Source organism: Caballeronia sp. ATUFL_F2_KS9A, from assembly GCF_023630765.1.
In the GTDB taxonomy this organism is placed as follows: domain Bacteria; phylum Pseudomonadota; class Gammaproteobacteria; order Burkholderiales; family Burkholderiaceae; genus Caballeronia; species Caballeronia zhejiangensis.
In genome coordinates, this window is sequence record NZ_JALQEK010000001.1 from 395,458 (window position 1) to 452,950 (window position 57,493).

47 protein-coding genes and 1 tRNA gene (1 of these 48 cut by a window edge) are annotated in these 57,493 nt (G+C 64.8%); 32 read left to right on the top strand and 16 right to left on the bottom strand.

Features of this window, described 5'->3' with window-relative positions:
* Positions 1-51 precede the first annotated feature (51 nt).
* The 4 genes from NCS67_RS01890 to NCS67_RS01905 all read right to left on the bottom strand — a co-directional run bounded on the left by NCS67_RS01890 (position 52) and on the right by NCS67_RS01905 (position 4,414).
* Positions 52-128: transfer RNA gene (locus NCS67_RS01890), tRNA-Met, on the bottom strand.
* Positions 129-216: 88 nt separating this feature from the next.
* Positions 217-1,875: an MFS transporter gene (locus NCS67_RS01895; protein ID WP_008351365.1), complete on the bottom strand. Its 1,659-nt coding sequence runs from the start codon at positions 1,873-1,875 to the stop codon at positions 217-219.
* A gap of 233 nt (positions 1,876-2,108) precedes the next feature.
* Complete coding sequence (locus NCS67_RS01900; RefSeq protein WP_008351363.1) at positions 2,109-3,680, bottom strand: sensor histidine kinase; 1,572 nt, start codon at positions 3,678-3,680, stop codon at positions 2,109-2,111.
* Positions 3,681-3,685: 5 nt separating this feature from the next.
* A complete protein-coding gene (locus NCS67_RS01905) occupies positions 3,686-4,414 on the bottom strand; it encodes a response regulator transcription factor (RefSeq protein WP_250433786.1) in 729 nt (242 codons plus the stop codon).
* Positions 4,415-4,696: 282 nt separating this feature from the next.
* Here NCS67_RS01905 and recA point away from each other — a divergent pair, with 282 nt between their 5' ends.
* From recA to NCS67_RS01945, 8 genes are all read left to right on the top strand, one after another.
* Positions 4,697-5,767, top strand: coding sequence for a recombinase RecA (gene recA, locus NCS67_RS01910; protein ID WP_008351360.1), 1,071 nt, complete (start codon positions 4,697-4,699; stop codon positions 5,765-5,767).
* A 19-nt stretch (positions 5,768-5,786) separates the two neighbouring features.
* Positions 5,787-6,734, top strand: a complete 948-nt coding sequence (gene recX, locus NCS67_RS01915) for a recombination regulator RecX (protein ID WP_250433788.1) — start codon at positions 5,787-5,789, stop codon at positions 6,732-6,734.
* A gap of 112 nt (positions 6,735-6,846) precedes the next feature.
* On the top strand, positions 6,847-7,485 hold the full coding sequence (locus tag NCS67_RS01920; RefSeq protein WP_034470713.1) for a DUF2889 domain-containing protein: 639 nt from the start codon (positions 6,847-6,849) through the stop codon (positions 7,483-7,485).
* A 105-nt stretch (positions 7,486-7,590) separates the two neighbouring features.
* Entirely contained in the window at positions 7,591-8,757 is a 1,167-nt protein-coding gene (gene sucC, locus NCS67_RS01925) for an ADP-forming succinate--CoA ligase subunit beta (protein ID WP_008351353.1), read from the top strand.
* A gap of 96 nt (positions 8,758-8,853) precedes the next feature.
* Positions 8,854-9,735, top strand: a complete 882-nt coding sequence (sucD, locus tag NCS67_RS01930) for a succinate--CoA ligase subunit alpha (protein WP_008351350.1) — start codon at positions 8,854-8,856, stop codon at positions 9,733-9,735.
* A 108-nt stretch (positions 9,736-9,843) separates the two neighbouring features.
* Positions 9,844-10,554 carry a TerC family protein gene (locus NCS67_RS01935; RefSeq protein WP_008351349.1) on the top strand — a complete coding sequence of 237 codons (711 nt, stop codon included), beginning with the start codon at positions 9,844-9,846 and terminating at the stop codon, positions 10,552-10,554.
* A gap of 111 nt (positions 10,555-10,665) precedes the next feature.
* Positions 10,666-11,256 carry a pilin gene (locus tag NCS67_RS01940; RefSeq protein WP_008351347.1) on the top strand — a complete coding sequence of 197 codons (591 nt, stop codon included), beginning with the start codon at positions 10,666-10,668 and terminating at the stop codon, positions 11,254-11,256.
* A 162-nt stretch (positions 11,257-11,418) separates the two neighbouring features.
* Positions 11,419-13,224 carry a PglL family O-oligosaccharyltransferase gene (locus tag NCS67_RS01945; protein WP_250433790.1) on the top strand — a complete coding sequence of 602 codons (1,806 nt, stop codon included), beginning with the start codon at positions 11,419-11,421 and terminating at the stop codon, positions 13,222-13,224.
* Positions 13,225-13,228: 4 nt separating this feature from the next.
* Here NCS67_RS01945 and moaC read toward each other — a convergent pair whose 3' ends face one another.
* The gene (gene moaC, locus NCS67_RS01950; RefSeq protein WP_008351343.1) at positions 13,229-13,726 is read right to left on the bottom strand and encodes a cyclic pyranopterin monophosphate synthase MoaC; all 498 of its coding nucleotides are present in this window, start codon (positions 13,724-13,726) and stop codon (positions 13,229-13,231) included.
* A 167-nt stretch (positions 13,727-13,893) separates the two neighbouring features.
* Between moaC and NCS67_RS01955 the strand changes: the two genes are divergently transcribed.
* Positions 13,894-15,864: a M48 family metalloprotease gene (locus NCS67_RS01955; RefSeq protein WP_250433792.1), complete on the top strand. Its 1,971-nt coding sequence runs from the start codon at positions 13,894-13,896 to the stop codon at positions 15,862-15,864.
* 5 nt (positions 15,865-15,869) lie between these two features.
* Here NCS67_RS01955 and NCS67_RS01960 read toward each other — a convergent pair whose 3' ends face one another.
* From NCS67_RS01960 to NCS67_RS01985, 6 genes are all read right to left on the bottom strand, one after another.
* Positions 15,870-16,454, bottom strand: a complete 585-nt coding sequence (locus NCS67_RS01960) for a DUF2946 family protein (RefSeq protein WP_008351340.1) — start codon at positions 16,452-16,454, stop codon at positions 15,870-15,872.
* Between the two features lie 6 nt (positions 16,455-16,460).
* On the bottom strand, positions 16,461-17,543 hold the full coding sequence (locus NCS67_RS01965) for a YheT family hydrolase (protein ID WP_250433794.1): 1,083 nt from the start codon (positions 17,541-17,543) through the stop codon (positions 16,461-16,463).
* Between the two features lie 33 nt (positions 17,544-17,576).
* A complete protein-coding gene (locus NCS67_RS01970) occupies positions 17,577-18,023 on the bottom strand; it encodes a nuclear transport factor 2 family protein (RefSeq protein ID WP_008351336.1) in 447 nt (148 codons plus the stop codon).
* A 165-nt stretch (positions 18,024-18,188) separates the two neighbouring features.
* Positions 18,189-19,262, bottom strand: a complete 1,074-nt coding sequence (waaF, locus tag NCS67_RS01975) for a lipopolysaccharide heptosyltransferase II (protein WP_008351335.1) — start codon at positions 19,260-19,262, stop codon at positions 18,189-18,191.
* A gap of 126 nt (positions 19,263-19,388) precedes the next feature.
* Entirely contained in the window at positions 19,389-19,586 is a 198-nt protein-coding gene (locus NCS67_RS01980) for a zinc-finger domain-containing protein (protein ID WP_008351333.1), read from the bottom strand.
* Positions 19,587-19,652: 66 nt separating this feature from the next.
* Positions 19,653-20,573, bottom strand: coding sequence for a branched-chain amino acid transaminase (locus NCS67_RS01985; RefSeq protein WP_008351330.1), 921 nt, complete (start codon positions 20,571-20,573; stop codon positions 19,653-19,655).
* A gap of 355 nt (positions 20,574-20,928) precedes the next feature.
* Here NCS67_RS01985 and NCS67_RS01990 point away from each other — a divergent pair, with 355 nt between their 5' ends.
* The 5 genes from NCS67_RS01990 (at position 20,929) to fba (ending at position 26,629) form a co-directional block, all read left to right on the top strand.
* Positions 20,929-21,675 carry an AzlC family ABC transporter permease gene (locus NCS67_RS01990; protein WP_244808100.1) on the top strand — a complete coding sequence of 249 codons (747 nt, stop codon included), beginning with the start codon at positions 20,929-20,931 and terminating at the stop codon, positions 21,673-21,675.
* Positions 21,672-21,995: an AzlD domain-containing protein gene (locus NCS67_RS01995; protein ID WP_008351327.1), complete on the top strand. Its 324-nt coding sequence runs from the start codon at positions 21,672-21,674 to the stop codon at positions 21,993-21,995. Before NCS67_RS01990 ends, NCS67_RS01995 begins: the two co-directional genes overlap by 4 nt.
* A 407-nt stretch (positions 21,996-22,402) precedes the next feature.
* Entirely contained in the window at positions 22,403-23,599 is a 1,197-nt protein-coding gene (locus NCS67_RS02000) for a phosphoglycerate kinase (RefSeq protein ID WP_008351325.1), read from the top strand.
* Positions 23,600-23,951: 352 nt separating this feature from the next.
* Positions 23,952-25,388, top strand: coding sequence for a pyruvate kinase (gene pyk, locus NCS67_RS02005; RefSeq protein ID WP_008351324.1), 1,437 nt, complete (start codon positions 23,952-23,954; stop codon positions 25,386-25,388).
* A gap of 176 nt (positions 25,389-25,564) precedes the next feature.
* Positions 25,565-26,629: a class II fructose-bisphosphate aldolase gene (fba, locus tag NCS67_RS02010; protein WP_008351323.1), complete on the top strand. Its 1,065-nt coding sequence runs from the start codon at positions 25,565-25,567 to the stop codon at positions 26,627-26,629.
* Here the strand turns inward: fba and NCS67_RS02015 are convergent.
* Positions 26,614-26,763 carry a hypothetical protein gene (locus NCS67_RS02015; RefSeq protein WP_160172878.1) on the bottom strand — a complete coding sequence of 50 codons (150 nt, stop codon included), beginning with the start codon at positions 26,761-26,763 and terminating at the stop codon, positions 26,614-26,616. The two genes, fba and NCS67_RS02015, sit on opposite strands and share 16 nt — an antisense overlap.
* Between NCS67_RS02015 and NCS67_RS02020 the strand changes: the two genes are divergently transcribed.
* Genes NCS67_RS02020 through NCS67_RS02035 form a run of 4 tightly spaced genes read left to right on the top strand, consistent with a single transcriptional unit; the run spans position 26,756 to position 30,421 of the window.
* Positions 26,756-27,646, top strand: coding sequence for a phosphoribosylaminoimidazolesuccinocarboxamide synthase (locus NCS67_RS02020; RefSeq protein ID WP_034470824.1), 891 nt, complete (start codon positions 26,756-26,758; stop codon positions 27,644-27,646). The two genes, NCS67_RS02015 and NCS67_RS02020, sit on opposite strands and share 8 nt — an antisense overlap.
* Positions 27,647-27,655: 9 nt before the next feature.
* Positions 27,656-28,168, top strand: coding sequence for a 5-(carboxyamino)imidazole ribonucleotide mutase (purE, locus tag NCS67_RS02025; RefSeq protein ID WP_008351321.1), 513 nt, complete (start codon positions 27,656-27,658; stop codon positions 28,166-28,168).
* A 25-nt stretch (positions 28,169-28,193) separates the two neighbouring features.
* The gene (locus NCS67_RS02030; protein ID WP_008351320.1) at positions 28,194-29,381 is read left to right on the top strand and encodes a 5-(carboxyamino)imidazole ribonucleotide synthase; all 1,188 of its coding nucleotides are present in this window, start codon (positions 28,194-28,196) and stop codon (positions 29,379-29,381) included.
* A gap of 20 nt (positions 29,382-29,401) precedes the next feature.
* Positions 29,402-30,421, top strand: coding sequence for an L-threonylcarbamoyladenylate synthase (locus NCS67_RS02035; RefSeq protein ID WP_034470722.1), 1,020 nt, complete (start codon positions 29,402-29,404; stop codon positions 30,419-30,421).
* Between the two features lie 354 nt (positions 30,422-30,775).
* Here the strand turns inward: NCS67_RS02035 and NCS67_RS02040 are convergent, their stop codons facing one another.
* Positions 30,776-31,879, bottom strand: coding sequence for an SGNH/GDSL hydrolase family protein (locus tag NCS67_RS02040; RefSeq protein WP_008351318.1), 1,104 nt, complete (start codon positions 31,877-31,879; stop codon positions 30,776-30,778).
* Between the two features lie 223 nt (positions 31,880-32,102).
* Positions 32,103-33,701 carry a D-alanyl-D-alanine carboxypeptidase/D-alanyl-D-alanine endopeptidase gene (dacB, locus tag NCS67_RS02045; protein WP_033536528.1) on the bottom strand — a complete coding sequence of 533 codons (1,599 nt, stop codon included), beginning with the start codon at positions 33,699-33,701 and terminating at the stop codon, positions 32,103-32,105.
* Positions 33,702-33,963: 262 nt separating this feature from the next.
* Here dacB and NCS67_RS02050 point away from each other — a divergent pair, with 262 nt between their 5' ends.
* From NCS67_RS02050 to NCS67_RS02075, 6 genes are all read left to right on the top strand, one after another.
* The gene (locus NCS67_RS02050; RefSeq protein WP_008351316.1) at positions 33,964-34,626 is read left to right on the top strand and encodes a response regulator; all 663 of its coding nucleotides are present in this window, start codon (positions 33,964-33,966) and stop codon (positions 34,624-34,626) included.
* A complete protein-coding gene (locus NCS67_RS02055) occupies positions 34,626-35,927 on the top strand; it encodes an ATP-binding protein (protein ID WP_034470724.1) in 1,302 nt (433 codons plus the stop codon). The genes NCS67_RS02050 and NCS67_RS02055 overlap by 1 nt, the downstream gene beginning before the upstream one ends.
* A gap of 133 nt (positions 35,928-36,060) precedes the next feature.
* Positions 36,061-37,566, top strand: coding sequence for a DegQ family serine endoprotease (locus NCS67_RS02060; RefSeq protein WP_008351314.1), 1,506 nt, complete (start codon positions 36,061-36,063; stop codon positions 37,564-37,566).
* Positions 37,567-37,706: 140 nt separating this feature from the next.
* Positions 37,707-38,201: a hypothetical protein gene (locus NCS67_RS02065; RefSeq protein WP_008351312.1), complete on the top strand. Its 495-nt coding sequence runs from the start codon at positions 37,707-37,709 to the stop codon at positions 38,199-38,201.
* Positions 38,202-38,344: 143 nt separating this feature from the next.
* Positions 38,345-38,722 carry a DUF427 domain-containing protein gene (locus NCS67_RS02070; RefSeq protein ID WP_250433797.1) on the top strand — a complete coding sequence of 126 codons (378 nt, stop codon included), beginning with the start codon at positions 38,345-38,347 and terminating at the stop codon, positions 38,720-38,722.
* A 74-nt stretch (positions 38,723-38,796) separates the two neighbouring features.
* Complete coding sequence (locus NCS67_RS02075) at positions 38,797-39,588, top strand: SRPBCC family protein (RefSeq protein ID WP_250433807.1); 792 nt, start codon at positions 38,797-38,799, stop codon at positions 39,586-39,588.
* A 10-nt stretch (positions 39,589-39,598) separates the two neighbouring features.
* Here NCS67_RS02075 and NCS67_RS02080 read toward each other — a convergent pair whose 3' ends face one another.
* A complete protein-coding gene (locus NCS67_RS02080; RefSeq protein WP_250433810.1) occupies positions 39,599-40,243 on the bottom strand; it encodes a TetR family transcriptional regulator in 645 nt (214 codons plus the stop codon).
* A gap of 449 nt (positions 40,244-40,692) precedes the next feature.
* On the opposite strand from NCS67_RS02080, the gene NCS67_RS02085 reads away from it, so the two are divergent.
* The 6 genes from NCS67_RS02085 to NCS67_RS02110 all read left to right on the top strand — a co-directional run bounded on the left by NCS67_RS02085 (position 40,693) and on the right by NCS67_RS02110 (position 52,972).
* The gene (locus NCS67_RS02085) at positions 40,693-41,952 is read left to right on the top strand and encodes an efflux RND transporter periplasmic adaptor subunit (RefSeq protein WP_244807714.1); all 1,260 of its coding nucleotides are present in this window, start codon (positions 40,693-40,695) and stop codon (positions 41,950-41,952) included.
* A 15-nt stretch (positions 41,953-41,967) separates the two neighbouring features.
* The gene (locus NCS67_RS02090) at positions 41,968-45,132 is read left to right on the top strand and encodes an efflux RND transporter permease subunit (RefSeq protein WP_250433812.1); all 3,165 of its coding nucleotides are present in this window, start codon (positions 41,968-41,970) and stop codon (positions 45,130-45,132) included.
* A 1-nt stretch (position 45,133) separates the two neighbouring features.
* Entirely contained in the window at positions 45,134-46,660 is a 1,527-nt protein-coding gene (locus tag NCS67_RS02095) for an efflux transporter outer membrane subunit (RefSeq protein WP_008351304.1), read from the top strand.
* 477 nt (positions 46,661-47,137) lie between these two features.
* Complete coding sequence (locus NCS67_RS02100; protein ID WP_250433821.1) at positions 47,138-48,313, top strand: efflux RND transporter periplasmic adaptor subunit; 1,176 nt, start codon at positions 47,138-47,140, stop codon at positions 48,311-48,313.
* A 17-nt stretch (positions 48,314-48,330) separates the two neighbouring features.
* Positions 48,331-51,510, top strand: coding sequence for an efflux RND transporter permease subunit (locus NCS67_RS02105; RefSeq protein ID WP_008351301.1), 3,180 nt, complete (start codon positions 48,331-48,333; stop codon positions 51,508-51,510).
* Between the two features lies 1 nt (position 51,511).
* Entirely contained in the window at positions 51,512-52,972 is a 1,461-nt protein-coding gene (locus NCS67_RS02110) for an efflux transporter outer membrane subunit (protein ID WP_175979857.1), read from the top strand.
* A 79-nt stretch (positions 52,973-53,051) separates the two neighbouring features.
* Here the strand turns inward: NCS67_RS02110 and NCS67_RS02115 are convergent, their stop codons facing one another.
* Positions 53,052-54,443, bottom strand: coding sequence for a nucleobase:cation symporter-2 family protein (locus tag NCS67_RS02115; protein WP_008351297.1), 1,392 nt, complete (start codon positions 54,441-54,443; stop codon positions 53,052-53,054).
* A 334-nt stretch (positions 54,444-54,777) separates the two neighbouring features.
* Here NCS67_RS02115 and NCS67_RS02120 point away from each other — a divergent pair, with 334 nt between their 5' ends.
* Both NCS67_RS02120 and NCS67_RS02125 read left to right on the top strand, forming a co-directional pair.
* Positions 54,778-56,211, top strand: coding sequence for a xylulokinase (locus NCS67_RS02120; RefSeq protein ID WP_250433841.1), 1,434 nt, complete (start codon positions 54,778-54,780; stop codon positions 56,209-56,211).
* A 108-nt stretch (positions 56,212-56,319) separates the two neighbouring features.
* Positions 56,320-57,493 carry the 5' portion of an AGE family epimerase/isomerase gene (locus NCS67_RS02125; RefSeq protein WP_250433851.1) on the top strand. Its footprint extends 41 nt past the window's final position, so 1,174 of the gene's 1,215 nt are visible here — the first part of the coding sequence; its start codon is at positions 56,320-56,322; the stop codon falls past the right edge of the window.

Sequence of the window (57,493 nt, forward strand, 5' to 3'; positions counted from 1 at the left end):
AGAAAACAAAAAAGCCGCTGTCCTTGTGGAACAGCGGCTTTTTCTTGAAGCTGGTGGCGAATCAGGGACTCGAACCCCGGACCTGCGGATTATGATTCCGTCGCTCTAACCGACTGAGCTAATTCGCCGAAAGAAGACGAGATTATGGCGAGCGTCGAAGCGGGTGTCAACCCCTTCTGCGCGATTTATTTAACAAATCGCGCAGAAGCCCGTCGATTAATCCTCGTGATAGACATTCGACTTGCGCGTGTCCTTCACGAACAGCATGCCGATCACGAAGGTGATCAACGCGATCACGATCGGATACCACAAGCCCGAGTAGATATCGCCCTTCGCGGCGACGATCGCGAACGCGGTCGCCGGCAGGAAGCCGCCGAACCAGCCATTGCCGATGTGATACGGCAGCGACATCGACGTATAGCGGATGCGCGCCGGGAACATCTCGACCAGCATCGCCGCGATCGGGCCGTAGACCATCGTCACGAAGATCACGAGGATCGTCAGCACCACGATCGCCATCGGCCAGTTGATCAGCGCCGGATCGGCCTTTGCCGGATAACCCGCGCTCTTCAGCGTGCCGGCGAGCGTCTTGTCGAACGCCGCGCCTTGCGTCTTCGCGTCGGCGGCCTTGCCGTCGTACGTGTTCACCACCGTTTCGCCGACCTTGATCTGCGCCTGCGTGCCCGCCGGCGCCGCCACGTTCTCATAGTTGAGACCGGCCTTCGACAGCGCGCTCTTCGCGATATCGCACGAGCTCGTGAACTTCGCCGTGCCCACCGGATTGAACTGGAACGAGCACTCGCCCGGATCGGCGATGACGACGATCGGCGACTTCTGCGTCGCGGCTTCGAGCGTCGGATTCGTGTAGTGCGCGAGCGCCTTGAAGAGCGGGAAGAAGGAGAGCGCGGCAATCAGGCAGCCCGCCATGATGATCGGCTTGCGGCCGATACGATCCGACAGCGACCCGAAGAACACGAAGAATGGCGTACCGATCAGCAGCGCCACCGCGACCATGATGTTCGCGCTGGTGCCATCGACCTTGAGCGTCTGCGTGAGGAAGAAGAGCGAGTAGAACTGGCCCGTGTACCACACGACCGCCTGTCCCGCCGTCAGACCGAAGAGCGCGAGCAGCACGATCTTCAGGTTCTTCCACTCGCCGAACGCTTCCTTGAGCGGCGCCTTCGAGGTCTTGCCTTCCGCCTTGATGCGCTCGAACACCGGCGATTCATGCAGTTTCATCCGAATCCACACCGAGATCGCGAGCAGCAGGATCGATACGAGGAACGGAATGCGCCAGCCCCAAGCGCCGAACTGCTCTTCGCCCATGATCGTGCGGACCGCGAGAATCACGATCAGCGAGATGAAGAGGCCGAGCGTCGCCGTGGTCTGGATCCACGCCGTCCACGCGCCGCGCTTGTTCGACGGCGCATGTTCCGCGACATACGTCGCCGCGCCGCCGTATTCGCCGCCGAGCGCGAGGCCTTGCAACAACCGCATTGCGATGAAGATGATCGGCGCCGCGATGCCTATGGTCGCGTATCCCGGCAGGAAGCCGATCAGGAACGTCGACAGACCCATGATGACGATCGTCACGAGGAACGTGTACTTGCGCCCGACCATGTCGCCGAGCCGCCCGAACACGATCGCGCCGAACGGACGCACCGCGAAGCCCGCCGCGAAGCCCAGCAAGGTGAAGATGAAGCCGGCCGTCGGATTGACGCCCGAGAAGAAGGTCTTGCTGATATAGACGGCGAGCGAGCCCGCCAGATAGAAGTCATACCATTCGAACACCGTGCCGAGCGACGAAGCGAAGATGACCTTCTTCTCCTCCGCCGTCATCGGTGCGTGTGACACGCGCCCTTCGACCGTAGCCATGCATCGTCTCCTGTTCTGATTTTCGATTACATCGGTCCGCGATAAGGCGGCTCCCGGTGCAAAGGATTATTGGAACGAAAACTTACGGCGTTCTGACGCGGCGCGTCCGGACGCGAGTGACGTCCGAAACGACGATTTGCGCCGAAGCCGCGCATATGTGTTGCGAACGATCGTCTAAATTCGTCTATGCTCGTGCTTCGTGCGCGCCAAATGCGAATCTGCCGCGCTCGCGCTCAGGGTTTGTCCCGGGCAGGAAAAACCCGCTGAAGACTGACGCGGACAAGCGTTCCGGCGAGTCGCGGGCTGTCCTGATACACGTGATCCTCGATGGCGAGCGCGCCGCCGTGCATCGCCGCGATCTCCTTGACGATGGCAAGACCGAGTCCGCTGCCGTCGCCGTCGCGCCCGAGAATGCGATAGAAGCGCTCGACCACGCGCTCGCGTTCCGCCGCCGGAATGCCGAGTCCCGTGTCTTCCACTTCCAGATGCACGAGATCGAGATCGTCGTCGTCGGTCCGCACGCGTACGGTGATGCGCCCGCCCGCCGGCGTGTAGCGGATCGCGTTGTCGATCAGGTTCGACAGCATCTCGCGCAGCATCACGACATTGCCTTCCACTTCGACCGCAAACGGCGGCTCCTCATAACCGAGATCCATGCGTTTCGCGAGCGCCGCCTGAACCCAGTCGCGCACCGCGAGCCGCGCGAGATCGGTCAGGACGATGCGCGTGAATATCTGCCCCGTCGCGCGATTCTCGGCGCGCGCGAGCGCGAGCAATTGCGTGACGAGACGCGCGGCATGCTCGGAACTCATCGCGATCTGCTCTAGCGAGCGCTGCACTTCCGTCGAGACGTCCTGGCGCATCGCGAGTTCCGCCTGCATGCGCAGGCCCGCGAGCGGCGTTTTCATCTGATGCGCGGCATCGGCGATGAAGCGCTTCTGGAACTCCATGTTCTGTTCGAGGCGCGTGAGCAGGTCGTTGAACGACGCGACGAGCGGCGCGATCTCCGGCGGCGCGCTGCCGGCCTGCAGCGGCGAGAGATCGTCGGGGCGGCGCGCGCGGATGTTCGACTGCAGCGCGTGCAGCGGCGCGAGCCCGCGCGAAAGCCCGAACCATACGAGGATGATCGCGAGCGGCAGGATCACGAACTGCGGCAGGATCACGCCCTTGATGATGTCGTTGGCGAGCTGGCTGCGCTTGTCGAGCGTCTCCGCAACCTGCACGAGCACCGGCTGCGCGCTGTGCGGATCGCGCCCGGGCGCGAGGCCGGGCAGATCGACCGTCGTGTATGCGACGCGGATATCGTTGCCGCGCAGCACATCGTCGCGAAACTCGACGATGCCCGGCTGCGGACGATCGTCGTCGTGCGGCAAGGGCATGTCGCGATCGCCGCCGACGAGTTCGCCGCGCGTGCCGAGCACCTGGAAAAACACGCTGTCGACGTTATCGGCGCGCAGGAAATCGCGCGTCGCGTCGGGCAGACGGAGTTCCGCGACGCCGTTTACCGGCTGAATCTGTCGCGCGAGCACGTAGGCGTCGGCTTCGAGCGCGCGGTCGAACGGCCCGTTCGCGATCGATTTCGCGACCAGATACGTCACCGCGATGCTCATCGGCCAGAGCAGCAGCAGCGGCGCGAGCATCCAGTCGAGAATCTCGCCGAAGAGCGAGCGTGGATGCGTTTCGGCGTCGGGCTCGAGCTCGTCGGGCGGCGCGAACGGATTCGCGTAGCGCGCGTCGCGCAGCGCGTCGGAGTCGTCGTTCGCTTGTGCGTTTCGCTGAGTTTCGTGGGAAACGGGCGACGCCATGCGGCCTACTTATAGTGATGGCTGGCGGACTCGCCGGCGTGCGGCCCGCCCGCGCCGTTCGTCGTGGCGGCCGCTTTCTCCAGCGTGTAACCGAGACCGCGTACCGTGATGATCTTCGCGCCGCTCGGCTCGATCTTCTTCCGTAGCCGATGCACGTAGACCTCGATCGCGTTATTGCTGACTTCCTCGCCCCACTCGCACAGGTGATTGACGAGCTGCTCCTTCGATACGAGCCGGCCGGTTCGCTGCAGCAGCACTTCGAGCACGCCGAGTTCGCGCGCCGAAAGATCGATGACCTGATCGCCGATGGTCGCAATGCGCCCGATCTGATCGAAGGTGAGCGAGCCGTGCCGGACGACGGTCGGACCGCCGCCCGCGCCGCGGCGCGTGAGCGCACGGACGCGCGCTTCGAGTTCGTTGAGCGCGAAGGGCTTCGCCATGTAATCGTCCGCGCCGAGATCGAGACCTTTCACGCGCTCGTCGACGGAATCGGCGGCGGTGAGGATCAGCACGGGCATCTGCGAATTGCGCGCGCGCAGGCGGCGCAGCACCTCGAGACCGGGCATCAGGGGCAGGCCGAGATCGAGGATCAGCAGGTCGAAAGTTTGCAGGGAAAGGGCGGTGTCCGCTTCGACGCCATGCTTCACATGGTCGACGGCGTATCCCGATTGGCGGAGTGATCGGACGAGCCCGTCCGCGAGTATGCTGTCGTCTTCGGCAATGAGGATTCGCATCGTCGTGTGCGCCTTTGTACGCCATGCATGCGCGATGAAGCGCATCGGCATTGCCGGCACCGTGTGTCGCCCGGCGCGGCGGTCTCCAGGTGTTCGTGGTTCTTGCGTGCTTGGGCGACGTGGAAAAAAAGCTGCGCCACGCCGCGACAGGCTTGCAAAAACTACTGTTTTTTTATACAGTGTCTGCGTGAGTGGGAAGGGCGGTTTCGTATGCTCGATCGAGCGGCGAAAAACCCCGTGAACACTGCCTCAGACGCCGTTCATCATAGCAAAGGACGATTCATGGAAGAAAGCAAGAAAGGCCCGGCTGGCATGACTGCGGAGAAGAGCAAGGCCCTGGCCGCCGCGCTCTCGCAGATCGAAAAGCAATTCGGCAAAGGGTCGATCATGCGGCTCGGCGCAGGTGAGGCGGTCGAAGACATTCAAGTGGTTTCCACCGGTTCGCTCGGGCTGGACATCGCGCTCGGCGTCGGCGGCTTGCCGCGCGGTCGTGTCGTGGAAATCTACGGTCCGGAGTCGTCGGGTAAAACCACGCTCACGCTGCAGGTGATCGCGGAGATGCAGAAGCTCGGCGGCACGGCGGCGTTCATCGACGCGGAACACGCGCTCGACGTGCAGTACGCCGGCAAGCTCGGCGTGAACGTGCCCGAACTGCTGATCTCGCAGCCGGACACGGGCGAGCAGGCGCTCGAAATCGCGGACGCGCTGGTGCGCTCCGGCTCCATCGACATGATCGTGATCGACTCGGTCGCGGCGCTCGTGCCGAAGGCGGAAATCGAAGGCGAAATGGGCGACTCGCTGCCGGGTCTGCAAGCGCGTCTGATGTCGCAGGCGCTGCGCAAGCTCACCGGCACGATCAAGCGCACGAACTGCCTCGTCATCTTCATCAACCAGATCCGCATGAAGATCGGCGTGATGTTCGGCAACCCGGAAACCACCACGGGCGGCAACGCGCTCAAGTTCTACTCGTCGGTGCGTCTGGATATCCGCCGTATCGGTTCGATCAAGAAGAACGACGAAGTCATCGGCAACGAGACGCGCGTGAAGGTTGTGAAGAACAAGGTGTCGCCGCCGTTCCGCGAAGCCATCTTCGACATTCTTTATGGCGAAGGCATTTCGCGTCAGGGTGAAATCATCGATCTGGGCGTGCAGGCGAAGCTGGTCGACAAGGCGGGGGCCTGGTACAGCTACAACGGCGATCGCATCGGTCAGGGCAAGGACAACGCGCGGGAATTCCTGCGCGAAAATCCGGACATCGCGCGCGAGATCGAGAACAAGATACGCGAATCGCTGGGCGTCGCTGCATTGGGCGAAGCTGTCGTCGCAAGCGCCGCAGCGGCCGACGACGAGTAAGCATCGAGCCTGAAGGAAGATGCAGACGCGCCGGCTCGGATCCAAGGCAGACCCGGCGGATAACGGAACCGGCGACGATTCCGATTCCGTCGATCGCTACGAGCGAAGCAGCGAGCGGCGCGGTGCATCGTCGAAGTCAGGCGGCTTCAGGCGCAGCAACAAGGAACGCGCCGGCGCGAAGTCATTCGCGTCGGCGCGTCGCGTTTTCGAGCCTGTTAAAAGGGATGAAAGCAGCGTAGACGCGAATGATCGCGCGGCCCGCCTGGAACAAGCTCGCGCCTTACTGAAGCAGGCGACAGCGCAGCCGAAGGCGCCTGCCGCCGATCGCAGCCCGCCGTCCGCTAACCCGCCGGACCCATTCGAAGACGCCGATCCATTCGAGCCCTTCGAACAATGCGTGCCTTCCGAGCCATCGCCAGCCGTTTCCGGCGAAACGGTTTATAGCCGCTCCAGCCAGCGCACCCGCAAGACATCGGCAAACGAAGTCAACAATCCCAAACGTCCGCAACGCTCGTTGAAGGGCCGCGCGCTCGCGTTCCTGTCGCGTCGCGAGTACAGCCGCGCGGAGTTGTCGCGCAAGCTGCGTCCGTACGTCGAAGAAGCCGCTCCGCTCGAATCCCTGTTGGACAGTCTCGAGCGCGATGGCTGGCTGTCGAACGAGCGCTTCGTCGAGAGCGTCGTGCATCGGCGGGCGTCGCGCATGGGCGGCAGCAGGATCATCAGCGAGCTGAAGCGGCATGCCGTCGGCGAAACGCTCATCAGCGAAACCGCCGACAAGCTCGCGCAGTCCGAAACCGCGCGCGCCAGGGCGGTGTGGGAAAAGAAATACGGCGTGCCGCCGGAGACGCCCGCCGAGCGCGCCAAGCAGGCGCGCTTTCTGGCTGCGCGCGGTTTTTCGAGCGGTACGATCGGCAAGATATTGAAGGGCGGTGACGAAGATTGGAGCGAGGAAATCGTCGACGACTGAGCGCCCGTTCGGCTTGATCCGCACGCGCGTTCCATTCGTCAGGCACATGCCCGGCTCGAAATACCCGATATGCTAAAATTCCACGGTTTTCCCCGTACCGGCTCACTCCAGCATGCCTCTCTCGCCTCCCGCTCCCCGACAATTGCGTCATAGCCGCGCGATTCGAGTGGAAGCGTTCGAACGCGACGACGGCCTGTGGGATATCGAAGCCTGTCTAACCGATGAGAAGCCGCGCGACTTCCAGCTCGCGACGGGCGTCCGGCCGCACGGCCTGCCGATCCATGAACTCTGGCTGCGCATCACCATCGATCGCACACTCAGCATCGTCGACGTCGAAGCGTCGTCCGACTGGGCGCCGTATGGCGGTTTGTGCGCCGAGTCCAATGCGGTCTATCGCAAGCTCATCGGACTCAATCTCCTCCAGAATTTTCGCCGCGAAGCCAACACGCTGCTGCGCGGCACTGCCGGCTGCACGCATCTCACCGAGTTGTGCGGGGTCTTGCCGACCGCAGCCATTCAGGCATTCGCGGGCGACGTCTGGAAGATCGAGGACGGCAATCCATTCAAGCAAGCCGACGCCAACGCGCAGCGCGACGAGCCGCCGTTTCAGCTCGGCCGATGCCACGCGCTGCGTTTCGACGGACCCGCGGTCAGGGAACACTACCCGCGCTGGTTCGGCCACGCGCCCGGCGAACCATCCAGATCCGGAACAACGGTGCAAGACAGGCCGGAGACAAAGTCCGCCTCGTAGCGCGCAAGCAGCGCTCGCGCTCACGCACGGAATTCAAACAAGAAAAGAATCAGCGGTTCAAGCAAACAGAAGTTCACTCCAACTCTCAGACTGAAGGAATCACGCATGAAGATTCACGAGTACCAGGGTAAGGAAATCCTGCGGAAATTCGGCGTCGCGGTCCCGCGCGGCAAACCCGTGTTCTCGGTGGATGATGCGGTCAAGGCCGCGGAAGAGCTGGGCGGCCCGGTTTGGGTCGTCAAGGCGCAGATTCACGCCGGCGGCCGCGGTAAGGGCGGCGGCGTGAAGGTCGCGAAGTCGATCGAACAGGTCCGCGAATACGCGAACCAGATCCTCGGCATGCAGCTCGTCACGCACCAGACCGGCCCCGAAGGCCAGAAGGTCAATCGCCTGCTGATCGAAGAAGGCGCGGACATCAAGAAGGAACTGTACGTCGGCCTCGTGCTCGACCGCGTTTCGCAGAAGATCGTCGTGATGGCGTCGAGCGAAGGCGGCATGGACATCGAAGAAGTCGCGGAAAAGACGCCGGAACTGCTGCACAAGTTCGCCGTCGAGCCGTCGACCGGTCTGCAAGACGCGGACGCCGATGATCTCGCACGCAAGATCGGCATTCCCGATGCATCGATCCCGCAAGCGCGCGCGATCCTGCAAGGCCTGTACAAGGCGTTCTTCGAAACCGACGCATCGCTCGCGGAAATCAACCCGCTGATCGTGACCGGCGAAGGCAAGGTCATCGCGCTCGACGCCAAGTTCAACTTCGATTCGAACGCGCTGTTCCGTCATCCGGAAATCGTCGCGTACCGCGATCTGGACGAAGAAGATCCGGCTGAAGTCGAAGCGTCGAAGTTCGACCTCGCATACATCTCGCTCGACGGCAACATCGGCTGTCTCGTGAACGGCGCAGGCCTCGCGATGGCCACGATGGACACCATCAAGCTGTTCGGCGGCGAGCCGGCGAACTTCCTCGACGTCGGCGGCGGTGCGACGACCGAGAAAGTGACCGAAGCGTTCAAGCTGATGCTGAAGAACCCGAACCTGAAGGCGATCCTCGTGAACATCTTCGGCGGCATCATGCGTTGCGACGTGATCGCCGAAGGCGTGATCGCTGCGTCGAAGGCCGTGGACCTGAAGGTGCCGCTCGTCGTGCGCATGAAGGGCACGAACGAAGACCTCGGCAAGAAGATGCTGGCCGACTCGGGCCTGCCGATCATCTCGGCGGACAGCATGGAAGAAGCCGCGCAGAAGGTCGTCGCGGCGGCCGAAGGCAAGTAAGCGCGTTCGCTTGTTGCCTTAAGAGAGCGTTCCACCAGATACGAATGGCGGCGCCTGGCTTTTGCATGGCGACGCCAAACGAACAGAGGTCACTACATGTCGATTCTGATCAACAAAGACACGAAGGTCATCACGCAGGGCATCACCGGCAAGACCGGCCAGTTCCACACGCGCGCCTGCCGCGAATACGCGAACGGCCGCGAAGCGTACGTCGCGGGCGTGAACCCGAAGAAGGCCGGCGAAGACTTCGAAGGCATTCCCATCTACGCGTCCGTGAAGGAAGCGAAGGCCGAAACCGGCGCGACCGTTTCGGTCATCTACGTGCCGCCCGCGGGCGCTGCCGCCGCGATCTGGGAAGCCGTCGAGGCCGATCTCGATCTCGCGATCTGCATCACGGAAGGCATTCCGGTTCGCGACATGCTCGAAATCAAGGACCGCATGCGCCGCGAAAATCGCAAGACGCTGCTGCTCGGACCGAACTGCCCCGGCACGATCACGCCGGACGAGCTGAAGATCGGCATCATGCCGGGTCACATCCACAAGAAGGGCCGCATCGGCGTCGTGTCGCGTTCGGGCACGCTGACGTATGAAGCGGTCGGCCAGTTGACGGCGCTGGGCCTCGGCCAGTCGTCGGCGGTCGGTATCGGCGGCGATCCGATCAACGGTCTGAAGCACATCGACGTGATGAAGATGTTCAACGACGATCCGGAAACGGACGCCGTCATCATGATCGGCGAGATCGGCGGTCCGGACGAAGCGAACGCCGCTTACTGGATCAAGGACAACATGAAGAAGCCGGTCGTCGGCTTCATCGCGGGCGTGACGGCGCCTCCGGGCAAGCGCATGGGCCACGCAGGCGCGCTGATCTCGGGCGGTGCGGACACGGCTGACGCCAAGCTCGAAATCATGGACGCGTGCGGCATCAAGGTCACGAAGAATCCGTCGGAGATGGCACGTCTGCTGAAGTCGGTTCTCTGATCGAAGCAGGCAAATTACGCGAGGGTTTGGTACTCTTACTGATTCCTTTCGTAAAAGCCATTGAAAAGCGAGGGAGCGCTGCTTCCTCGCTTTTTTCATTTCAGCCTCATGCTTGAATTCTTTTCGACGCTCCATTGGGGCGCGGTCGTTCAGATCATCGTGATCGACATTCTGCTCGGCGGCGACAACGCCGTCGTGATCGCGCTCGCCTGCCGCAATCTGCCGGATCGGCAGCGCACGCGCGGCATCGTGTTCGGCACGCTCGGCGCAATCATCCTGCGCGTCGTGCTCATCGCGTTCGCGGTCTTTCTTCTCGACATTCCGTTTCTCAAGTTTCTCGGTGGCTTGCTGCTGCTGTGGATCGGCGTAAAGCTGATGCAGCCGGACCACGACGATCATCAGATCGACGCATCCGACCGGCTGTGGGCGGCGGTGAAGACGATCATCGTCGCCGATGCCGTCATGAGCCTCGACAACGTCATCGCGATCGCGGGCGCGGCCGAAGCCGCCGATCCGCGTCATAGGCTCACGCTGGTGATCTTCGGCCTGGTCGTGAGCATTCCGCTTATCGTCTGGGGCAGCACGCTGGTGCTGAAGCTGCTCGACCGCTTGCCCGCCGTCGTGCTGCTCGGCGCGGGTCTGCTCGGCTGGATCGCGGGCGGCCTCATCATCGACGATCCGTTCATCGACCGATGGCCCGCGCTCAATACCGAACTCGTCGGATATGCGGCGCGTCTGGCGGGCGCGTTGCTTGTCGTCGCGTTGGGCTGGCTGCTCAAGCGGCGCGCGCTCGCCGACGGCAATCGCGCGGCGGGTTGATTTCTCCTAGGCCGTTCGGCTGACTGCCGCCGGAGCGGCTCCCTGAATACGATCGAAGCGTCCTGACCGCATTGCGCGGAAGGGCGCTTTTCTGTTTTTCAGGGAGTAGCAATGACGACGAAGGCTTCGGTTTTGGACGTGCCGCGCGAACGGCGCGCATGGTGGTTCGGGCGCACGAAAGATGCGCTGACACGCGGCTTCACACTGATCGAACTGATGATCGTGCTTGCGATCGTCGGCGTGGTCGCGGCGTATGCGATACCGGCGTATCAGGATTATCTTGCCCGAAGCCGCGTGGGCGAGGGCATGACGCTCGCGGCGGCCGCGCGCCTCGCAGTGGCGGAGAACGCGGCGAGCGGCGCGGATCTGGCGGGCGGATTCGCGTCGCCGCCGGGCACGCGCAACGTCGAGTCGATTCACGTCGACAGCGACAACGGGCAGATCACGATCGCCTATACGACGCGCGTCGCGCCGGCGGGTTCGAACACGCTGGTGCTCGTGCCTTCGACACCCGACAACGCCGATACACCTACGGCGCGCGTGTCGCTCAGCCGCGGTTCCGTGCAATCGGGGTCGGTGACGTGGGAATGCTTCGCGGGCAAGAAGACCGAGTCGTCGCTGCCCGCGCCGGGCGCCGGTCCGACGCCCGCGCAGGCACCGACATTGCCAGGCAATCTCGCACCGCCGGAGTGCCGCGCGTAAGCACTGAGGCGAAGCGCGGCGGGAGGATTTACGTCGCCGCCGCGCCGTCGCGCCGTCGTTTTTGCGCGAAAGTTGGCGATTTGGTAGCAAAACCGGCCGTTCGACGGACAGCGGGGGCAAAGTTTTGTATAGTGCGCCGGTCGCCGACGTTCCCAGTTCCTCATGCCTTCCCAATACGCGCGCTTTCTCTGCTTCGCCGTTCTGTGCCTTGCGTTGACGTTTCCCTTCGCGGTCGTCAACCACACGTATCCGATTCCGACCTTCTACGCCGAATACAGCGCGCTCGCGCTTTATCTGGCGCTCGGTGCGACGGTTGCGCTCCTCGTGCGCGTCTCCGAGCCGAAGGTGCCGTTCGCATCGCCGGTCGTCGCATTGATGCCGCTTGCGTTCGGCCTGTTGCTCGTCGCGCAGACGGTGCTGTTGCCGATCGCGCAGCCATCGATGAACTGGCTCGGCGGCGCGTATCTGCTCGCTTCGTTTCTCGCGGTGCATACGGGCTTCGGTCTCGTGCGGGCGGGGCTCGGCGAGAAGACGCTGCGTATCGGCGCGGCTGCGCTGATGGTCGGCGGACTGTTCGCGGTCTTCTGCCAGATCGTGCAGTTGCTGCATCTCGAAGTGAAATTCACGCCGTTCGTGGTCGCGTACAACGTGATGATCGAACGGCGCCCGTTCGGCAACATGGCGCAGGCGAATCACCTCGCGACCGTGATCGCGTTCGCGCTGGCGGGCGCGCTTTATTTCGTGCAGGCGCGTCGGCTGCCGCTCGTTCTGTGGCTGATCTTGTCGGCGATCTACTCGCTCGGGCTCGCGTTGACCGTATCGCGCGGGCCGTGGCTGCAGACGGCGGTGATAGTCGTCGCCGGCTTCTGGATGGCGTTCGTGCTCGGGCGGCCGGTCGCGTCGGAAGGCTTCGACGGCCCCGGCCGCCGCGATACGCGCGCGTGGATCGTCCCGATTCTGCTCGCGATCGTCTTTTTCGCGGTGAACGCGGCCGTGCGCTGGGCGAACGTGCGCTTCGATTTCGGGCTCGCGCAATCGGCGGCGGAGCGCATGCAGGAAGCGAGTCAGATCGCGCCGCGGCTCGCGCTCTGGAAGTACGGCTGGACGATGTTCAAGACGCATCCGCTGCTGGGCGTCGGATGGGGCGAGTTTCCGCGCTATCAGTTCGACCTCGTGCGCGATCTGGGCGGCGTCGAGATCGCGAACAACGCGCACGACATCTTCATCGATCTGCTCGCAAAAACGGGTGCGCTCGGCGTCGCGATTCTGGTCGCGAGCGTCGTCTTCTGGCTGATTCGCGTGCTGCGCGCGCCGCAGACGCCGGCGCGCATTTTCGGATTGTCGCTGCTCGGCGTCCTGATGATGCATGCGCTCGTCGAGTATCCGCAGCAGTACATGTTCTTTCTGATGCCGGCGATGCTCGTCATCGGCCTTCTGGAGACGCGTCCCTTGCGGCTGGTTCCGCGTCCGCTCTCTTATGGCGTATATGTCGTGCTGGTGCTCGGCGGGCTCGCGGCGTTGTATCCGACCTTACGCGACTACAACCGCGCGGAAGTGCTGTACTACGGCTCGCGCCCGGCCGAGCAGTATCGTGAAAATCCGTCTTTCCTGTTCACGGCGTGGGGCGAATACGGTGCGGCGACCTTGCTGCCGATCAACGCGCAGAACGTCGAGGAGAAACTCGCGGCGCATCGGAAGGCGATTGCGCTGTTGCCGGGCGAGACCGTGCTGCGCCGCTACGCGGTGTTGCAGGCGCTCGCCGGGCAGAAGGCCGAGGCGCTCGACACGATGGCGCGCCTGAAGATCTTCGCGACGCAGTTGCACGACTGGCCGAAGCAGCTTTTGGCCGTCTACGATCTGGCGGACGAAGCGGGCAAGCCGCTGGCGTCGTTCAAGGCGGATCTGGTGAAGCTGTATGGTGTGCCGCTGCCGAATCAGGAGCCTTCGGAGGATGAGGAAGAAGAGTGAGCGGTCAGGGCGCGGGCGACGGCTGGTCGTCCGCCACCCAATCCCCCGACTTCCCACCGTGCTTTTCCATCACTTTCACATTGGTGATGGTCATCCCCCGATCCACCGCCTTGCACATGTCGTAGATCGTGAGCAATCCGACCTGCACGGCGGTCAGCGCTTCCATTTCCACGCCCGTGCGCCCGACCGTCTCCACGCGCACTTCACAGTGCACGCCGGGTAGCGCTTCATCGATCGTGAAATCCACCGCGACGCGCGTCAGCGCCAGCGGATGACACAGCGGAATCAGATCGGCCGTGCGCTTCGCACCCTGAATGGCGGCGATGCGCGCGACGCCCAGCACATCGCCTTTTTTCGCTCGGCCTTCGCGGATCAGCGCGAGCGTGGGCGCGAGCATCGCGATCGAGCCGCGTGCAACGGCCACGCGGCGCGTTTCGTTTTTCGCGCCGACATCGACCATATGCGCCTCGCCGGCGGCATCGAAATGGGTGAGTCCGGACATAGCGTCTCCTTCGAATGGGCGCCTATCATACCAGCGTGAATCCGCGCGATTTTCCGCACAAAGCCACGGTCCGGCGCGACGCACCGCGGACCTGAGACGCGCCGCGCGCAACACTTGATACGATAAGCCCGTTTCGATTCTCGAGCCGACTATCGGCGCTTCGCGCCATGCATTTCACACGTCCGAGCCGCGCGCTCGCCTCCCTCCTTTGCGTCGCCCTCGCCATGCCGCCCGCGGCGCTGGCGCAATCCAGTTCGCCTTCCGCGGGCTCGACCGGCACGCTCGCGGCCGCGCAACTGCGCGCGTCGCAGGAAAGCGCCAGCGGCGACGTGCCGGGCAACATCGCGGAAGGCGTGTTCGGCGTCTACGGCGGCGCGGAAAGCCGTTTCGCGAACCGCCCCGGGACGATGTCCGGTTTGCGCGCGCCGCTGTCGTCGGTGCAGCTTCCGGATCTCGGCGACGGCTCCGGCGGCTCCCTCACGCCGCAGGCCGAGCGCAAGGTCGGCGAGAAGATGATGCGCGAAGTGCGCGCCGATCCCGATTATCTCGACGACTGGCTGCTGCGCGACTATCTCGACTCGATCTCGTCGAAGCTTTCAGCGGCGGCGGCGACGCAGTATCTCGGCGGCTATCGGCCGGATTTCGATCTCTTCGCCGTGCGCGACGCGCAGATCAACGCGTTTTCGATGCCGGGCGGCTTTATCGGCGTGAACACGGGGCTGATTGCCGCGACGCAAACGGAATCGGAGCTGGCGTCGGTCATCGGCCATGAAATGGGGCACGTCCTTCAGCGGCACATCGCGCGGATGCTCAGCACGCAGGAAAAGAGTTCCTACGCCGCACTCGCCGGGATGCTCGCCGGCCTGCTCGCGGGCCTGCTCGCCCATAGCGGCGATCTCGGCATGGGCATCGCGATGGGCGGCCAGGCGTTCGCCGTCGACAATCAGTTGCGCTTCTCGCGCGCGGCCGAGCACGAGGCCGACCGCGTCGGTTTCCAGATGCTCGCGGCCGCCGGCTACGATCCTTACGCGATGGCAGCGTTCTTCGAGCGTCTCGATCGCGCGTCGATGGCCGATAACGGCGTGCCGCCGTACGTGCGCACGCACCCGCTCACGATCGACCGCATCGCCGACATGGAAGGCCGCGCGCGGCGCGTGCCGTACCGGCAGCCGCGTCAGTCGGCCGAATATGCGTTCGTGCGCGCCCGGGCGCGCGTGCTGCAGGTGAATTACGCGAGTGATTATCGCGAGGTCGCGAGCCGGCTCAAATCAGAAATCGAGGATCAGACGGCGCTCAATCCCGCGTCCAACTGGTACGGCATCGCGCTCGCGCAATCGCTGCTGGGCAATCACGACGCGGCCAGCGACGCGCTCGCGAAGGCGCGCGCGCTATTCGAGGGCGAGGAGGCGAGCGCGGCGGCGGCATCGGCGCAAGTGCAAAAGGAGGATCGCGCGGTTGGTCAAACGCAGCCGGCTCCGCGCAAGAAGAGCGGCGAGCCGTCGCTGCGCAACGCGGATGCGTCGACGATCGCGACGCCGCTCGACAACGCGCGCACGCCGCTCAATCTCGGAGACTCGGGCAACGGCAATGCATTGCGCGCGAAGAGCGACATCGTGCTTCCACCGGTTCGCGTCGAAGCCCGATCGGCTCCGCCGGCGAAACCTCAATCCGCACCGCCGGCGCTGCGCAGCACGCCGAGCCTCGACGTGCTCGCCGCCGACATCGCGCGCCGCGCGGGCCGCAACGACGATGCGATCCGCCTCGCGGACCTCGCGCAAAAGCGCTGGCCGGCGTCGCACGCCGCCATCGACGTGCATCTGCAGACGCTGCTTTCCGCGCGCCGCTTCGCCGACGCCCAGACGCTCGCGCGCCGCGAAACACGCGCCGAGCCGACGCGCCCCGACTGGTGGTTCTATCTCGCGCAGGCAAGCGCGGGTCTCAACGATCCGCTGCAACAGCATCAGGCGATGGCGGAAAAGTTCGCGCTCGATGGCGCGTGGGCATCCGCGATCCGGCAACTGAAGGAAGCGCGCGACGTCAAGACCGCGAGTTTCTACGATCTTTCGACGATTTCCGCCCGGCTGCGCGATTTCGAGACGCGCTACAAGGAAGAGCGCGAGATGGAGAAGAACGGCTAGCTAGCTCAGTCTTTCTTCGCGGCGGCGCGTTCGGCCGGACTCGCGACGAAGCCAAAGCGCGCGGCGACATCGGCGCGGGCGATCGGCTGCACGGTCAGATCGACGCCGTCGCGCCAGTGGAACACGCCGCGTGTGCCGGCATCGTCGAGCGACGCGTGGTCCGCGAACAGTTCGAGATCGTGATCGTGAAGGGCGGCGATGCGTGCGGGCGAGGCGTCATCGGAAAGGAGAATGCCGCCTGCGTCGTCGATCCAGACATGCGCCGGCTCGAACGGCGCGCCGCCCTGATCGATCAGCCGCAATGCGCCGTCCGCCGCATGCAGACGCACGATCCACGGCGTGTACACGAGCTCAACATACACGCGCTGCGGGCCGTTCTGAAAGAACCACTGGCCGTCGGCATCGCTTTCGTAGTTGCGGTTGATGAAGCCCAGCAGCGCCTCATGCCGGATCGGCGTGCCGAGTTCGCCGGCGGCTTGCGCGGCGTCGTCGCGCATGCGCCACTGACCGCGCCGGTCGAGCAGCAGCCAGCCCGTGCAGTGCGGAACGTTGGGCCATTTGGCGAGCGCCTGCTTGACGATGTCATCCATGACGGTTCACGAAACGAAGTTCTCCAGATAACCGAACACGCGCTGCGACAGCCAGTCGATCCGGCCCGGAAACGGTCCCGTCATGAAGCCGACGTGCCCGCCGTGGTTCGGCTGATCGAGCGTCACGCGCGCCGATACTTCCGCCGTCGACGGCAACGCGAACTCGGGCAGGAACGGATCGTTGCGCGCGTTCAGCAGCAGCGCGGGCACTTCGATGTGCTTCAGATGCGCGCGGATCGTCGCCGTCGACCAGTAGTGATTGGTGTCGCGAAAGCCGTGCAGCGGCGCGGTGACGACGTTGTCGAACTCGTACAGCGTGCGCGCGGCGAGCACGGCGTTGCGGTCGTAGAGACCGGGATACTGCCCGAGCTTCGCGAGCGCCTTCTTCTTGAGCGACTTCAGGAAGCTGCGCGTATAGACCATGCCGAAGCCTTGCGAGATCGCGAGGCCGCCCGCGTGGACATCGAGCGGCGCGGAAATGGCCGCCGCCGCGCTGATGATCGACGCGTCCGTGCCGCGCTGGCACAGCCAGTGCAGCAGCACGTTGCCGCCGAGCGACACGCCCGCCGCGACGATCGGCCCGCGATGCACTTGCGCGAGCCGCCGCAGAATCCAGTCGACTTCGGCGCTGTCCGCGAGATGGTAGAAGCGCGGCAGCAGATTGAGCGGGCCGCTGCAACTGCGGAAATGCGGCACGACGCCGTGCCAGCCGCGCGCCCGGGCGGCGGCCATCATCGTGCGAGCGTAGTGCGAATCGGAACTGCCTTCGAGGCCGTGGAAGAGCACGAAGAGCGGGGCGTTCGCGGCGGGTTGATCGGCGGGATCGGCGGGATCGTGCGCGAGAAAGTCGAGATCGATGAAATCGCCGTCGGGCGTATTCCAGCGCTCGCGCCGGTAACGCACGTCGGGCTTGCGGCCGAAGAGCGCCGGGACGATGGTTTGCGCATGGCTCGTGGGCAGCCAGCGCGGCGCGCTGTAGAGCCATTCGGCGGCGCCCGGCGAAAGCAGGCGCGCGGTTCCCTTCAGTGCCACGGCGGGCGCTTTGTCCACGAACGACGAATCGTGCTTCAACAACGGATCGCGCTTCATGGCCCCTCCCGACTGACGTCTTCTTCGAATTTCTTAGTGCAGCGGTCCCTGACCGTGACGCAGCTTCGCGGCGAACTGGCCCGCGGTTTCGATCGGCATCTCGCTTGCGTGAATATGCGCGATGCGCCACTCGCCGCGTTCGTGAACCATCACATACGTCGTGTAGATCATGCGCGGCGCGCTGGCTGGCTCGGCCGGCTGATGCGCCTCGGCGATCGCATAGACGACCGTGCCCAGGCTGTCGTACACGCGAATATCGAGCGGCTCGACGGTCACGGGCTGCGTCTCGAACTGCTTCGCGAGACCCGCGCGGATGCTTTCCAGCCCGTGCAGATGCGTGCCGTCCGCGCACACGCAGGTGGCGAACTCCTCGTCGATCCACAACGACATCACCGTGTCGATGCTGTTGTCCGCGACTGCCTGATAGTAAGCGTTGAGGGTATCGGCGGCGGCTTCGAAGAGGCGGGCGAAACGTGGCATGGCTCGTGGGTCTCTGGCATTCGATGCTTCACGCCAACGAAACGGCGCGCTGCAACGGTCATTGGTCAAAGCATGCCCCCGTTCGGAGACATTCGCGTGTCCGCACCCGCACACACGGCCGGAAACCGCCGGTACGAACACGCGTTTCGACGCGTGAGCGCAACATCAACGATGCGCGAGCAGCATGCCGCGCACATCGGCGAAGACCTGTTCGGCCGAGAGTTCGCGAAGGCAGTTCAGATGGCCGAGCGGACACTCGCGGGCAAAGCACGGACTGCATTCAAGATGCAGCCATTGTACCTTTGCGAGATCGGACAAGGGCGGCGTGTGGCGCGGATCGGTCGAGCCGTAGACCGCGACGAGCGGCCGGCGCGAGGCGGCCGCGACGTGCATCAGCCCCGAATCGTTCGTGACGACGGCGCTCGCCCGCGAAATAAGCGCGCACGCCTCACCGAGCGAAGTCTGGCCGCACAGGTTGCGCACCATCGGCGCGCGCTCCGCGATGGCCTGCGCGATCGGCGCATCCTTCTTCGAACCGAGCGCGATCATGCGCGCATACGGAAACGACTGCGCGATGAACTGGGCGAGCGAAGCGAAATGCTCCGGCGGCCAGCGCTTGGCCGGACCGTATTCCGCGCCGGGGCAGAACACGACGAGCGGCGCGCGCGTGTCGAGGTTGAAGCGCGTCGAGACGCGCGCGGCTTCGTTCGGATCGGCTTCGAGGCGCGGCACGGGCAGCGTCTGCGCGTCGGGAAGCGCGGCGGCTTCCGGCTGCGCGAACCGGTCGACGAACGGCAGCTTCGCGCCCGGCGCATAGGCGAGCGCCGCGTAATGCGCGGTCATCGGCGGACGGTCGGTCTTCGGCGGATTCGCGTGGCGCACGTTCAAGAGCCCGTAGCGGCTCTCGCCCTTGTAGCCGATGCGCAGGTTGATGCCCGCCATCCACGGAATCAGCGCGGATTTGACGGAGTTGGGCAGCACATAGGCGGCGTCGTAACCGACATCGCGCAAATCACTCGCGAGCTGCCAGCGGCGCAGCAGTTGCAGCTTGCCGTGGGCGAGGTCGGTCGCGTAGACATCGCGGATTTCCGGCATGCGCTCGAGCACGGGTGCGACCCAGGTGGGCGCGACGGCGTCGATCGCGATACGCGGATGAAGCTTGCGCAAGAGCGTGAAGAGCGGCTGCGCCATCAATGCGTCACCGATCCAGTTCGGTGCTATAACCAGCGCGCGGCGCATCTGTTGTTATCCGATCTCAAAATGAACGCGGCCCGCCGCCTTGGGGCGAGCCGTCGATTGTCGTGGGTATGTTTCGCGCCGCGTACGGCGCGCGTGAGCCGGGGCGCGGCCAGCGCCCCGCGGGCTTCAGTGACCGCCCTTGAGCACTTCGCCGTCTTTCAGCTTGTAGCGCGTGCCGCAATACGGGCAGCGCGCCTCGCCGTGCGTCACGTCGATGAACACGCGCGGATGCGTGCTCCAGCGCTGCATCTTCGGGTTCGGGCAGAAGGCGGGCAGATCCTTCGCCGACAATTCCACCAGCGGCATTTCCTTCAGGTCGCTCATTGCTATCTCTTTTCGTGATGTACGTCGCGCGGCGAGCGAACGGCCCGCCGCGTCGCATGAGATTGTTTAAACCTTCGCGAGCCAGCTCGCGTACTTCTCGTTCTTGCCGCCGACGACGTCGAAGAACGCGCTTTGCAGCTTTTCCGTGATCGGACCGCGCGCGCCCGAACCGATGGTGCGGTTGTCCAGCTCGCGGATCGGCGTGACTTCGGCGGCGGTGCCGGTGAAGAACGCTTCGTCGCAGGTGTAAACCTCGTCGCGGGTGATGCGCTTTTCGATCACCGGGATGCCGAAATCGCGCGCCAGCGTGATGACTGTGTCGCGCGTGATGCCGTCGAGGCACGAAGCCAGATCCGGCGTGTAGATCTTGCCGTTGTTCACGAGGAAGAAGTTTTCGCCGGAGCCTTCCGACACGTAGCCGTCGACGTCGAGCAGCAGCGCTTCGTCGTAGCCGTCGGCGACGGCTTCCTGGTTGGCGAGAATCGAGTTCACGTACCAGCCGGACGCCTTCGCGCGGACCATCGACACGTTCACATGATGGCGCGTGAACGACGACGTCTTCACGCGGATGCCCTTGGCGAGCCCGTCTTCACCGAGATACGCGCCCCACGGCCACGCGGCGATCGCAACATGGATGGTGTTGCCCTTCGCCGACACGCCGAGCTTTTCCGAGCCGACCCAGATGATCGGGCGGATGTAGCACGACTCGAGCGCGTTCGCCTTCACGACTTCGAGTTGCGCGGCTTCGAGCGTCGCGGCATCGAACGGGACGTCCATCTGGAAGATCTTCGCCGAGTTGAGCAGGCGCTTCGTGTGTTCCTTCAGGCGGAAAATGGCCGTGCCCTGCGCGGTCTTGTACGCGCGCACGCCTTCGAAGACACCCATGCCGTAGTGCAACGTGTGGGTCAGAACGTGGATCTTGGCATCACGCCAGTCGATCAGCTTGCCATCCATCCAGATCTTGCCGTCGCGGTCGGCCATTGACATACGGTTCTCCTAGCTGTCTCGTTCAAGTGAGTTCGGGGCAGGCCGCCAAAGACTTCCGGGCGGCGGCGCTCGCGCATCTCGCGCCGCGTTCGTGCATCGGCGATTGCCGGCGAACGCGCGCATGAAGGCGCAAAGGCTGTGAAAGACCGTCATTTTAGCGTCTTTTCGCGACGAAACCGATCTTGGAGCGCCTTTCACGACGCTATAATTTCCCTTTCGCTGTCCGCTGAAAACAGCGGGACGAAACGGCGAAGCCCGCCATTCCCGATTTTCCCGGTTTTTCCCGATCCATCGCGCAATCGCTCGAGGCCGCGCATTGGCATCACGGGTGGTCTTCATCGCCTCGCATTCGCTCATGCTTGACCGGCTGTCCGACACCAATCGCCGCGCGTTTTTCGAGGGCGTGCGTACCTTTTCTCCCGCCGTCCTGGCGACGTTTTCCTGGGGTCTCGTGACCGGCGTCGCGATGACGAAGTCCGTGCTCACCGTGCCGCAGGCGCTCGGCATGTCGTTCGCGGTGTACGCGGGCTCGTCGCAGCTCGCGGTGCTGCCGCTCTTCGCCGCGAAGCTGCCGCTCTGGACGATTCTCCTGACCGCCGCGATGGTCAATCTGCGCTTCGTGATCTTCAGCGCGGGGCTCGCGCCGCATTTCTCGTGGCTGCCGCTGAAGCGGCGTCTGCTGCTCGGCTATTTCAACGGCGACATCATCTATCTGATGTTCTCGAAGCGGAATTTTCCTGCCGGCTGGCAGCCCGGCAAGGAGGCGTTCTTCTGGGGACTGGCGATATCGAGCTGGTTGTCATGGCAAACATCGTCGGTGCTCGGCATCTTGCTCGCGAGCCTGATTCCCGATGACTGGGGCCTCGAACTCGCCGGCACGCTCGCGCTGATCCCGCTCATCGTTTCCGCTATCGCGACGCGTTCGACGCTCGCGGCGGTCGCCGTGGCGAGCGTCGTCGCGTTGCTGGCGTTCGATCTGCCGTATCGTTTCGGCTTGCCGCTCGCGGTGTTCGCGGCGCTTATCGCGGGCACGCTCGCGGATGTCGTCGCCGAGCGGGCCGCGCCCAAATCCGCATCCGATGCCACGAGGTCCAGCCGATGAGCGCGCTGCAAGTCTGGCTCGCGATCATCGGCATGGGCGTGGTCACGGCGGTGACGCGCGCGCTCTTTCTGATCGGCGGCGAGCGCATGGTGCTGCCGCCGCGCGTGCAGCGTGTGCTGCGGTATGCGCCGGCCGCCGCGCTCGCGGGCGTCGTCGTGCCGGATCTGCTCGAAACGCCCGCGGGCATTTCGCTGTGGCTGTCGAACCATGCGTTGTGGGCATCGGCGGCCGGACTCGCGTATTACCTGTGGCGGCGCGGCATGATGGGCACGATCGCCGTCGGCATGGTGGTGTTCACGCTGCTGCGGCTCGTGGCCTGACCGCGGCGTGGAGATGGCTACGCGCCGCGTCAAATACGCGTCATCAACGATTGCCCGCTAAAAGCGGCCGGGTTGATCGGTTAAAATGAGGGTCTTTCCCGAGTGAGCGAGGTCGAAAGTGTGTCCGGCAGTCACCGCGCTACGGTTTTGCAATTCATTTTGCAACACGCCGCTCCCGGCTCCATCGCCGCGCCCGGGCAGGGCTTGCGCGCCTCTCCGGATTCATCTGTCTCATCCCTTTCTCCCGCATCCCGCGCGCGCGTTCGGCTTAAGCGCGCGTCCTTCGCCCCCAGCTTGAACCGCGCGCGAGCCGTCCTGCCCGGCGGCCTGCGCGCGGCGACTCCACGAACCGGCCCGCCCCGACGGCCGTTCCCGCCCGAACCGCTTCTTTATCTACGTTGACTCCCATGACGAAAGTACTGCGTTTCACCGATCTGATCGCCGAAGGCAAAGTCTCCGGCAAGCGTGTGTTCATCCGCGCGGATCTCAACGTGCCGCAAGACGATAACGGCAACATCACCGAAGATACGCGCGTGCGCGCCTCGGTCCCGGCGATCAAGGCCGCTCTCGACGCGGGCGCGGCCGTGATGGTCACGTCGCACCTCGGCCGTCCGACCGAAGGCCAGTTCAAGCCGGAAGACTCGCTCGCGCCGGTCGCGAAGCGTCTGTCGGAGCTGCTTGGCCGCGACGTGCCGCTCGTCGCCGACTGGGTCGACGGCGTTCAGGTCCAGCCGGGCAACGTCGTGCTGTTGGAAAACTGCCGCTGCAACAAGGGCGAGAAGAAAAACGACGACGGCCTCGCACAGAAGATGGCGAAGCTCTGCGACGTCTACGTCAACGATGCGTTCGGCACCGCGCACCGCGCCGAAGCCACGACGCACGGCATCGCGAAGTACGCGCCTGTCGCGTGCGCGGGACCGCTCTTGGCCGCTGAACTCGATGCGCTCGGCAAGGCGCTCGGCAACCCGAAGCGTCCGCTCGTCGCGATCGTCGCGGGCTCGAAGGTGTCGACCAAGCTCACCATTCTCAAGTCGCTCGCCGAGAAGGTCGATCAGCTCATCGTCGGCGGCGGCATCGCCAACACGTTCATGCTCGCGTCGGGCCTGAAGATCGGCAAGTCGCTCGCCGAAGCCGATCTCGTCGGCGAGGCGAAGGAAATCATCGAACAGGCGCGCACGCGCGGCGCATCGGTGCCGATTCCGAGCGATGTCGTCACCGCGAAGGAATTCGCCGCGACCGCGAAGGCGGAAACGAAGCCCGTCGCCGACGTCGCCGACGACGACCTCATCCTCGATATCGGCCCGGACACCGCGAAGGCGCTCGCCGCGCAACTCGAAACGGCCGGCACGATCGTCTGGAACGGACCCGTCGGCGTGTTCGAATTCGACCAGTTCGGCAACGGCACCAAGACGCTCGCGCAGGCCATCGCGAATTCGTCGGCGTTCTCCATCGCCGGCGGCGGCGACACGCTCGCGGCCATCGCGAAGTACGACATCGCCGACAAGGTGAGCTATATCTCGACCGGCGGCGGCGCGTTCCTGGAATTCCTCGAAGGCAAGAAGCTGCCCGCGGTCGAAGTGCTCGAATCCCGCGCCGGGGCTTGAGGCGTTGGCCGCCCGAAACAATCCGGCGAAAGCAGGAAAGAAGGGCGCGCCAGCCGGCGGCGCGCAAACCGAAGAAATGGAAAACGGCGCCGCGCTCGACGCGGCCGCCGAAGCAGCGCGGGTGATCGCGGAAGCGGCTCAACCCGATCAGACGGCGCCCGAAGACGAATCGGTGATTCCGGAAACGCCTCCGGTCATCATCGGCGGCGTGCCCGCCCATGCCCTGAATGAAATCGACAAAGCGACGCCGGCACGAACCGGCGCGCGCGCGCAACCGGTGAGCAACACCTCACTGCAAGCGCAACGTGCTCGCGGCCTCAACACGGGCGTTCCTACAGAGACGAGGAAAGACATGCATCGCGCTACCAAGATTGTTGCCACCATCGGCCCGGCTTCAACGAGCCCGGACGTCCTGCTGCAAATGCTGCAGGCGGGCCTCGACGTCGTTCGCTTCAACTTCTCGCACGGCACCGCCGACGATCACCGCCAGCGCGCCGAAATCGTCCGCGAGGCGGCGCGTCAGGTGGGCCGGGAAGTCGCGATCATGGCGGACCTGCAGGGCCCGAAGATCCGCGTCGGCAAGTTCGAGAACAACAAGACGATGCTCGTCGCGGGCAATCCGTTCATCCTCGATGCGAACTGCACGCTCGGCAACAACGAGCGCGTCGGGCTCGACTACAAGGATCTGCCGCGCGACCTGCGCGCGGGCGACGTGCTCCTGCTCAACGACGGCCTCATCGTGCTCGACGTGGTGCGCGTCATCGGCGAAGAGATTCACACGACGGTGAAGGTCGGCGGCGAGCTCTCGAACAACAAGGGCATCAACCGTCAGGGCGGCGGTCTCACCGCGCCCGCGCTGACCGAGAAAGACATGGAGGACATCAAGACGGCGATGTCGCTCGGCGCGGATTTCGTCGCGGTGTCGTTCCCGAAGAACGCGACCGACATGGAAATGGCGCGTCAGCTCGCGAACATCGCGGGCGCGCCGTACGGCATCAAGCCGAAGATGATCGCGAAGATCGAGCGCGCCGAAGCCATTCCGGCGCTGCAAGGCATTCTCGACGCATCGGACGGCATCATGGTCGCGCGCGGCGATCTCGCGGTCGAAGTCGGCAACGCGGCGGTTCCGGCGCTGCAAAAGCGCATGATCCGCATGGCGCGCGAGTCGAACAAGCTCGTGATCACCGCCACGCAGATGATGGAATCGATGATCCACGCGCCCGTGCCGACGCGCGCCGAAGTCTCCGACGTGGCGAACGCCGTGCTCGACGGCACCGACGCCGTGATGCTTTCCGCCGAAACCGCGGCCGGCAAGTATCCGGTGACGACGATCGAAACGATGGCCGCCATCTGTATCGAAGCGGAGAAGTCGGAAGAATCGCAGCTCGATCGCGATTTCCTCGACCGCACGTTCACGCGCATCGACCAGTCGATCGCGATGGGCGCGCTCTTCACGGCGTTCCATCTCGGCGCGAAGGCCGTCGTCGCGTTGACGGAATCCGGCTCGACCGCGCTGTGGATGTCGCGTCACTGGACGCACGTGCCGATCTTCGCGCTGACGCCGCGCGTGTCGAGCGAACGGACGATGTCCCTGTACCGCAACGTGACGCCGCTGCACGTGGACACCAACATGGACCGCGACACGGCGCTGAATCAGGCGCTGGAAGTGGTCGTGTCGAAGGGTTACGCGGCGCGCGGCGATATGGTCGTGCTGACGGTCGGCGAACCGATGGGCCAGGCAGGCGGCACGAACACGCTCAAGATCGTGCGCGTGGGCGATCACTTCTAAGCGTTTTTGAGAACGCTGCGCGGTCAAACGCCGCGCGATTTGTCGCAAGTCCGGAGCGAGCGCGGTCCCAGCAGCCGCGCTCGTTTCGTCAAGCGCGCAGGACGATGAAGCCGAAAACCGCCCGAGAGCGAGTTCGCGCGCTGAAGAATTCGTTTCACTTATGGAGTCTCACCACAATGCCTCTCGTATCAATGCGTCAACTGCTGGATCACGCTGCGGAAAACGGTTACGGTCTCCCGGCGTTCAACGTCAACAATCTGGAACAAGTGCAGGCGATCATGTCGGCGGCGAACGAAGTCAACGCGCCCGTCATCATGCAGGCGTCCGCTGGCGCGCGTAAGTACGCGGGCGAAGCGTTCCTGCGTCATCTGATCGAAGCGGCGGTCGAGTCGTATCCGCATATTCCGGTCGTGATGCATCAGGATCACGGTCAGTCGCCCGCGGTGTGCATGGCCGCGATCCGCTCGGGCTTCACCAGCGTCATGATGGACGGCTCGCTCGAAGCCGACGGCAAGACGGTCGCTTCCTACGAGTACAACGTCGCGGTGTCGAAGCAGGTCGTGGAGTTCTCGCATTCGATCGGCGTCACGGTCGAAGCCGAACTGGGCGTGCTCGGCTCGCTCGAAACGATGAAGGGCGACAAGGAAGACGGCCACGGCGCCGAAGGCACGATGACGCGCGAGCAGCTTCTGACCGACGTCGAGCAGGCCGCCGATTTCGTCAAGCAGACGCAATGCGATGCTTTGGCGATCGCGATCGGTACGTCGCACGGCGCGTACAAGTTCTCGAAGAAGCCGACGGGCGATATCCTCGCCATCGACCGCATCCGCGAAATTCACCAGCGCATTCCGAACACGCACCTCGTGATGCACGGTTCGTCGTCGGTACCGCAGGAATTGCTGGCCGAAATCCGCGAATTCGGCGGCGACATGAAGGAAACCTATGGCGTGCCGGTCGAGGAGATTCAGGAAGGCATCAAGCACGGCGTTCGCAAGGTGAACATCGACACCGATCTGCGCCTCGCGATCACCGGCGCGATCCGCCGCTATCTGTTCGAAAATCCGTCGAAGTTCGATCCGCGCGATTATCTGAAGCCCGCGCGCGAAGCAGCGAAGGAAATCTGCCGCCAGCGCTATATGCAGTTCGGCTGCGAGGGCATGGCCGGCAAGATCAAGCCGGTTTCGCTCGACAAGATCGCCGAAAAGTACAAGTCCGGCGCGCTGGCTCAGATCGTGAAATGAGACTGATCTGAATCAGCCGGGTTTTGTAAAGTAAAATCAACGGGTTCCGGGTTCGGAACCCGTTCGTCTTTCTCCTCGCCGCTTCCCACGTCGAAGCGGCGAATCACTTTTTTCCGGTACATGACGATGTCCACGCTATACGAATCCACGATCAAATCGCTGCCGCTGCTCGGCCGCGGCAAGGTCCGCGACAACTACGCCGTCGGCGACGACAAGCTCCTTATCGTGACGACCGACCGGCTTTCCGCATTCGACGTCGTCATGGGCGAGCCGATTCCGAACAAGGGCCGCGTGCTCAACACGATGGCCGATTTCTGGTTCGAGAAGCTCGGCCACATCGTGCCGAACCACAACACGGGCATCGATCCGGCGACGGTCGTCGCGGCGGACGAAGCCGAGCAGGTGAAGGGCCGCGCGGTCGTCGTGAAGCGCCTGGAGCCGATTCTCGTCGAAGCCGTGGTGCGCGGTTATCTCGCGGGCAGCGGCTGGAAGGACTATCAGGCGACGGGCGCGGTGTGCGGCGTCGAACTGCCGCCGGGCCTGCAAAACGCGCAGAAACTGCCCGAGCCGATTTTCACGCCTGCGGCCAAGGCCGAAATGGGCCATCACGACGAAAACATCACCTACGATGAGATGGAACGCCGCATCGGCACGGAGCTTTCCGCGACGATCAAGCGCATTTCCATCCAGTTGTACAAGGAAGCGGCCGAGTACGCGGCGACGCGCGGCATCATCATCGCGGATACGAAGTTCGAGTTCGGCCTCGACAACAAGGGCGATCTCTATCTGATGGACGAAGTGCTGACCGCCGATTCGTCGCGCTTCTGGCCCGCCGATGGCTATCAGGTGGGCACGAATCCGCCGTCGTTCGACAAGCAGTTCGTGCGCGACTGGCTCGAAACACAGCCGTGGAAGAAGGAACCGCCCGCGCCCAAGCTGCCCGACGACGTGATCGCGAAGACGTCGGAGAAGTATCAGGAAGCGCTCCAGCGTTTGACCGGCAAGACGCTCGACTGAGTAAGAAAGATGACGAACGAAGTACACAAGAACGAAGCGCCGCTCGTCGGCGTGTTGATGGGCTCCAGTTCCGACTGGGACGTGATGAAGCATGCCGTCGCGATGCTGCAGGAATTCGGCGTGCCGTACGAGGCACAGGTCGTCTCGGCGCACCGGATGCCGGACGAGATGTTCGCCTATGCGGAAAGCGCGCGCGAGCGCGGCCTGCGCGCGATCATCGCGGGCGCGGGCGGCGCGGCGCATCTGCCGGGCATGCTGGCCGCGAAAACCACGGTGCCGGTGCTCGGCGTGCCGGTGGCGAGCAAGTATCTGAAGGGCGTCGATTCGCTGCATTCGATCGTGCAGATGCCCAAGGGCGTGCCGGTCGCGACGTTCGCCATCGGCGAGGCGGGCGCGGCGAACGCGGCGCTCTTCGCGGTATCGATATTGAGCGTCACCGATGCGAAATTCGCCGATGCGCTCGCCGCTTTTCGCGTGAAGCAGAATCAGGCGGCGCGGGACATGACGCTGCCGCCGCTGTGATCCCACTTCGCAATCTGGCCCAACGATGAATCCACAAAACTCCCCGATCTCTCCCATCCTGCCGGGCGCATGGCTCGGCATGGTCGGCGGCGGCCAGCTCGGCCGCATGTTCTGCTTCGCCGCGCAATCGATGGGCTATCGCGTCGCCGTTCTCGATCCGGATGAGACGAGCCCCGCTGGCGCCGTCGCGGATCGCCATATCCGCGCCGCCTACGACGACCGCGCCGCGCTCACGGAACTCGGCCGACTGTGCGCGGCAGTATCGACGGAATTCGAGAACGTGCCGTCCGCCAGCCTCGAATTTCTCGCGTCGTGCACGTTCGTGAGCCCGGCGGCGAGTTGCGTGGCGATCGCGCAGGATCGCGTCGCGGAGAAACGCTTCATCGCGGAATCGGGCGTGCCGGTCGCGCCGCATGTCGTGATCGAATCGACGGAAGCGCTCGCCGCGCTGCCCGACGAGAAGATCGCGGCCGTGCTGCCGGGCATTCTCAAGACCGCGCGTCTCGGCTATGACGGCAAGGGGCAGGTCAGCGTGCGCAACGTCGCGGAATTGCGCAACGCGCATGCGTCGCTGTCGGGCGTGCCGTGCGTGCTGGAAAAGCGCATGCCGCTGAAGTACGAAGTGTCCGTGCTGATCGCGCGCGGCGGCGACGGCAAATCGGCCGTGTTTCCGCTCGCGCAGAACGTGCATGTGAACGGCATTCTCGCGAGGACGGTCGTGCCCGCGCCCGATGCGCCCGATGCGCTCGTCGCGCAGGCGCAGGACGCCGCGCTGACGATCGCCGCGAAGCTCGGTTACGTCGGCGTGCTGTGCGTCGAATTCTTCGTGCTGGAAGACGGCTCGCTCATCGCCAACGAAATGGCGCCGCGCCCGCACAATTCCGGCCACTACACCGTCGATGCCTGCGCCACGAGTCAATTCGAGCAGCAGGTGCGCGCGATGACCGGCATGCCGCTCGGCGACACGCGCCAGCATTCGCCGGCCGCGATGCTGAATCTGCTCGGCGATATCTGGTTCGATGGCGACAAGGCGCGTTCGCCCGCGTGGGCGGAAGTCGCCGCGATGCCGGCGGCGCGGCTGCATCTGTACGGCAAGGAAGAGGCGCGCCGGGGCCGCAAGATGGGCCACATCAACTTCACGGCGGCGACGCTCGAGGAAGCGCGCACGGCGGCGCGTGACTGCGCGCGCATGCTGCATATCCCGCTCGATTGAGTTTTTTCGTAGTAGAAGCAATGACCATCATCTATCCGAGCGCCGCGCAGATCGACGAAGCCGCGGCCCTGCTCGATGCCGGCGAACTCGTCGCGTTTCCGACCGAGACGGTCTACGGGCTTGGCGGCGACGCCGAGAATCCCGAGGCCATCGCGCGCATCTATGCGGCGAAAGGGCGGCCGGCGAATCATCCGGTGATCGTGCATCTCGCGCCCGAGGCTGATCCGGGCTATTGGGTGCGCGAGTTGCCCGCCGATGCGCAGAAGCTCATCGATGCGTTCTGGCCCGGCCCTTTGACACTGATTCTCAAGCGCGCCGCGCATATTCCGGCGGCGGTCAGCGGCGGACAGGATTCGGTGGGCGTGCGGTGCCCGTCGCATCCGGTGGCGCAGCAATTGTTGTCGGCGTTTCATCGGCGGCGAATGGGGACGGGCAAGCAGGGCGGCGTCGCGGGGCCGTCGGCGAATCGTTTCGGGCATGTGAGCCCGACGACCGCGCAGCACGTTCGCGACGAGTTCGGCGATGCCGTGCATGTGCTCGATGGCGGCGCGGCGGATGTCGGCATCGAATCGACGATTCTGGATTTGTCGCGGGGCTTTCCGGCGCTGCTGCGGCCGGGACATGTGAGTCCGCGGCAGATCGCGGATGTCATCGGGATCGCGCCGAAGCTGCCGGATGGATCGGATGCGACCGCGCCGCGTGCTTCCGGGACGCTGAAGGCGCATTACGCGCCGCGCACGCCGCTTTTGCTGCTGCCGTTCGCGTCGATCGAGCCGTTGCTTCGTAATCGTGACGGGAAGATTGCGCTGGTGGCGCGGGCGTCGAGCGCGGGGGAATGGGCGCGGGCTGCCGACGTTCACTTCGTGGCGGCGCCTGAGGATCCGCAGACTTACGCGCGCGATCTTTATGGCTTGCTGCGGGCGCTGGATCGGGCCAATGTCGAGCGGATTCTGATCGAGAAGCTGCCGGAGACGGTGGAGTGGATTGCTGTCAACGATCGGCTTGGCAGGGCGGCGGCGGCGTTCGAGGCGGAAGAGTGATTACTGGACTTTGCGCCTGTTTGTGAAAGATGGGTTTGGGGGATTTTGCTTTCCGGTCAGGAAGTTATGATGCAGGGGTTCCTCCGCGTGCGCGGAGATAGACCGATAGTCGATTGCCTTCTCGACCCAGTCCCAGCGGTTCCTCCGCGTGCGCGGAGATAGACCCATCCGGCGCTGGATGCGTACGCTTCCGCTGTAGGTTCCTCCGCGTGCGCGGAGATAGACCGTACTAGAACGTCAAACTGGACCGTATCGACGAATTCCTCCGCCCCGCGGAGCCTTTCTCACCGCAACAAAAAAAACCGCTCGGGCGATCCCTCGCCCGAGCGGTTTTTCATCCTAAAACCCCAACCCTTACTTCCCCAACCCCGTCGCCGCAATCGTCTGCTCCGCGGCCTGCGCATACAGCGCGTGCAGATGCGTCGTCGGATGCACGGTATCGGCGTACATGTACGTCTGATCCGCGCCCGCGACCGTCAACGTTTCCGGCGAGCAGAACAGCGACGTCGCGAAATCCTGCGGATTCGGCTCGCCGTACTTCTGCGCGGCCGCGGCCATCGCCTTCAGGTTGCACGCGGTGCCCGTATTCGACACCGTGAAGCCTAACTGCTGATAGTTCGCGGTGATCTGCGCCAGCTTCGGCGGCGTATCGAGGTAGATGACCTTCGACTTGATGTTGAGCGCCTGCAACGTCTGATCGAGCGCAGTATTGAACCCGATCGAAGCGCTCGAAAGACCGGCGCGCGTGACCGCGTCGCTCATCGTGCCCTGCGGCGTCGTGCCGATATCCGGCACGTTCGATACCAGCACATGCGTCGCGCCGTGCTGCAGGATCGTCGCGACGATTCCGCCGAGTTGCTTGGCCGCCGTGATGATCGCAGTGGATGCATCGGCCTGCGAGATCGCGCCGGCCTTAACCAACTGCAAGTTGTAAAGGACGTCGTTCGCGCCGCCATTCACGATGACGAGCTGATTCGCGTTGAAACTGCCGTGCGCCGCAAGGTAGTTCTGCACTTGCGTCGCGACCGGCACGGTCAACGCGCCCGCGTAGCTGTTCGGATCGGTGGCGTGACCGATGCCCATGGGATTCGTCACGCGCGCGCCGCCTTGCGCATAGCCGAGTCCCGACTGATTCGTCGGCGCAACCCCAAACCCCCCCGTCATCGCCGGCGTCAGCGTATCGCCGTAATACTGCGCGACGTTCTGCACCCACACCTGACCCGGATTCGTCGTGAACCGTCCGCCGCCGAAGTTCGCGGCCGCGACCGGCGCATACGTGCCGACATCGGAAAGGCTGTCGCCGAACGACACCACTTGCAGCTTCACGCCGCCCGCGGGCGTCGAATTGTTGTCATCGCCGCCGCCGCCGCACGCGGCGATCAGGGCGAAGGCCGCGCTGGCCGTCGCGACTTGGGCAAAGCGCACCAGTGCGGCGCGCGTCGAGCGTTGCTTCTTCATGACCTCGTCTCCCTTCTTACCTGTTTTCTAGTTCGATTACGGCGTCAGACCGTGTCGCGGTCTTCATGCCGCTAGCTGCGAGTTTAAGCGATGCCGCGCGCCATCCTGGCGCGCGCGCAGCTTACGGCCGAGCGCCGTGCCCGACAGCGTACACGCGGCGCGCGTCTTTCCGAACGCGACTTCGTAGAAGAAATCTTCGGTGTTTGCAGACGCCCGTGCCCGCTCAATCCGCCACGCCCGGCCGACGCGCGCCTTCGTAGACCCATTCGAGCAGCGCATCGTGCGCGGCGCGCGCGGCCTCGGCGCGCGGATCGTTGATGAAACTCACGACCACATAGCTCTCGCCGTTCGCCGCGCCGACATAGCCCGCGATCGCGCGCACGTCGCGCAGCGTGCCGGTCTTGATGTGCGCGTTGCCGAGCGCGCCCGCGTTCGTTAGACGGTTGCGCATGGTGCCGTCGACGCCCGCGATCGGCAGCGATTCGACGAACACCTGCGCGACCGGACTCGCGTTCGCGGCCATCAGCAGATCGGCGAGCGAGATCGCGGAAATATGCTCGTCGCGCGAAAGGCCCGAGCCGTTGTCGAGCACGAGACCGTTCATCGGCAGGGCGCTGCGTTTCAGGAACGCCTGGATCGCCGTCGCCGATTTCGCCGTCGTCGCGGGCGGCTTCAGTTGCGCCGCGCCGATCGTCAGGAACAGGTTGCGCGCCATCACGTTGTTGCTGAACTTGTTGATGTCGCGCACGACATCGGACAGCACCGGACTGCGATGCGTGCCGACGAGGCGCGCATTCGACGGCGTCGGGCCTTCGCGCGTCGTGCCTGCGAACGTGCCGCCCGCCTGCTTCCAGAGCGCGAGGAAACCGCCCGCGAAGAAGGTCGAATGATCGAGCGCCGCGACGTTGATCGTGCGCGAGCCGCAACGCAGCGGATAGTCGCCGACGAACGACGCCTGCACGAAGCCGCCCTGCGTCTGCGCGACGCTCGGCGACGCCGCCGAAAGCGAGCCGACGCACGCGCCGCGCGTCACGCGCAGTTCGTTGTCGATCTGAAGTTGCGCGAGTTGCGGCAATACGTCGATGGATACTTGTCCGTCGGCGTTGGGCGTCAGCGTGAAGGACAGCGATTTGAACGCGTAAAGCAGCGGATCGGGGCCGACGTTGTAGGGCGCGCTGTCGTCGTTGTCGAACGCGGGCAGATCGCGCGTCGACGCGTCGAAGTAGCGCTTGTCGAGCACGAGCGCGCCGTCGATGCCCGTGATGCCGTTCTTGCGAATCTGATCGACGAGATCGATCAGCTCTTCCGGCACGAGCTTCGGATCGCCCGTACCCTGAATGTACAGATTGCCGTGCAGCACGCCTTGCGCATCGAGCTGGCCGTCGGCGTACGCGGTCGTCTTCCAGCGATAGTCCGGGCCGAGCATCGAAAGGCCCGAGAAGGTCGTGACGAGCTTCATCGTCGATGCGGGCAGCATCGGCTCGTTCGCGTTCACCGAGACGAGCGGCAGCGGCGCGCCGACACGCTGCACGACGACGCTCATCGACGACAGCGGCACATGCGCGTGCGCGAGCGCCGTCATCACCGATGCGGGCAGCGGGCCGGCCGGCACGACCGCTTTCGCGGCGCGCTCGGCTTTCGCGCGCTTCGACTTCGCCCCGCCGATGGCCGCGCGCTGCGGCGCGTGACCTTGCGCATCGGCCTTCGAGCCGCCGCCGCGCGCATCGGCATCCGGCATATGGCCGAGGGCCGCGCAGGCGAACGCTGCGGCCAGAGCGTACGAAGACAGTCGGCGAGAGAAGGAACGGAAAACGGGCGGCATGGACGAGCGTTGTTCTTGGCTGGATGACGAGCGGCGGCGCGTGGCCGGGCGGGGTCGCGCCGCGAGGAAGCGGCTATTGTAGACAAGCTGGCTTGCGGAAATCGTACGGGTAAAAAATCATTGCACGACGCGCTTCGGGTGCGGCATGCGGTTGTCCTCCGATGCTGGACGATCGGCGCCGTTAAGTCCCGTTTAAGCCCCGCGCGGATACAATGACTCGCGGCCCCCGGCTGCCCCACGTAACCATCAACGGACATGTGCCATGCGAATCCTGCTTGTCGAAGATGACCGGATGATCGCCGAAGGCGTGCGCCGTGCGCTGCGCGCGGACGGCTTCGCAGTCGACTGGGTCCAGGACGGCGAGGCCGCGCTCACGGCGGTCGCGGGCGAGTCCTACGATCTGATGCTGCTCGATCTCGGCCTGCCCAAGCGCGACGGCCTCGACGTATTGAAGACCCTGCGCGCGCGTTCGAACTCGCTGCCGGTGCTGATCGTGACGGCGCGCGACGCCATCGCGGATCGCGTCAAAGGACTCGACGCCGGCGCGGACGATTACCTCGTCAAACCTTTCGATCTCGACGAACTCGGCGCGCGCATGCGTGCGCTGATCCGCCGTCATGCGGGGCGCGGCGAATCGCTCGTTCGGCACGGTGAACTGACGCTCGATCCGGTCGGTCATCAGGTGACGCTCGCGGGCAATCCCGTGTCGCTGTCGGCACGCGAATTCGCGCTGCTCGAAGCGCTGATGGCGCGGCCCGGCGCAGTGCTGTCGAAGAGCCAGCTCGAAGAAAAGATCTACGGCTGGGGCGAGGAAATTGGCAGCAATACGGTCGAGGTCTACATCCATTCGCTGCGCAAGAAGCTCGGCGCCGATCTCATCCGCAACGTGCGCGGCCTCGGCTACATGGTCGCGAAGGACGCCTGATGCGGTCGATCCGCCGGCAATTGCTGATCTGGCTGCTTGCGCTCGTGATCGTCGGCGTGGGCTTCGCGGGCTGGCTCATTTACCGGCAGGCGCTCGCCGAAGCCAACGAACTCTTCGACTATCAGCTTCAGCAGATCGCGGCCGCGCTGCCGTCCGAGCCGTTTTCTTCGGTGCTCAGTTCGCGCAGCGAAAGCGACGAAGGCGTCGTCATCCAGATCTGGAATCGCAACGGCGCGCTGATGTACTTCTCGCATCCGCGCGTGCCGCTCGCGCCGCATGCCGAACTCGGCTTCTCCACGGAGATGACGCCGCGCGGCGAATGGCGCGTGTATAGCGCGATCGTCGGCGATAACGTCGTGCAGCTCGCGCAGCCGCTGTCAATCAGAAATCGCGTCGCGGCGGGCGTCGCGTGGCGCACGCTGTGGCCGCTCGTGCTGCTGCTGCCGCTGCTCGGGCTCGCGATCTGGGTGATCGTCGGGCTCGGGCTCGCGCCTTTGCAACGCGTCACGCGCGCGCTCGACACGCGTCATCCGGAAGCGCTCGATCCGCTGCCGGATCGGCCGCTGCCGCAGGAAGTGCGGCCGGTCGTGCGTGCGCTGAATGCGCTGCTGTCGCGCTTGTCGGCGGCGCTCGACACGCAAAAGGCCTTCGTCGCCGATGCCGCGCACGAGCTTCGGACGCCGCTCGCCGCGGTGCAGATTCAGGCGCAGCTCGTCGCGCGCGCGCAGGATGACGAAACGCGTCGCGAGGCGCTCAGGGATCTGCACGAAGGCATCGCGCGCGCGACGCGGCTTGCGGAGCAACTGCTGGCGCTCGCCCGCTCGGAACCGGATGGCAAGGCGGCGTTCGCATCGGTCGATCTCGCCGCGCTGCTCGAATCATGCGTGCGCGGCTCGGTGCTGGTGGCGCAGCAACGCGGCGTCGATCTCGGCATCGAGGAGAGCGAACCGGCGACCGTGAACGGCGATCCCGATTCGCTGCGCGTGATGTTCAACAATCTCATCGACAACGCGACGAAGTACACGCCTCGCGGCGGCCGCGTGGACGTGTGCCTTCGTCTCGCCGATGGCCGTCCCGTCGTCGAAATCTCCGATACCGGGCCGGGCATTCCTCAAGAAGAGCGAGAAAGGGTGTTCGACCGGTTCTATCGCGTGGGCGAAGGGGCGAATCGCGCGCGCACGGATGTGTCCGGCAGCGGCCTCGGGCTCGCGATCGTGAAGCGGATCGCGCAGCAGCATGGCGCGACGGTGACGCTGGCGGAGTCGAGCGCGGGCGGTCTCAAGGTGGCCGTAACGTTCTGATGCGCGTGGCCGCCGCGCCGAAGCAAGCCGCTCTTTCTCCTCTTTTAAGAGCGGTTTAAGCGACGCCCCGTAACCTTGCTCCATCGATAAAGCGCGCTCCGTGAGAGCGCATCCCTCGTCAGGAGCACACACGATGAAAGCGAAGATTCTTACCCGCAGCGCCGTCGCGGCTGCCGTTGCCGTCGCCTTGTCGGCGGGTTACGTGGCGGGTCATAACAACGTTCCTGCACCGCAAGTCATCGCGCCCGCGCAAGCCGCCGCGATGATGCCCGCCGAAGCCGCGGCCAAGACGGGCATCCCCGATTTCTCCGGTCTCGTGGAAACGTATGGCCCGGCCGTCGTCAACATCAGCGCGAAGCACGTCGTCAAGCAGACGTCCGCGCGCAGCGGCCAGAATCAGTTGCCGATGGACCCCGACGATCCCTTCTATCAGTTCTTCAAGCGCTTCGGCGGCATGCCCGGCTTCGGCGGCGGCGATGGCGGCCCGCGCGCGGATCGTCCGAGCGAAGGCCTCGGCTCCGGCTTCATCGTCAGCAGCGACGGCTACATCCTCACCAACGCGCACGTCGTCGATAACGCGAACGTCGTCACCGTGAAGCTCACGGACAAGCGCGAATACCGCGCGAAGGTCATCGGCGCGGACAAGCAGTCGGACGTCGCCGTGCTGAAGATCGACGCGAAGAGCCTGCCGACGGTGAAGATCGGCGATCCGAACGGCAGCAAGGTCGGCCAGTGGGTCGTCGCGATCGGCTCGCCGTACGGGTTCGACAACACGGTGACGTCGGGCATCATCAGCGCGAAGTCGCGCGCGCTGCCCAACGAGAACTACACGCCGTTCATCCAGACCGACGTGCCGGTGAATCCGGGCAACTCGGGCGGGCCGCTTTTCAATCTGCAAGGCGAAGTGATCGGCATCAATTCGATGATCTATTCGCAGACGGGCGGCTTCCAGGGCCTTTCGTTCGCGATCCCGATCAATGAGGCGATCAAGGTCAAGGACGCGCTCATCAAGACGGGTCACGTCGATCGCGGCCGTCTCGGCGTGACGGTGCAGGGCATGAATCAGACGCTCGCGAATTCCTTCGGCATGAAGTCGCCGCAAGGCGCGCTCGTGAGCTCGGTCGAGCCGGGCGGGCCGGCCGCGAAGGCGGGTCTGCAACCGGGCGACGTCATCACGGCGCTCAACGGCGAGCCGGTCACGGATTCGACCTCGCTGCCGTCGCAGGTCGCGGGTCTCGCGCCGGGCACGTCCGCGAAGGTCACGGTGTGGCGCGACAAGAGCGCGAAGGATCTCAGCGTGACCATCGGCGCGTTGAAGGACACGAAGACCGCGAGCGCGAAGACCGGCGGCGGTGACGAATCGTCGGCGCAGGATGCGCGCCTCGGCGTCGCGGTGCGTCCGCTTACGCCGGAAGAAAGGCAGAACGATTCGCTCTCGCGCGGCCTGCTCGTGCAGCAGGCGGGCGGCGCGGCAGCGAACGCGGGCATTCAGCCGGGCGACGTGATTCTCGCCGTCAACGGCCAGCCGGTGACGTCCGTGCAACAGTTGAAGTCGATGGTTCAGCACGCGGGCGACAGCATCGCACTTTTGATCCAGCGCGACGACGCGCAGATCTTCGTGCCTGTCGATCTCGGCTGACGCAGCGCATCGGCGGCCGCGACGCGGGCACGAAGCATGCTCCCGGGTTCCCTGGTGCCCCATCGCGTGAAACCGACGCATCGGGCGTGACGCCGCCGGCGCTTTCGAGCGCGGCGGCATCGGAAAAAGGAGCTGAAAACATGACGAGCAGAACCACGGGCAGGCTGGCGGCCGCGCTTCTCGTTGCGGCGGCGAGCGCGAGCATGGCGGGCAGCGCCTGGGCGCAGCAGGCGAGCGGCGCCTCGGGCGGCACGGCGACCGATTTGTCGAGCGCCGGCAACACCAACGGCGGCGGCCTGCCGCAGATCGAGCAGCAAGGCGACGTTTCGTATACGTCGGGCGGCGTCGGCCTCGACGAGTCGCGCGCATTGTTGCGCGAACAGGCGCACTGGCCGCTATCTCTGCGCTTCACGGGGCCGACTTCCGATTACCTTTCGGGCGTGCATGTGCGCGTCGTCGGCGGCAAGGGCGGCGAGGTGCTGTCCACGGAATCGATGGGACCGTACATGCTCGTCAAGCTGCCGCCCGGCAACTATACGGTCTACGCGAAGTACAAGGATCAGGAGAAAAAGCAGGCCGTGACGGTCGCGGGGCCGGGCAAGGCCAAGGCGGCATTCCACTGGAACATTCAGTAAGCGCGGGCGTCGAAAGGGAAACGCCCGGGCTGTCGAAAGCGCTCACGCAGGATCCGAAGTTTGTCTCATAATTAAGCCACGGGTGTCTCGATGACTCGTGGCTTTTTCTTTGGAAGCCGGTTCTTACGCGGAGGGGCAGCACGATGGGCACGCAACTGAACGTCGGGCACGAAACGGCGCATCACATCGAGATCACGCTGAACGGGCGGCGCTGCCGCGTGATCCATCAGGGCGTGACCTACGCCGATACGCACGCATCCCTCACGCTCGTCGAGCAGGGCGCGGAGAAAGTGCACTACTTTCCGCGCGCCGACGTGAACATGGCGCGCCTCGAACGCTCGATTCACACCACGCACTGCCCGACGAAGGGCCAGGCGACGCACTATCATCTGCTGACCGAAGACGGCCCGGTCGAGAACGCCGCGTGGAGCTACGAAGCGCCGCTCGACGCCGCCGCGAAAATCAAGGGCTATCTCGCGTTCTACGGTTCGCGCGTCGATCGCATCGACGAGACTTCCTAGGCGCGCATCCGAACAGACACCTTACATCCGCTCCGCCATAACGAACGCATGCGATCCTTGTCCCGGAGGCTCGAATGGAAGTCACCGATGCGCTGTGCGTTCCGCTCGATTGCGCGCACGTCCGCGAGGCGCTCTCCGATCTCGCGTTGCTGCGCGCGAGCCTCGACAATTGCGAATCGTTCACGCGCACGCCCAACGGCGAGTATGTCCTCACGCTGATCGTGCCGCTCGGCGCGCTGCGGGCGCGCTACGAAATTCGCGCGCACGCCGCCGGGCGCACGCGACAGGCGGCGCATGAAGAAGGGGAAAGCGACGCGTCGCACGACGGCGCGTACGCGCGCACGCTGAGCTTCAAGGCGCGCGGCGAAGGCGTCGGCTCATTGCGCGGGCAGATCGCGGTCGCGCTCAATCCCGATGACGACGGCGCCGCGACGTGGATCGAATACACCGTCTGGGCGACGGTCTCGGGACCGCTCGCCGGCTTGCCCGCGCGTCAGATCGAAAACGCGCTTCGTGAAGGCGCCGACGATTTCTTCGCCGAGTTCTGCGAAGTGGTGCGTGCGAAGCACGGCTTGCCGTCGATGCGCGCGGCAGGCGCAAGCGCCGAGCGCCGGCATGTGTTCTTGCGGCCGGGCGCGATGTCGGCGGCGTTCTCGCGTCGCTCGGGCGCGATGCGCGGGCACTCCGCCGACGCCCACGCGAGCGGCGTGCTGCGGCATCGGCTGCACGGACACGGATTCGTGCACAACGACCGCGATCATTCCCACGATCCGCATCCGCTCGGCCTGCCGATATGGGCGTGGGCGGCGATGCTCGTGTGCATCGCGCTGTTCGCGTATTTCGCGCAGCACATCGGTTCGCAATAGACGGCGCGAATCAGGCGCTCGCGGGCATCAGCAGCGACGGGCTGCAGCGCAATGCGTCGAAGCATGCGTCGATGAGCGCTTCGGCGTCGCGTTCCGGATGAACGATGTCGGGCAGCATCAGCGAATCGTGCAGGATGCCCGTGAAGAGACAGTGGAGCATGGTCATCGCGCGGCGCGTGTCGAGCGTCGCCGGAAGCTGCTTCTTTTCGACGGCGTTGCGCAGCGCGCGCTCGATGCGCTCCATGCCGTCGCGCATGTTGTTCTGATGCCGCTCGCGCACCGGCCCCATTTCCTCGACGAATTCGCATTTCATGAAGAGGATGTCGAAGACGCGGCGCCGCTGCTCGTCGGTCGTGATGTTGCGCATGCACCAGACGAAGAGTTCATGCAAACGCGCGAGCGGGTCTTCCTCCCTGCCGTCCAGCGTGGATTCCACGAGTTCGTCGAGCGGCAAAAGGCTGCGGTCGAACATCGCGTTGAAGAGATCGCCCTTGTTGGCGAAATGCCAGTAGATCGCGCCGCGCGTGACGCCCGCCGCCTGCGCGATGTCCGCGAGCGTCGTGCGCGATACCCCTTTTTCGTAGAAGACGCGCTCGGCCGCGTCGAGTACGCGGTTGCGCGTCAACTGCGCTTCTTCCTTGGTTCGTCTGACCATATCCTGCGGCCGGTGGCCGTCTGCTCCTGCTACTGCCGTTTGAAAGCCGCTCTGAGGACGACTCTGTCGAAGGTTCGTCGAACGTAATCGATTCCCCGGAGCGGTTTCTTCTCATCGCCAATGGGGAGAAACACGTACGGTTTTTTACATTCATTCGTGAATGTATATACAATACCACCCGTTTACGAATATTCACAAATTCATCCGGCGGGCGGATTTCGCATAAGCTTGCGTTTCCATTGCCCGTTCTGGCCGTCCTGTGGCCACGGGCGACGCCTCCGAGCGTCGCGCACGGGTATGAGGCGTCACGCGCAGGCTGGCGTCGCCGCTCACTCGCCGGACAAGTTGGTGTATTCACAGCGTCCCGAAGGACGCTCGTGCGCGGCGTTGCCCGGGGAAGGCCGCCGCGTGCCCAAACTTCACTCTCAGTCTTAGACAGAGGTCGCTCCATGCGCGTCGAACGGGTTCCACTCCGCTTAATCACCGCCGCGACGGCTGCCGTGTTCCTGGCAGCGTGCGGGCAAAAACAATCAGCGCCTCCGCCGCAAACGCCCGAAGTGGGTATCGTCACCGTGCAGCCGACGAGCGTGCCGGTCATCGTCGATTTGCCGGGCCGCACCAACGCCTATCTGGTCGCGCAAGTGCGCGCACGGGTCGATGGCATCGTGCTGCGCCGCGAGTTCACTGAAGGCTCCGAGGTCAAGGCCGGTCAGCGTCTCTACAAGATCGATCCGGCGCCGTACATCGCCGCGCTGAACAACGCCAAGGCGACGCTCGCGAAGGCGCAGGCGAACGTCGCGTCGCAGAACGCGCTCGTGGCGCGCTACAAGATCCTCGTCGCGGCCAATGCCGTGTCGAAGCAGGATTACGACAACGCCGTCGCGGCGCAAGGCCAGGCCGTCGCGGATGTCGCCGCGGGCAAAGCATCGGTCGATACCGCGCAGATCAACTTGGGCTACACCGACGTCGTCTCGCCGATCACCGGCCGCACCGGTCTCTCGCAGGTCACGCCGGGCGCCTACGTTCAGGCGAGCGCCGCGACGCTGCTCACGACCGTGCAGCAGCTCGATCCGATCTACGTCGATCTGACGCAATCGAGCGTCGAAGGCTTGCGCCTGCGCCGTCAGATTCAGGAAGGCCGTCTGCAGACCGAAGGCATCCACGCCGCGAAGGTCACGCTCCAGCTCGAAGACGGCCGCACGTACACCGAGCAGGGCAAGCTGCAGTTCTCCGACGTGAGCGTCGACCAGAGCACCGGTTCGGTGACGGTGCGCGCGATCTTCCAGAACAAGGACCGCGTGCTTCTGCCGGGCATGTTCGTGCGCGCGCGGATTCAGGAAGGCACGAACGACCACGCGCTCGTCGTGCCGCAGATCGGCGTCACGCATGACCAGAAGGGCACGCCGACCGCGCTCGTCGTCAACAAGGACAACAAGGTGGAACTGCGCCAGCTCGTCACGGGCAGCACGTTCGGCAACAACTGGGTGGTCGACAGCGGCCTGAACCCGGGCGACCGCGTGATCGTGAACGGCGTGGAGAAGGCGAAGCCCGGCATGCAGGTGAAGCCGGTCGACGCGAAATTCCCGTATCCCGTAGCCGGCGCATCGGATGCGCAGGCGGCATCGGCGCCGGCCGGTGCCAGCGGCGCGAGCGCTGCCAGCGGTCCGCAAGCCGCATCGGCCGCCTCCGCTGCATCGGGCGCGCAATAAAAGGGAGCCTGTTACATGGCAAAGTTTTTTATCGATCGACCGATCTTCGCGTGGGTGATCGCGATCATCCTGATGCTGGCGGGGATGGCGTCGATCTTCACGCTGCCGGTCGCGCAGTATCCGACGATCGCGCCGCCTGCGATCCAGATCAGCGCGACGTATCCGGGCGCATCCGCGAGCACCGTCGAAAACACGGTGACGCAGGTGATCGAGCAGCAGATGACCGGCCTCGACCACTTGCTGTACCTGTCGTCGACGTCCGATGACTCGGGCACGGCCACCGTCACGCTGACGTTCGCGGCGGGCACGAACCCGGACATCGCGCAGGTGCAGGTGCAGAACAAGCTGCAGCTTGCGACGCCGCTGCTTCCGCAAGTCGTGCAGCAGTTGGGCACGAAGGTCACGAAGTCGAGTTCGAGCTTCCTGCTCGTGCTCGCGTTCGTGTCCGAAGACGGCAGCATGAGCAAGTACGACCTCGCGAACTACGTGGCGTCGAACGTGGCGGATCCGCTCTCGCGTATCGACGGCGTCGGTACGACGACGCTGTTCGGCTCGCAGTACGCGATGCGCGTCTGGCTCGATGCGACCAAGCTCACGAACTTCGCGCTCACGCCTGTCGACGTGAAGAACGCGATCACGAACCAGAACGTGCAGGTGGCGGCGGGTGCGCTCGGCGGCACGCCGGCGGTGCCGGGGCAGATGCTCCAGGCGACCATCACGGAAGCGACGCTGCTGCGCACGCCCGAGCAGTTCGGCAACATCCTGCTGAAAGTGAATCAGGACGGCTCGCGCGTGTTGCTGAAGGATGTCGCGCGGATCGAGCTCGGCGGCGAAAACTACAACTTCGATACGAAGTACAACGGACAGCCGACGGCCGGCTTCGGTATCCAGCTCGCGACGGGCGCGAACGCGCTCCAGACCGCGAAACTGGTTCGCCAGAAGATCGACGATCTGTCGAAATACTTCCCGCATGGACTGGTGGTGAAGTATCCGTATGACACGACGCCGTTCGTGCGACTGTCGATCGAGGAAGTGGTCAAGACGCTGATCGAAGGCATCGTGCTCGTGTTCCTCGTGATGTATCTGTTCCTGCAGAACCTGCGGGCGACGATCATCCCGACGATCGCGGTGCCGGTCGTTCTGCTCGGCACGTTCGCGATCATGTCGGCGGTGGGCTTCTCGATCAACGTGCTGTCGATGTTCGGCCTCGTGCTCGCGATCGGCCTGCTCGTCGACGATGCGATCGTGGTCGTGGAGAACGTCGAGCGGGTGATGTCGGAGGAGCATTTATCGCCGCGCGAAGCGACCCGCAAGGCGATGGGGCAGATCACCGGCGCGCTGGTCGGCGTGGCGCTCGTGCTGTCGGCGGTGTTCGTGCCGGTGGCCTTCTCCGGCGGCTCGGTCGGCGCGATCTACCGTCAGTTCTCGCTGACGATCGTCGCGGCGATGGTGCTGTCCGTCATGGTCGCGCTGATTCTCACGCCGGCGCTGTGCGCGACGATCCTGAAGCCGCATCCGGAAGGGCATGAGCCCGAGAAGAAGGGCTTCTTCGGCTGGTTCAACCGCACGTTCAACAAGAGTCAGGAGAAGTATCACAGCGGCGTGCAGCACGTCATTCGCCGCTCGGGACGCTGGCTCATCATCTATATCGTCGTGATCGTCGCGGTGGGCATGCTGTTCCTGCGTCTGCCGAAGTCGTTCCTGCCCGATGAAGACCAGGGCACGATGTTCGTGCTCGTGAACGCGCCGTCCGGCTCCACGCAGGAGTACACCGCGCACGTTCTGAAGGACGTGCAGGACTATCTGCTGAAGGACGAGAAATCGATCGTCGAATCGGTCTTCACGGTGAACGGCTTCTCGTTCGCGGGCCGCGGCCAGAACTCCGGTCTCGTGTTCGTGCGGATGAAGGACTACGCGGAACGCCAGCACAGCGACCAGAAGGTGCAGGCGCTCGTCGGACGCATGTTCATGCACTTCGCGCCTTACAAGGACGCGATGATCTTCCCGGTCAATCCGCCTTCGATTCCGGAACTCGGCACGGCGGCGGGCTTCGACTTCGAGCTGCAGGATCGCGGCGGCCTCGGCCACGCGAAGCTGATGGAAGCGCGCAACATGCTGCTCGGCATGGCCGCGAAGGATCCGACGCTCGCACAGGTGCGTCCGAACGGCCTGAACGACACCCCGCAGTTCAAGGTGAATGTCGATCGCGAGAAGGCGAGCGCGCTCGGCATCGCCGTATCGGACATCGATCAGACATTCTCGATCGCGTGGGCGTCGCAGTACGTGAACAACTTCCTCGACGTCGACAACCGGATCAAGAAAGTCTACGTGCAGGGCGATGGTCCGTTCCGCATGAACCCGGACGACCTGAACAAGTGGTACGTGCGCAATGGCGCCGGAACGATGGTGCCGTTCGGCGCCTTCGCGACGGGCAACTGGACCTACGGTTCGCCGAAGCTCGAACGCTACAACGGCATCTCGGCGGTGGAAATCCAGGGCGCGGCGGCGGCGGGCAAGTCGACCGGGCAGGCGATGACCGCGATGGAAGCGATCGCGGCGAAGCTGCCGGCGGGCATCGGCTACGAATGGACGGGCCTTTCCTATCAGGAACGCCAGTCGGGTTCGCAGGCGCCGATTCTCTACGGCATCTCGATCCTCGTCGTGTTCCTGTGTCTCGCGGCGCTGTATGAAAGCTGGTCGATTCCGTTCTCGGTCATCATGGTCGTGCCGCTCGGCGTGCTCGGCGCGCTGCTCGCGGCGACGCTGCGCGGTCTGGAAAACGACGTGTTCTTCCAGGTCGGCCTGTTGACGACCGTGGGTCTGTCGGCGAAGAACGCGATTCTGATCGTGGAATTCGCGCGCGAGTTGCGGATTCAGGGCATGTCGACGGTCGAAGCGGCGATGGAAGCGGCGCGCCTGCGGTTGCGCCCGATCCTGATGACCTCGCTCGCGTTCATTCTCGGCGTGATGCCGCTCGCGATCAGTAACGGCGCGGGCTCGGCGAGCCAGCACGCGATCGGCACCGGCGTGATCGGCGGCATGTTGACCGCGACCTTCCTCGCCATCTTCATGATTCCGATGTTCTTCGTCGTTATCAGCAAGTTCAGCAAGAGCAAGGACGTGCCGGCGCCGGGTTCGTCGGGCGACATCGAAGGCACGAACGGTAAGGAAGGACACTGAGATGCTTAAACATTCCTTGATCGCGGCCGCCGTGGCGGTATTCGCCGCGGGCTGCACGCTCCAGCCGAAGTACGAGCGTCCGCCCGAGCCCGTCACGCAGACGTTTCCGGAAGGCGGCGTGTACGCGCACCAGCCGGATGCGAGTTCGAGCGCGAGCAACGGCCGCACGGCGAACGGCCAGAGCGCGCCGGACATCGGCTGGCGCGATTTCTTCGCCGATGCGCGCCTGCAGAAGATCGTCGAGCTCGCGCTGAAGAACAATCGCGACCTGCGCGTCTCGGTGCTCAACGTCGATGCGGCGCGCGCGCAGTATCAGATCACGCGCGCGGGTCTGTTCCCGACGCTCGATGCGGCCGCGTCGCAGACGAAGCAGCGCACGCCGAAGAATCTGTCGTTCTTCGGTAACACGATCTCGAACGAGTATTCGGTCGGCCTGAATGCGTCGTGGGAAATCGACTTCTTCGGGCGCATCCGCAGCCTGAAGGATCAGGCGCTCGCGCAATATCTGTCGACGGCGGAATCGCGCAAGGCGGCGGAGATCTCGCTGGTGTCGTCGGTGGCGGACCAGTATCTGACGATGCTCGCCTACGACGATCAACTCGTCGTCACGCAGAACACGCTCAAGACGGCGCAGGAGTCGTTCCGCATCACCAAGCTGCAATACGAGAACGGCACCGGCACCGAACTCGATCTGCGTCAGTCCGAAGGCGTGGTCGAGGAAGCGCAGGCGAATCTGCAGACGCAGTCGCGTTTGCGCGCGCAGGCGGAAAACGCGCTCGTGCTGCTCGTCGGGGAGCCGTTGCCTGCGGATTTGCCGGCCGGCATGCCGCTCGATACGCAGAATCTGCTCTCCGACATTCCCGCGGGTCTGCCGTCCGATCTGCTGACGCGCCGTCCCGATATCGCGGCGGCGGAGCAGTCGCTGCTCGCGGCCAACGCGAATATCGGCGCGGCGCGCGCGGCGTTCTTTCCGCGCGTCTCGCTGACGGGCAGCTTCGGCACGCTGTCGCCGACGCTCGGCGGCCTGTTCAAGCCGGGGTCGGCTGCGTGGTCGTTCGCGCCGCAGATCACGGTGCCGATCTTCGAGGGCGGCCAGAACAAGGCCAATCTCGATCTGGCGAACGTGCAGAAGCGCATCGAGATCGCCAATTACGAGAAGGCGATCCAGACCGCGTTCCGCGAAGTCGCGGACGGCCTCGCCGCGCGCGGCACCTTCGACGAGCAGATCAAGGCGCTCGAGCGCTTCGTCAATTCGCAGAGCCGGCGTCTGGAGCTGTCGGACCTGCGCTATCGCAATGGCGTGGACAGCTATCTGTCGGTGCTGACCGCGCAGACGGCGCTTTACGAAGCGCAGCAGCTGCTCATCACGGCGCGGCTGAATCGACTGACGAACCTCGTCGATCTGTATCAGTTCATGGGCGGCGGATGGATCGAGCGTTCCGGCGACGCGCCGCGTCCCGCCGATGCGCCCGTCGACTACGGCTCGCAAGGCGCGCCGCAAGCAGCCTCGGCGCCCGCGGCGAGCTGATTCGCCTAAAACTGTCGCACTCGAAGCCCGGCCGCGCGCCGGGCTTTTTTTCGCGCTTTCGAACTTGTTCCACATCGTTTTGCATCGATGTCTGGGTGATGCAACAGACTTGGCACATTGTTTCAGTTGCCATCAAAGATCCACACATCTGCCTACTCTTTCGTCTTCCTCACTGCGCGCGATAACTATAATCGGCTGCTTGCCGCAGTCGTGACGGCGCGATCCGTTCCATCGATCGTTCGAAAAAGTCGTTGACGAAGCTCGCCGCGAGCGTCGCATACATTCAGTTATCCCAAAAATATGGCCGCATTTCTTCCGAAAGCGGCCAGCCCCATCCAAGGCGCGCGGGCCGCACGAATGCCCCGGTCGCCGCGGTCAGCGACTTTCGCATCGCACGACAGCACATTGCGCGCGGCTCGCGGTCAACGCGAAGACGCGCGCCTTTCATTGTCAGTAACCTCAGAGGTCTCGCGTTCCATGCGTCTCATACGGATTCCATACCGCCTCATCGGTGTCACGACGGCCGCCTTGCTGGCAGCCGGTTGCGGAGAGAAGCATCCCGCGATGGCGCCGCACACGCCGGAAGTCGGCGTTGTCATCGTCGAGCCGGCCGATGTGCCGGTCACGACAGAACTCTCGGGCCGCACGAGCGCCTTTCTCGATGCCCAGGTGCGCGCGCGCGTCGATGGCATCGTGCTGCGCCGCGAATTCACGGAAGGCAGCCTCGTCAAGGCCGGGCAACGCCTTTACAAGATCGATCCGGCGCCGTATATCGCGCAACTGAACAACGCGAAGGCGTCGTTCGCGAAGGCCCATGCGAATCTCGTCTCGACCGCGGCGCAGGCCGAGCGCTACAAGGTGCTCGTCGCGTCGAACGCGGTCAGCAAGCAGGACTACGACAACGCCGTGGCGGCGCAAGGCCAGGCCGAAGCCGATGTCGCGTCGGCCAAAGCCGCGATCGACACCGCGCAGATCAAGCTTGGCTATACCGACGTCACGTCGCCGGTTTCGGGGCAGGCCGGCATTTCCCAGGTCACGCCCGGCGCATACGTGCAGGCGGCGCAGGCGACGCTGATGGTCACCATCCAGCAGCTCGACCCGATGTACGTCGATCTCACGCAATCGAGTCTCGACGGTCTCAAGCTGCGCCGTCAGATTCAGGAAGGGCGTCTTTCGACCAACGGCCCGAACGCGGCGAAGGTCACGCTGATTCTCGAAGACGGCCGTGAGTATCCGGAGCAGGGCAAGCTGCAATTCAGCGATGTGAGCGTCGATCCGTCGACCGGATCGGTGACGCTGCGCGCGATCTTCATGAACAAGGATCGGGTGCTGCTGCCGGGCATGTTCGTGCGCGCGCGCATCGAGCAAGGCGTGAATCCGAAGGCGCTCGTCGTGCCGGTGCAGGGCATCACGCACGATCAGAAAGGCACCGCGCTCGCGATGGTCGTCGGCAAGGACAACAAGGTCGCGATGCGCCCGCTCGTCACCTCCGGGACGCTCGGCCAGAGCTGGATCGTCGACAGCGGTCTGAACGCGGGCGATCGCGTGATCGTCGAGGGCATCGATCACGTGCGTCCGGGCATGGAAGTGAAGGCCGTGCCCGCGCGTCAGCCCGAAGCGAAAGCCGACGCAACGGCCGCCTCCGGCGCGTAAGGACGGGAGACACGTCCATGGCCAAGTTCTTTATCGATCGCCCGATTTTCGCGTGGGTGATCGCCATCATTCTGATGCTCGCGGGTCTCGCGTCGGTGACGACGCTGCCCGTCGCGCAATATCCGACCATCGCGCCGCCCGCGATCCAGATATCCGCGAACTATCCGGGCGCATCCGCTCAGACCGTCGAAAACACCGTCACGCAGGTGATCGAGCAGCAGATGAGCGGTCTCGACCATCTGCTGTATCTGTCCTCGACCTCCGATGACAGCGGCACCGCCACCGTCACGCTGACGTTCGCGGCCGGCACCAATGCCGACATCGCGCAGGTTCAGGTGCAGAACAAGCTGCAATTGGCCACGCCCAATCTGCCGGCCGTCGTGCAGCAGCTCGGCATCAGCGTGACCAAGTCGAGCAGCAGCTTCCTGCTCGTGCTGGCGTTCGTGTCCGAAGACGGCAGCATGAGCCGCGAAGACCTCGCGAACTACGTGGCGTCGCACGTGCAGGATCCGATCAGCCGGCTGAACGGCGTCGGCACCGTCACGCTCTTCGGCTCGCAGTACGCGATGCGAATCTGGCTCGATCCGAACAAGCTGACCAAATTCAGCCTGACGCCGGTCGACGTGCAGAACGCGCTGACTTCGCAGAACGTGCAGGTCGCGGGCGGCCAGCTCGGCGGCGTGCCCGCGGTGCCGGGCCAGTCGATGCAGGCGACCATCACCGAAGCGACGCTGCTGCGCACACCGGAGCAGTTCGGCAACGTGCTGCTGAAGGTGAATCAGGACGGCTCGCAGGTGCGTATCCGCGACGTGGCGCGCGTCGGTCTCGGCGGCGAGAACTACAACTTCGAGACGCAGTACAACGGCCGTCCGGCTGCCGGCTTCGGCATTCAGCTCGCGACCGGCGCGAACGCGCTCGCCACTGCGAATCTGGTGCGCGCGAAAGTCGACGAGCTCGCGAAGTTCTTCCCGCACGGTCTCGTCGTGAAGTATCCGTACGACACCACGCCGTTCGTGAAGCAGTCGATCGCCGACGTCGTCAAGACGCTCATCGAGGCCATCGTGCTGGTGTTCCTCGTGATGTACCTGTTCCTGCAGAACCTGCGCGCGACGCTCATTCCGACCATCGCCGTGCCGGTCGTGCTGCTCGGCACCTTCGCGATCATGGCGGCGGCGGGTTTCTCCATCAACACGCTGTCGATGTTCGGGCTCGTGCTCGCCATCGGCTTGCTGGTGGACGACGCGATCGTGGTCGTCGAAAACGTCGAGCGCGTGATGACCGAAGAGGGACTGTCGCCGAAGGAAGCCACGAAGAAGGCGATGAGTCAGATCACCGGCGCGCTCGTCGGCGTGGCGCTCGTGCTCGCGGCGGTGTTCGTGCCGGTGGCGTTCACGGGCGGCTCGGTCGGCGCGATCTATCGCCAGTTCTCGCTGACGATCGTCTCGGCGATGGGTCTCTCGGTGCTCACCGCGATGGTGCTCACCCCTGCGCTGTGCGCAACGATGCTCAAGCCGCACCCGGAAGGCCACACGGAAAAGACGACCGGCTTCTTCGGCTGGTTCAACCGCACGTTCGCGAAGAGCCAGGCGAAGTATCACGGCGGCGTGGCGCATGTCATCAGGCGTTCGGGGCGCTGGCTCGTCATCTATGTGGTGATCATCGTGGCGGTCGGCATGTTGTTCGCGCGTTTGCCGAAGGCGTTCCTGCCCGATGAAGACCAGGGCACGATGTTCGTGCTGGTGGCGACGCCCGCCGGCTCCACGCAGGAGATGACGCAGCGCGCGCTGGACGATGTCGCGGGCCATCTGCTGAAGAAGGAAAGCGCGCTCGTCGAGTCGGTGTTCACCGTGAACGGTTACAGCTTTGCCGGTCATGGCCAGAACTCGGGTCTCATCTTCGTGCGGCTGAAGGACTTCGCCCAGCGCACGAGCGCCAACGAGAAGGTGCAAGCGCTGGTGGGCCGCACGTACGGCGCGTTCGCGGGCTACAAGAACGCGCTCGTGTTTCCGGTGAATCCGCCGTCGATTCCGGAACTGGGCACGGCGTCGGGCTTCGACTTCGAACTTCAGGATCGCGCCGGTCTCGGCCACGAAAAGCTGATGCAGGCGCGCGCGATGCTCCTCGGCATGGCCGCGAAGGACGAGACGCTCGCGCAGGTCCGGCCGAACGGCCTGAACGACGCGCCGCAGTTCAAGGTGAACATCGACCGTCAGAAGGCGCTGGCGCAGGGCGTCGATCCGTCGAGCATCGACCAGACGTTCTCGATCGCGTGGGCGTCGAAGTACGTGAACAACTTCCTCGATACGGACAGCCGCATCAAGAAGGTGTACATGCAGAGCGATGCGCCGTTCCGCATGTCGCCGGAGAACATCAACAGCTGGTACGTGCGCAACGCGTCGGGCTCGATGGTGCCGTTCTCGTCGTTCGCGACGACCGAATGGAGCTACGGCTCGCCCAAGCTCGAACGCTACAACGGCCTGTCGTCGATCGAAATCCAGGGTGTCGCGAAGCCGGGCAAATCCACCGGCGAGGCGATGGCCGCGATGGAAGCGCTCGCGGCGAAGCTGCCCGCGGGCATCGGCTACGAATGGACGGGGCTGTCGTATCAGCAGATCCAGTCCGGCTCGCAGGCGCCGATTCTTTACGGCATCTCGATCCTCGTCGTGTTCCTGTGTCTCGCGGCGCTGTACGAGAGCTGGTCGATTCCTTTCTCCGTGATCATGGTCGTGCCGCTCGGCGTGGTCGGCGCACTGCTCGCCGTGTCGCTGCGCGGACTGGAGAACGACGTGTTCTTCCAGGTCGGCTTGCTCACGACAGTGGGCTTGTCGGCGAAGAACGCGATTCTGATCGTCGAGTTCGCCCGCGATCTCCAGCTCTCGCAAAAGATGGGGCCGATCGAAGCGGCGCTCGAAGCGGCGCGCCTGCGCCTGCGTCCGATTCTCATGACATCGCTCGCGTTCATTCTCGGCACGATGCCGCTCGCGATCAGCAACGGCGCGGGCTCGGGCAGCCAGCACGCGATCGGCACGGGCGTGATCGGCGGCATGGTGACCGCGACTTTCCTCGCCATTTTCATGGTGCCGATGTTCTTCGTCGTGGTGCGCTCGCGTTTCGGCGGCGACAAGGAGGACACGGATGCCGCGCTCGCGCGTTACGAAGCGCAGCGGCGCGCGCAACAGGGCAACGAAGGACACTGACATGCGTAGACTTTCCTTGATTGCAATGGCCGTCGCCGTACTGGCGACCGGCTGCACGATGGCGCCGAAGTACGAACGCCCCGCCGCGCCGGTGTCGGCGAATTTTCCGGCGCACGGCGTCTACGCGACGCAGCCGGTCGCGACGCCGGACGGCGCACGCAGCGCGAACGGCGTGGCCGCGGCCGATATCGGCTGGCGCGATTTCTTCGTCGATGCGCGTTTGCAGCGGCTCATCGACATCGCGTTGAAGAACAACCGTGACTTGCGCGTCGCGATGCTCAACGTGCAGGCCGCGCAGGCGCAGTATCAGGTCGTCACGACGCTTCTGCTTCCGTCCATCACCGCCGTGGGCGCGCAGTCGAAAACGCGCAAGCCCGACAATCTGTCGTTCTTGAATCAGACCATCTCGAATACCTACACGGTGGGCCTGAATGCGTCGTGGGAGATCGACCTATTCGGCCGGGTGCAGAGCATGCGGAATCAGGCGCTCGCGAAATATTTCGCGACTGCCTATGCGCGCAAGGCTGCGGAGATTTCGCTCGTCTCGCAAGTGGCGGCGCAGTACCTTCAGGTCTTGCAGACGGACGACCTGCTGAAGGTGACGCATCAGACGCTGGCCAGCGCGAGCGAATCGTACCGGATCGTCAAGCTGCAATTCGACAACGGCGCCGCGTCGGAGCTGGACGTGAGCCAGGCGCAAACGGTGATGGAAGGCGCGGCGGCGAATCTGCAGGCGCAGGAGCGCGCGCGGGCGCAGGCGGTCAATGCGCTCGTGTTGCTGCTCGGCGAGCCGGTGCCCGACGATCTGCCGGGCGGCATGCCGCTCGACGGTCAAAACCTGCTCGCGGACATTCCTGCGGGTCTGCCGTCGGATTTGCTGCTGCGGCGGCCGGACATCATGGAGGCCGAACAGAATCTGCTCGCGGCGAATGCGAACATCGGCGCGGCGCGCGCAGCGTTCTTTCCCAACATTTCGCTGACCGGCATGCTCGGCACACTGAGCCCGACGCTCGGTGGTCTGTTCAAAGCGGGGTCGGCGGGATGGAGCTTTGCGCCGACCATCACCTTGCCGATCTACGGCGATCAGTTCGCGAATCTCGAGTACGCGAATATCCAGAAGAAGATCGAGATCGCCAATTACGAGAAGGCGATTCAATCCGCGTTCAAGGATGTCGCCGATGGTCTCGCCGCGCGCGGCACCTACGATCAGCAGATCGCCGCGCTCGTGCGCGATACGGCCGCGCAGCAACGCCGGCTGGAGTTGTCGACGCTGCGATACAAGCAGGGCGTCGACAGCTATCTCGGCGTGCTGACCGCGCAGCAGGATCTGTATTCGGCGCAGCAGACGCTGATTGCCGCGCGCACGCAGCGGTTGGCGAATCTCGTGACGTTGTATCAGGCGCTGGGAGGCGGGTGGATCGAGCGGACGGGCGATGCGCCGCGGGCGGCGGATGCGGGCTGACGCGCGGCCCTCGCTTCGATAAACAAAAAAACGCCGCGGCTCCCGCCGCGGCGCTCAACGCAAGCACAGCCCAAACTCCTCAGTGCGCGTCGCCCGCATGGGCCGCGCCTTCGAACTCATGCGCGGCTTCACGCGCATCGCGTTCGGCGTCGCGTTCCTTGCGCACGCCGTTGAACACGATGTTCAACACCACCGCCGACACCGACGCCAGCAGAATCCCGCTGTGAAGGATCGGCTCCAGCGCGTGCGGCAGTTGCGTGAAGAACTTCGGCGCGACGACCGGCACCATGCCCATCCCGACGCTCACCGCGACGATGAACAGGTTGTGCTGATTCTTCGAGAAGTCCACGCGCGACAGCGTCTTGATGCCGTTCGCCGCGACCATGCCGAACATCACGATGCCCGCGCCGCCGAGCACGAACGGCGGCACCGACGCCACCACCTGCGCCATTTTCGGAAAGAGGCCGAGCACGACGAGAATCACGCCGCCTGTCGCGCAGACGAAGCGGCTCTTCACGCCCGTCACGCCGATCAAACCGACGTTCTGCGAAAACGACGTATGCGGGAACGAGTTGAAGATGCCGCCGATCAGCGTGCCGAGACCGTCGACACGCAAGCCGCGCACGAGCGCCTTCTGGTCGACCGGACGCTCGACGAGATCGCCGACCGCGAGGAACATGCCCGTTGATTCGATGAACGTCACGAACATGACGATGACCATCGTCGCGACGGAGAGCGCATCGAAATGCGGCATGCCGAAGTGGAACGGCAGCACGATGCCGACCCACGGCGCGTGCGCGACGCCGTCCATGTCGACGCGGCCGAGCATCGCGGCGATCACGAAGCCGACGACGATCCCGAGCAGCACCGAAATATTCGCGATGAAACCTCGCGCGAACTTGTTGATGAGCAGAATCAGCGACAACACGACGAGCGACAGCAGCAGGAAGACCGGATTGCCGTAGTCGGGATTGCCGATGCCGCCCGCCGCCCAGTTGATGCCCACGCCCATCAGCGAGAGGCCGATCACCGCGATCACCGTGCCGACCACGACCGGCGGGAAGAAGCGCAGGAGCTTGCCGATCATCGGCGCGAGGACGATGCCGATCACGCCCGCCGCGATGGTCGCGCCGAACACGTCGAGAATGCCGAGCGAAGGATTCGTGCCGATCGCGACCATCGGGCCGACGGCGGCGAAGGTGCAGCCCATGATGACGGGCAGGCGAATGCCGAAGATCCACAGGCCGAGCGTCTGGATCAGCGTGGCGACGCCGCACGAGAACAGATCCGCGCTGATGAGAAATGCGACCTGATCTTTCGGCAGGCCCATCGCGGCGCCGAGGATCAGCGGCACCGCCACCGCGCCCGCGTACATCACCAGAACGTGCTGGATGCCGAGCGTCAGCAGTTGACCGGCGGGGAGCCGTTCGTCGCACGGATGCACCGACGGGTTCACCGAACTTGAAGCCATGTCTCTCTCCTATGTCTACTTCCATTTGAATGGCCTCCAAGTTAAGTGCATCGGCAACCATGAACAAGACCACGCGGCGCTATACGTCGCGTTCGCGTGCCGATATGGGTCTCGCGCGCCGCGAGCGGCGCAAACGTGCGAACGGCCCTGTCACAAGGGGTTTGACGCAAATCAAGGGAAATTCGTCGCCTGACGGAAGGCCGCGATCTTCGGACGGTCGTTATGATGTGCATCACGCCCCGCGTATAGTCCATTTTTCACGTTCATCGCGCGATGGCGGGGTTAACCCCCGTTTTACGCGTTTTCCCTAACGCCTTTTCAGACTCGGAATCCCATGCGTTTTTTAGGCATCGATCTCGGCACGGGCTCCCTCAAGCTCGCGATCGTCGATGAAGCCGGACGCGACATCGCGTCGTCGAGTGCGGCGTACGCGGTGACGAGCGCGCAGCCCGGCTGGGCCGAAACCAGCGTCGATGCGTGGCATGGCGCGCTCGTCGACGCAGCATCGCGTTTGCCCGCCAACGAGCGTCAAGCGGTGCGCGGCATCGGCTTTTCGGGGCAGATGCACGGCGTCGTTTTGACCGACGCGCATGGCCACGCGCTTCGCCCCGCGATGCTGTGGCCCGACACCCGTGCCCGCGATCTGCTCGACGCGTGGCGCGAGCCGCAGCCGAATCCGGTCGCGCCCGGCATGGCGGGGCCGTTGCTGCGCTGGCTCGCATCGAACGAACCGCGGATCGCGGCGCAAACGCGCTGGGCCTTGCAGCCGAAAGACTGGCTGCGCGCGAAGCTCGGCGGTGCGTTCGTCACCGATGCATCCGATGCGTGCGCGACCGCGCTCGCCGCGCCATCGGGCGAATGGGACGAGGCGCTGATCGACCGGCTCGGCTTGCCGCGCGCGTGGTTCGCGCCGCTCGCGGCATCGCATGAAGTCGGCGGCGCGTTGTCTGCGGCGTCGGCGTCCGCGCTCGGTCTCGAAGCGGGCATTCCGATGGCCGTCGGCGCCGGCGATACGCCGTGCGCTGCGCTCGGCAGCGGCCTTTGCGCCGATGGCGACGCGCTCCTCACCACCGGCACCGGCGGGCAGATCGTCGTCATGTGCGCCGACGCGCCCGCGCCCGTGCACGGCCTGCACACGTATCGCGCGGCCAACGGCGCGTGGTATCGCATGGCGGCGATGCAGAACGTCGGCGTCGCGCTGGAAGCGGTGCGCGGCTGGCTCGGTTACGCATCGTGGCCCGACGCCTACGACGACGCCTTCGCCGCGTCCGCGAGTGCATCGGTGAGTTTTCTGCCTTATCTGAGCGGCGAACGCTCACCATGGATGAACCCGAACGCGCGCGGCGGCTGGCTCGGACTCGGCCTCGAGGACACGCGCGGCACGATGATGCGCGCCGCGTTCGAGGGCGTGGCATTCGCATTGCGTGCGGGACTCGACGCGATTCGCGCCAACGGCACGCCGCTCGATGCGATGCTGCTCGCGGGGGGCGGCTCGGTCGATCCGCGCTGGCGGCAGTTGCTCGCCGATGCATTGCGCGTCGAGCTGCGCGCCGTCGATTGCCCGAACGCGGCGACGCGAGGCGCGGCGCTGCTCGGCGGCATCGCGGCGGGGCAGTGGCGCATCGGCGATATCGCTTCGCTCGCACCGAAGGCGACGCTCGCCGCGACGCCGCGTCCGAATCCGTCGCTCGATCAGCGGCTCGCGCGTTTCATCGATCTGTACCGGCGCACCGAAGACTGGTTCGCGATCGGGCGCGAGTCCGCTTAAACTTGCGTACCTTGGATCCCGACGCCATGCGCGCCGGGGAGTATGAAGCGACGCTTCATATGAGCGGTAACTGAAGCTCGCTTCGTCACGACAACATCGAACTCAGCCATGCCCGCACCGTCACCGTCACATCCCGATTTCCGCTCGCGCGCGTTCCTGCTCGATCACGCGCTGCGCACGATGACCTTCTATCATCCGCACTGCATGGACCCGGCGGGCGGCTTCTACCACTTCTACAAGAACGACGGCACGATCTACGACCGCACGTCGCGTCATCTCGTGTCGAGCACCCGCTTCGTCTTCAACTATGCGATGGCCTACAAGCACTTCGGCCTCGACGAATATCGCGGCGGCGTGGCGCATGGCATCGAATATCTGCGCGAGGTTCATCGCAATCCGCAGACGGGCGGCTATGCGTGGACGTTGAACGGCCGCGACGTCACGGATGCAACGAATCATTGCTATGGCCTCGCGTTCGTCGTGCTCGCGTATGCGAAGGCGGTCGAAGCCGGATTCGACGAAGCGCGCGCGTATCTCGACGAAACCTGGCATCTGATGGAGACGCACTTCTGGGACGCGCAGCACGGCCTTTACAAGGACGAGGCGAGCGCGGACTGGCAAGTGTCCGACTATCGCGGGCAGAACGCGAACATGCATACGTGCGAAGCGCTGCTCGCCGCGTTCGAAGCGACCGGAGAAGCGCGCTATCTCGATCGCGCGGCGCTGCTCGCGGACAACATGGTGAATCGGCAGGCCGCGCTCGCGGGCGGGCTCGTGTGGGAACACTACAAGCCGGACTGGTCGATCGACTGGGACTACAACAAGGGCGATCGCAGCAATATTTTCAGGCCGTGGGGCTTTCAGCCTGGGCATCAGACGGAATGGGCGAAGCTGCTGCTGATCCTCGATCGTCATCGGTCGGAGGCGTGGCACGTCACGCGTGCGCGCGAGCTGTTCGACCGCGCGCTGCAATTGTCGTGGGATCACGAGCACGGCGGCATGGTCTATGGCTTCGACACCGAAGGCAAGTTCTACGACGAAGACAAGTATTTCTGGGTTCAGGCGGAATCGTTCGCGGCGGCTGCGCTGCTCGCGGATCGCGCGCAACGCGATGGCGACGCGGCGCTTGCCGCGCGTTACTGGAACGATTACGACCGCCTGTGGACTTATAGCTGGGAGCATTTCGTCGATCACAAGTGGGGTGCGTGGTATCGCATTCTCACGCGCGACAATCGCCAGTACAGCGACGAGAAAAGCCCGGCGGGCAAGACGGACTATCACA

Bases quoted from the DNA above. Each gene is read 5' to 3' on its own strand.
- NCS67_RS02065 (WP_008351312.1), top strand. From the start codon at position 37,707: ATGACGAGCAGAACCACGGGCAGGCTGGCGGCCGCGCTTCTCGTTGCG.
- waaF (WP_008351335.1), bottom strand. From the start codon at position 19,262: ATGCGCCGCGCGCTGGTTATAGCACCGAACTGGATCGGTGACGCATTG.
- NCS67_RS01900 (WP_008351363.1), bottom strand. From the start codon at position 3,680: ATGGCGTCGCCCGTTTCCCACGAAACTCAGCGAAACGCACAAGCGAAC.
- NCS67_RS01985 (WP_008351330.1), bottom strand. From the start codon at position 20,573: ATGTCAATGGCCGACCGCGACGGCAAGATCTGGATGGATGGCAAGCTG.
- NCS67_RS01980 (WP_008351333.1), bottom strand. From the start codon at position 19,586: ATGAGCGACCTGAAGGAAATGCCGCTGGTGGAATTGTCGGCGAAGGAT.
- NCS67_RS02040 (WP_008351318.1), bottom strand. From the start codon at position 31,879: ATGAAGAAGCAACGCTCGACGCGCGCCGCACTGGTGCGCTTTGCCCAA.
- NCS67_RS01895 (WP_008351365.1), bottom strand. From the start codon at position 1,875: ATGGCTACGGTCGAAGGGCGCGTGTCACACGCACCGATGACGGCGGAG.
- purE (WP_008351321.1), top strand. From the start codon at position 27,656: ATGACGAACGAAGTACACAAGAACGAAGCGCCGCTCGTCGGCGTGTTG.
- pyk (WP_008351324.1), top strand. From the start codon at position 23,952: ATGCATCGCGCTACCAAGATTGTTGCCACCATCGGCCCGGCTTCAACG.
- dacB (WP_033536528.1), bottom strand. From the start codon at position 33,701: ATGCCGCCCGTTTTCCGTTCCTTCTCTCGCCGACTGTCTTCGTACGCT.
- NCS67_RS02020 (WP_034470824.1), top strand. From the start codon at position 26,756: ATGTCCACGCTATACGAATCCACGATCAAATCGCTGCCGCTGCTCGGC.
- fba (WP_008351323.1), top strand. From the start codon at position 25,565: ATGCCTCTCGTATCAATGCGTCAACTGCTGGATCACGCTGCGGAAAAC.
- NCS67_RS01955 (WP_250433792.1), top strand. From the start codon at position 13,894: ATGCATTTCACACGTCCGAGCCGCGCGCTCGCCTCCCTCCTTTGCGTC.
- NCS67_RS01935 (WP_008351349.1), top strand. From the start codon at position 9,844: ATGCTTGAATTCTTTTCGACGCTCCATTGGGGCGCGGTCGTTCAGATC.
- NCS67_RS01990 (WP_244808100.1), top strand. From the start codon at position 20,929: ATGCTTGACCGGCTGTCCGACACCAATCGCCGCGCGTTTTTCGAGGGC.
- moaC (WP_008351343.1), bottom strand. From the start codon at position 13,726: ATGTCCGGACTCACCCATTTCGATGCCGCCGGCGAGGCGCATATGGTC.
- NCS67_RS02080 (WP_250433810.1), bottom strand. From the start codon at position 40,243: ATGGTCAGACGAACCAAGGAAGAAGCGCAGTTGACGCGCAACCGCGTA.
- NCS67_RS01995 (WP_008351327.1), top strand. From the start codon at position 21,672: ATGAGCGCGCTGCAAGTCTGGCTCGCGATCATCGGCATGGGCGTGGTC.
- NCS67_RS02035 (WP_034470722.1), top strand. From the start codon at position 29,402: ATGACCATCATCTATCCGAGCGCCGCGCAGATCGACGAAGCCGCGGCC.
- NCS67_RS01940 (WP_008351347.1), top strand. From the start codon at position 10,666: ATGACGACGAAGGCTTCGGTTTTGGACGTGCCGCGCGAACGGCGCGCA.
- recA (WP_008351360.1), top strand. From the start codon at position 4,697: ATGGAAGAAAGCAAGAAAGGCCCGGCTGGCATGACTGCGGAGAAGAGC.
- NCS67_RS02000 (WP_008351325.1), top strand. From the start codon at position 22,403: ATGACGAAAGTACTGCGTTTCACCGATCTGATCGCCGAAGGCAAAGTC.
- NCS67_RS02095 (WP_008351304.1), top strand. From the start codon at position 45,134: ATGCTTAAACATTCCTTGATCGCGGCCGCCGTGGCGGTATTCGCCGCG.
- recX (WP_250433788.1), top strand. From the start codon at position 5,787: ATGCAGACGCGCCGGCTCGGATCCAAGGCAGACCCGGCGGATAACGGA.
- NCS67_RS02085 (WP_244807714.1), top strand. From the start codon at position 40,693: ATGCGCGTCGAACGGGTTCCACTCCGCTTAATCACCGCCGCGACGGCT.
- NCS67_RS02030 (WP_008351320.1), top strand. From the start codon at position 28,194: ATGAATCCACAAAACTCCCCGATCTCTCCCATCCTGCCGGGCGCATGG.
- NCS67_RS01965 (WP_250433794.1), bottom strand. From the start codon at position 17,543: ATGAAGCGCGATCCGTTGTTGAAGCACGATTCGTCGTTCGTGGACAAA.
- NCS67_RS01945 (WP_250433790.1), top strand. From the start codon at position 11,419: ATGCCTTCCCAATACGCGCGCTTTCTCTGCTTCGCCGTTCTGTGCCTT.
- NCS67_RS01905 (WP_250433786.1), bottom strand. From the start codon at position 4,414: ATGCGAATCCTCATTGCCGAAGACGACAGCATACTCGCGGACGGGCTC.
- NCS67_RS02075 (WP_250433807.1), top strand. From the start codon at position 38,797: ATGGAAGTCACCGATGCGCTGTGCGTTCCGCTCGATTGCGCGCACGTC.
- NCS67_RS02050 (WP_008351316.1), top strand. From the start codon at position 33,964: ATGCGAATCCTGCTTGTCGAAGATGACCGGATGATCGCCGAAGGCGTG.
- NCS67_RS01970 (WP_008351336.1), bottom strand. From the start codon at position 18,023: ATGCCACGTTTCGCCCGCCTCTTCGAAGCCGCCGCCGATACCCTCAAC.
- NCS67_RS02115 (WP_008351297.1), bottom strand. From the start codon at position 54,443: ATGGCTTCAAGTTCGGTGAACCCGTCGGTGCATCCGTGCGACGAACGG.
- sucD (WP_008351350.1), top strand. From the start codon at position 8,854: ATGTCGATTCTGATCAACAAAGACACGAAGGTCATCACGCAGGGCATC.
- NCS67_RS02110 (WP_175979857.1), top strand. From the start codon at position 51,512: ATGCGTAGACTTTCCTTGATTGCAATGGCCGTCGCCGTACTGGCGACC.
- NCS67_RS01960 (WP_008351340.1), bottom strand. From the start codon at position 16,454: ATGGATGACATCGTCAAGCAGGCGCTCGCCAAATGGCCCAACGTTCCG.
- NCS67_RS02100 (WP_250433821.1), top strand. From the start codon at position 47,138: ATGCGTCTCATACGGATTCCATACCGCCTCATCGGTGTCACGACGGCC.
- NCS67_RS02060 (WP_008351314.1), top strand. From the start codon at position 36,061: ATGAAAGCGAAGATTCTTACCCGCAGCGCCGTCGCGGCTGCCGTTGCC.
- NCS67_RS02120 (WP_250433841.1), top strand. From the start codon at position 54,778: ATGCGTTTTTTAGGCATCGATCTCGGCACGGGCTCCCTCAAGCTCGCG.
- NCS67_RS02055 (WP_034470724.1), top strand. From the start codon at position 34,626: ATGCGGTCGATCCGCCGGCAATTGCTGATCTGGCTGCTTGCGCTCGTG.
- NCS67_RS01920 (WP_034470713.1), top strand. From the start codon at position 6,847: ATGCCTCTCTCGCCTCCCGCTCCCCGACAATTGCGTCATAGCCGCGCG.
- NCS67_RS02090 (WP_250433812.1), top strand. From the start codon at position 41,968: ATGGCAAAGTTTTTTATCGATCGACCGATCTTCGCGTGGGTGATCGCG.
- sucC (WP_008351353.1), top strand. From the start codon at position 7,591: ATGAAGATTCACGAGTACCAGGGTAAGGAAATCCTGCGGAAATTCGGC.
- NCS67_RS02070 (WP_250433797.1), top strand. From the start codon at position 38,345: ATGGGCACGCAACTGAACGTCGGGCACGAAACGGCGCATCACATCGAG.
- NCS67_RS02105 (WP_008351301.1), top strand. From the start codon at position 48,331: ATGGCCAAGTTCTTTATCGATCGCCCGATTTTCGCGTGGGTGATCGCC.